The sequence below is a fragment of the Methylobacterium marchantiae genome (assembly GCF_042679825.1).
GTDB lineage: Bacteria > Pseudomonadota > Alphaproteobacteria > Rhizobiales > Beijerinckiaceae > Methylobacterium > Methylobacterium marchantiae.
Genome location: NZ_JBHTND010000009.1, coordinates 57672 through 113140, shown reverse-complemented (window position 1 = coordinate 113140; position 55469 = coordinate 57672). Strand labels below are relative to the sequence as shown.

General features: G+C 68.1%; 52 protein-coding genes and 1 other RNA gene (2 of these 53 cut by a window edge). 25 read left to right on the top strand and 28 right to left on the bottom strand.

The features are described from left to right. The 5 genes from ACFQ4G_RS08860 to rnpB all read right to left on the bottom strand — a co-directional run. Window positions 1–1003: the 5' portion of a UDP-N-acetylmuramoyl-L-alanyl-D-glutamate--2,6-diaminopimelate ligase gene (locus tag ACFQ4G_RS08860; protein WP_238207580.1), read on the bottom strand. 473 nt of this gene lie to the left of the window's left edge; the window shows 1003 of its 1476 coding nt (coding positions 1–1003); its start codon is at window positions 1001–1003; its stop codon lies off the left edge, out of view. Further along, entirely contained in the window at window positions 1000–2850 is a 1851-nt protein-coding gene (locus tag ACFQ4G_RS08855; RefSeq protein ID WP_238207579.1) for a peptidoglycan D,D-transpeptidase FtsI family protein, read from the bottom strand. Before ACFQ4G_RS08855 ends, ACFQ4G_RS08860 begins: the two co-directional genes overlap by 4 nt. Before the next feature lie 4 nt (window positions 2851–2854). Beyond that, window positions 2855–3349 carry a cell division protein FtsL gene (gene ftsL / locus ACFQ4G_RS08850; protein WP_238207578.1) on the bottom strand — a complete coding sequence of 165 codons (495 nt, stop codon included), beginning with the start codon at window positions 3347–3349 and terminating at the stop codon, window positions 2855–2857. After that, window positions 3346–4413, bottom strand: a complete 1068-nt coding sequence (gene rsmH / locus ACFQ4G_RS08845; RefSeq protein ID WP_238207577.1) for a 16S rRNA (cytosine(1402)-N(4))-methyltransferase RsmH — start codon at window positions 4411–4413, stop codon at window positions 3346–3348. The genes ftsL and rsmH overlap by 4 nt, the downstream gene beginning before the upstream one ends. 414 nt (window positions 4414–4827) lie before the next feature. Then, window positions 4828–5223: RNase P RNA component class A (gene rnpB, locus ACFQ4G_RS08840), an RNA gene on the bottom strand. A gap of 168 nt (window positions 5224–5391) precedes the next feature. On the opposite strand from rnpB, the gene ACFQ4G_RS08835 reads away from it, so the two are divergent. Next, window positions 5392–5568, top strand: coding sequence for a hypothetical protein (locus ACFQ4G_RS08835; protein ID WP_238207576.1), 177 nt, complete (start codon window positions 5392–5394; stop codon window positions 5566–5568). 58 nt (window positions 5569–5626) lie between these two features. Here ACFQ4G_RS08835 and ACFQ4G_RS08830 read toward each other — a convergent pair whose 3' ends face one another. The 5 genes from ACFQ4G_RS08830 to cysS all read right to left on the bottom strand — a co-directional run bounded on the left by ACFQ4G_RS08830 (window position 5627) and on the right by cysS (window position 10324). Continuing rightward, the gene (locus tag ACFQ4G_RS08830; protein ID WP_238207575.1) at window positions 5627–6067 is read right to left on the bottom strand and encodes a VOC family protein; all 441 of its coding nucleotides are present in this window, start codon (window positions 6065–6067) and stop codon (window positions 5627–5629) included. 562 nt (window positions 6068–6629) lie between these two features. Then, the gene (locus ACFQ4G_RS08825) at window positions 6630–7844 is read right to left on the bottom strand and encodes a type II toxin-antitoxin system HipA family toxin (RefSeq protein ID WP_238207574.1); all 1215 of its coding nucleotides are present in this window, start codon (window positions 7842–7844) and stop codon (window positions 6630–6632) included. Next, a complete protein-coding gene (locus ACFQ4G_RS08820) occupies window positions 7834–8172 on the bottom strand; it encodes a helix-turn-helix domain-containing protein (protein WP_238207572.1) in 339 nt (112 codons plus the stop codon). Before ACFQ4G_RS08820 ends, ACFQ4G_RS08825 begins: the two co-directional genes overlap by 11 nt. Before the next feature lie 152 nt (window positions 8173–8324). Then, complete coding sequence (locus ACFQ4G_RS08815; protein ID WP_238207570.1) at window positions 8325–8945, bottom strand: hypothetical protein; 621 nt, start codon at window positions 8943–8945, stop codon at window positions 8325–8327. After that, entirely contained in the window at window positions 8942–10324 is a 1383-nt protein-coding gene (gene cysS, locus ACFQ4G_RS08810; RefSeq protein WP_238207569.1) for a cysteine--tRNA ligase, read from the bottom strand. Before cysS ends, ACFQ4G_RS08815 begins: the two co-directional genes overlap by 4 nt. A gap of 349 nt (window positions 10325–10673) precedes the next feature. On the opposite strand from cysS, the gene ACFQ4G_RS08805 reads away from it, so the two are divergent. Beyond that, the gene (locus ACFQ4G_RS08805; protein ID WP_238207566.1) at window positions 10674–11015 is read left to right on the top strand and encodes a hypothetical protein; all 342 of its coding nucleotides are present in this window, start codon (window positions 10674–10676) and stop codon (window positions 11013–11015) included. Between the two features lie 97 nt (window positions 11016–11112). Here the strand turns inward: ACFQ4G_RS08805 and ACFQ4G_RS08800 are convergent, their stop codons facing one another. Then, window positions 11113–11652, bottom strand: a complete 540-nt coding sequence (locus ACFQ4G_RS08800; RefSeq protein WP_379040104.1) for a CreA family protein — start codon at window positions 11650–11652, stop codon at window positions 11113–11115. Window positions 11653–11800: 148 nt separating this feature from the next. Here ACFQ4G_RS08800 and ACFQ4G_RS08795 point away from each other — a divergent pair, with 148 nt between their 5' ends. The 4 genes from ACFQ4G_RS08795 (at window position 11801) to ACFQ4G_RS08780 (ending at window position 17837) form a co-directional block, all read left to right on the top strand. Further along, window positions 11801–12829, top strand: coding sequence for a DUF2865 domain-containing protein (locus ACFQ4G_RS08795; protein WP_238207564.1), 1029 nt, complete (start codon window positions 11801–11803; stop codon window positions 12827–12829). Between the two features lie 228 nt (window positions 12830–13057). Continuing rightward, entirely contained in the window at window positions 13058–15055 is a 1998-nt protein-coding gene (locus ACFQ4G_RS08790) for an OmpA family protein (RefSeq protein WP_379040102.1), read from the top strand. Between the two features lie 154 nt (window positions 15056–15209). After that, window positions 15210–16439, top strand: coding sequence for an MFS transporter (locus ACFQ4G_RS08785; protein ID WP_238207560.1), 1230 nt, complete (start codon window positions 15210–15212; stop codon window positions 16437–16439). A gap of 126 nt (window positions 16440–16565) precedes the next feature. Continuing rightward, window positions 16566–17837, top strand: a complete 1272-nt coding sequence (locus ACFQ4G_RS08780) for a hemolysin family protein (RefSeq protein ID WP_238207558.1) — start codon at window positions 16566–16568, stop codon at window positions 17835–17837. Between the two features lie 42 nt (window positions 17838–17879). On the opposite strand, the gene ACFQ4G_RS08775 is transcribed toward ACFQ4G_RS08780, so the two are convergent. Next, window positions 17880–18740, bottom strand: a complete 861-nt coding sequence (locus ACFQ4G_RS08775) for a DMT family transporter (RefSeq protein ID WP_238207556.1) — start codon at window positions 18738–18740, stop codon at window positions 17880–17882. A gap of 118 nt (window positions 18741–18858) precedes the next feature. Between ACFQ4G_RS08775 and ACFQ4G_RS08770 the strand changes: the two genes are divergently transcribed. Continuing rightward, window positions 18859–19770 (top strand): LysR family transcriptional regulator, encoded by a 912-nt coding sequence (locus tag ACFQ4G_RS08770; protein WP_238207553.1) that lies wholly within the window; start codon window positions 18859–18861, stop codon window positions 19768–19770. A gap of 1 nt (window position 19771) precedes the next feature. Here ACFQ4G_RS08770 and gltX read toward each other — a convergent pair whose 3' ends face one another. The 3 genes from gltX to sfnG form a co-directional block, all read right to left on the bottom strand. After that, window positions 19772–21115 carry a glutamate--tRNA ligase gene (gltX, locus tag ACFQ4G_RS08765; RefSeq protein WP_238207552.1) on the bottom strand — a complete coding sequence of 448 codons (1344 nt, stop codon included), beginning with the start codon at window positions 21113–21115 and terminating at the stop codon, window positions 19772–19774. Window positions 21116–21153: 38 nt separating this feature from the next. Next, the gene (locus ACFQ4G_RS08760; protein WP_238207550.1) at window positions 21154–22404 is read right to left on the bottom strand and encodes an SfnB family sulfur acquisition oxidoreductase; all 1251 of its coding nucleotides are present in this window, start codon (window positions 22402–22404) and stop codon (window positions 21154–21156) included. 207 nt (window positions 22405–22611) lie between these two features. After that, on the bottom strand, window positions 22612–23721 hold the full coding sequence (gene sfnG, locus ACFQ4G_RS08755; RefSeq protein ID WP_238207548.1) for a dimethylsulfone monooxygenase SfnG: 1110 nt from the start codon (window positions 23719–23721) through the stop codon (window positions 22612–22614). 457 nt (window positions 23722–24178) lie between these two features. Here sfnG and ACFQ4G_RS08750 point away from each other — a divergent pair, with 457 nt between their 5' ends. The 3 genes from ACFQ4G_RS08750 (at window position 24179) to ACFQ4G_RS08740 (ending at window position 26260) form a co-directional block, all read left to right on the top strand. Continuing rightward, the gene (locus ACFQ4G_RS08750) at window positions 24179–25336 is read left to right on the top strand and encodes a complex I NDUFA9 subunit family protein (protein WP_238207623.1); all 1158 of its coding nucleotides are present in this window, start codon (window positions 24179–24181) and stop codon (window positions 25334–25336) included. A 94-nt stretch (window positions 25337–25430) separates the two neighbouring features. Then, window positions 25431–25703 (top strand): hypothetical protein, encoded by a 273-nt coding sequence (locus ACFQ4G_RS08745; protein WP_238207546.1) that lies wholly within the window; start codon window positions 25431–25433, stop codon window positions 25701–25703. After that, on the top strand, window positions 25703–26260 hold the full coding sequence (locus ACFQ4G_RS08740; RefSeq protein WP_238207545.1) for a hypothetical protein: 558 nt from the start codon (window positions 25703–25705) through the stop codon (window positions 26258–26260). Before ACFQ4G_RS08745 ends, ACFQ4G_RS08740 begins: the two co-directional genes overlap by 1 nt. An 8-nt stretch (window positions 26261–26268) precedes the next feature. Here the strand turns inward: ACFQ4G_RS08740 and ACFQ4G_RS08735 are convergent, their stop codons facing one another. Next, entirely contained in the window at window positions 26269–26985 is a 717-nt protein-coding gene (locus ACFQ4G_RS08735) for a sulfate transporter family protein (RefSeq protein WP_238207544.1), read from the bottom strand. 191 nt (window positions 26986–27176) lie between these two features. On the opposite strand from ACFQ4G_RS08735, the gene ACFQ4G_RS08730 reads away from it, so the two are divergent. The 3 genes from ACFQ4G_RS08730 to ACFQ4G_RS08720 all read left to right on the top strand — a co-directional run bounded on the left by ACFQ4G_RS08730 (window position 27177) and on the right by ACFQ4G_RS08720 (window position 30730). Further along, window positions 27177–28112, top strand: a complete 936-nt coding sequence (locus tag ACFQ4G_RS08730; RefSeq protein ID WP_238207543.1) for a Kelch repeat-containing protein — start codon at window positions 27177–27179, stop codon at window positions 28110–28112. A gap of 100 nt (window positions 28113–28212) precedes the next feature. After that, window positions 28213–29520 carry a flavin monoamine oxidase family protein gene (locus ACFQ4G_RS08725; RefSeq protein ID WP_238207542.1) on the top strand — a complete coding sequence of 436 codons (1308 nt, stop codon included), beginning with the start codon at window positions 28213–28215 and terminating at the stop codon, window positions 29518–29520. Between the two features lie 217 nt (window positions 29521–29737). Beyond that, on the top strand, window positions 29738–30730 hold the full coding sequence (locus ACFQ4G_RS08720) for an HD-GYP domain-containing protein (protein ID WP_238207541.1): 993 nt from the start codon (window positions 29738–29740) through the stop codon (window positions 30728–30730). Between the two features lie 43 nt (window positions 30731–30773). On the opposite strand, the gene ACFQ4G_RS08715 is transcribed toward ACFQ4G_RS08720, so the two are convergent. Beyond that, window positions 30774–31256, bottom strand: coding sequence for a YaiI/YqxD family protein (locus ACFQ4G_RS08715; protein WP_238207540.1), 483 nt, complete (start codon window positions 31254–31256; stop codon window positions 30774–30776). Further along, the gene (locus ACFQ4G_RS08710; RefSeq protein ID WP_238207538.1) at window positions 31253–32332 is read right to left on the bottom strand and encodes an adenylate/guanylate cyclase domain-containing protein; all 1080 of its coding nucleotides are present in this window, start codon (window positions 32330–32332) and stop codon (window positions 31253–31255) included. Before ACFQ4G_RS08710 ends, ACFQ4G_RS08715 begins: the two co-directional genes overlap by 4 nt. A 310-nt stretch (window positions 32333–32642) precedes the next feature. Between ACFQ4G_RS08710 and ACFQ4G_RS08705 the strand changes: the two genes are divergently transcribed. Both ACFQ4G_RS08705 and ACFQ4G_RS08700 read left to right on the top strand, forming a co-directional pair. Then, window positions 32643–33443, top strand: a complete 801-nt coding sequence (locus ACFQ4G_RS08705) for a class I SAM-dependent methyltransferase (protein ID WP_238207536.1) — start codon at window positions 32643–32645, stop codon at window positions 33441–33443. A gap of 23 nt (window positions 33444–33466) precedes the next feature. Further along, window positions 33467–34714, top strand: a complete 1248-nt coding sequence (locus ACFQ4G_RS08700) for a glycosyltransferase family 4 protein (RefSeq protein ID WP_238207534.1) — start codon at window positions 33467–33469, stop codon at window positions 34712–34714. On the opposite strand, the gene ACFQ4G_RS08695 is transcribed toward ACFQ4G_RS08700, so the two are convergent. Continuing rightward, window positions 34672–35301, bottom strand: coding sequence for an alpha/beta hydrolase (locus ACFQ4G_RS08695; RefSeq protein ID WP_238207532.1), 630 nt, complete (start codon window positions 35299–35301; stop codon window positions 34672–34674). The two genes, ACFQ4G_RS08700 and ACFQ4G_RS08695, sit on opposite strands and share 43 nt — an antisense overlap. 149 nt (window positions 35302–35450) lie before the next feature. Further along, window positions 35451–36383 carry a ring-cleaving dioxygenase gene (locus ACFQ4G_RS08690; protein ID WP_238207530.1) on the bottom strand — a complete coding sequence of 311 codons (933 nt, stop codon included), beginning with the start codon at window positions 36381–36383 and terminating at the stop codon, window positions 35451–35453. Between the two features lie 128 nt (window positions 36384–36511). On the opposite strand from ACFQ4G_RS08690, the gene ACFQ4G_RS08685 reads away from it, so the two are divergent. Beyond that, on the top strand, window positions 36512–37438 hold the full coding sequence (locus tag ACFQ4G_RS08685; protein ID WP_238207527.1) for a LysR family transcriptional regulator: 927 nt from the start codon (window positions 36512–36514) through the stop codon (window positions 37436–37438). Between the two features lie 33 nt (window positions 37439–37471). On the opposite strand, the gene ACFQ4G_RS08680 is transcribed toward ACFQ4G_RS08685, so the two are convergent. Both ACFQ4G_RS08680 and ACFQ4G_RS08675 read right to left on the bottom strand, forming a co-directional pair. Beyond that, window positions 37472–38044: a PilZ domain-containing protein gene (locus ACFQ4G_RS08680; protein ID WP_238207525.1), complete on the bottom strand. Its 573-nt coding sequence runs from the start codon at window positions 38042–38044 to the stop codon at window positions 37472–37474. A 135-nt stretch (window positions 38045–38179) separates the two neighbouring features. Then, window positions 38180–40102: a sigma 54-interacting transcriptional regulator gene (locus ACFQ4G_RS08675; RefSeq protein WP_238207523.1), complete on the bottom strand. Its 1923-nt coding sequence runs from the start codon at window positions 40100–40102 to the stop codon at window positions 38180–38182. Window positions 40103–40265: 163 nt separating this feature from the next. On the opposite strand from ACFQ4G_RS08675, the gene ACFQ4G_RS08670 reads away from it, so the two are divergent. From ACFQ4G_RS08670 to ACFQ4G_RS08645, 6 genes are all read left to right on the top strand, one after another. Then, a complete protein-coding gene (locus ACFQ4G_RS08670) occupies window positions 40266–41627 on the top strand; it encodes a CmpA/NrtA family ABC transporter substrate-binding protein (RefSeq protein WP_238207521.1) in 1362 nt (453 codons plus the stop codon). 3 nt (window positions 41628–41630) lie between these two features. Continuing rightward, entirely contained in the window at window positions 41631–42470 is an 840-nt protein-coding gene (gene ntrB, locus ACFQ4G_RS08665) for a nitrate ABC transporter permease (RefSeq protein ID WP_238207518.1), read from the top strand. Between the two features lie 11 nt (window positions 42471–42481). Continuing rightward, a complete protein-coding gene (locus ACFQ4G_RS08660; protein WP_238207516.1) occupies window positions 42482–43435 on the top strand; it encodes an ABC transporter ATP-binding protein in 954 nt (317 codons plus the stop codon). A gap of 77 nt (window positions 43436–43512) precedes the next feature. Beyond that, window positions 43513–44001: a cyanase gene (cynS, locus tag ACFQ4G_RS08655; protein ID WP_238207514.1), complete on the top strand. Its 489-nt coding sequence runs from the start codon at window positions 43513–43515 to the stop codon at window positions 43999–44001. Window positions 44002–44153: 152 nt separating this feature from the next. Further along, window positions 44154–44561: a DoxX family protein gene (locus tag ACFQ4G_RS08650; RefSeq protein WP_379040093.1), complete on the top strand. Its 408-nt coding sequence runs from the start codon at window positions 44154–44156 to the stop codon at window positions 44559–44561. Between the two features lie 174 nt (window positions 44562–44735). Then, a complete protein-coding gene (locus tag ACFQ4G_RS08645; RefSeq protein ID WP_379040091.1) occupies window positions 44736–45353 on the top strand; it encodes a nucleotide-binding protein in 618 nt (205 codons plus the stop codon). A gap of 165 nt (window positions 45354–45518) precedes the next feature. Here the strand turns inward: ACFQ4G_RS08645 and ACFQ4G_RS08640 are convergent, their stop codons facing one another. The 3 genes from ACFQ4G_RS08640 to ACFQ4G_RS08630 form a co-directional block, all read right to left on the bottom strand. Next, window positions 45519–46274, bottom strand: a complete 756-nt coding sequence (locus tag ACFQ4G_RS08640; RefSeq protein ID WP_238208857.1) for a glucose 1-dehydrogenase — start codon at window positions 46272–46274, stop codon at window positions 45519–45521. Between the two features lie 187 nt (window positions 46275–46461). After that, window positions 46462–47370 (bottom strand): LysR family transcriptional regulator, encoded by a 909-nt coding sequence (locus ACFQ4G_RS08635; protein ID WP_238208856.1) that lies wholly within the window; start codon window positions 47368–47370, stop codon window positions 46462–46464. A 127-nt stretch (window positions 47371–47497) separates the two neighbouring features. Next, window positions 47498–48889 carry a M20/M25/M40 family metallo-hydrolase gene (locus ACFQ4G_RS08630; RefSeq protein WP_238208855.1) on the bottom strand — a complete coding sequence of 464 codons (1392 nt, stop codon included), beginning with the start codon at window positions 48887–48889 and terminating at the stop codon, window positions 47498–47500. Between the two features lie 487 nt (window positions 48890–49376). Between ACFQ4G_RS08630 and ACFQ4G_RS08625 the strand changes: the two genes are divergently transcribed. The 3 genes from ACFQ4G_RS08625 to ACFQ4G_RS08615 are packed head-to-tail and all read left to right on the top strand — an operon-like array spanning window position 49377 to window position 53163. Continuing rightward, the gene (locus ACFQ4G_RS08625; protein WP_238208854.1) at window positions 49377–49883 is read left to right on the top strand and encodes a (2Fe-2S)-binding protein; all 507 of its coding nucleotides are present in this window, start codon (window positions 49377–49379) and stop codon (window positions 49881–49883) included. Beyond that, window positions 49880–50893 carry an FAD binding domain-containing protein gene (locus ACFQ4G_RS08620; RefSeq protein ID WP_238208853.1) on the top strand — a complete coding sequence of 338 codons (1014 nt, stop codon included), beginning with the start codon at window positions 49880–49882 and terminating at the stop codon, window positions 50891–50893. The genes ACFQ4G_RS08625 and ACFQ4G_RS08620 overlap by 4 nt, the downstream gene beginning before the upstream one ends. A gap of 14 nt (window positions 50894–50907) precedes the next feature. Next, on the top strand, window positions 50908–53163 hold the full coding sequence (locus tag ACFQ4G_RS08615) for a xanthine dehydrogenase family protein molybdopterin-binding subunit (protein ID WP_238208852.1): 2256 nt from the start codon (window positions 50908–50910) through the stop codon (window positions 53161–53163). A 98-nt stretch (window positions 53164–53261) separates the two neighbouring features. On the opposite strand, the gene ACFQ4G_RS08610 is transcribed toward ACFQ4G_RS08615, so the two are convergent. The 3 genes in view from ACFQ4G_RS08610 to ACFQ4G_RS08600 are tightly spaced (at most 56 nt apart) and all read right to left on the bottom strand, a layout consistent with a single transcriptional unit that may run on beyond the window. After that, window positions 53262–54545, bottom strand: a complete 1284-nt coding sequence (locus ACFQ4G_RS08610) for an MSMEG_0569 family flavin-dependent oxidoreductase (protein WP_238208851.1) — start codon at window positions 54543–54545, stop codon at window positions 53262–53264. Between the two features lie 56 nt (window positions 54546–54601). Next, window positions 54602–54889 (bottom strand): MSMEG_0570 family nitrogen starvation response protein, encoded by a 288-nt coding sequence (locus ACFQ4G_RS08605; protein ID WP_238208850.1) that lies wholly within the window; start codon window positions 54887–54889, stop codon window positions 54602–54604. Further along, on the bottom strand, window positions 54882–55469 hold the end of the coding sequence (locus tag ACFQ4G_RS08600; protein WP_238208849.1) for an MSMEG_0565 family glycosyltransferase. It continues 591 nt past the right edge of the window; the window shows 588 of its 1179 coding nt (coding positions 592–1179); the start codon falls outside the window, past its right edge; the stop codon is at window positions 54882–54884. The genes ACFQ4G_RS08605 and ACFQ4G_RS08600 overlap by 8 nt, the downstream gene beginning before the upstream one ends.

The following is a 55469-nucleotide window of genomic DNA, read 5'->3' as shown; positions in this document are numbered from 1 at the left end:
TGAGATGTTCGAGGGCGGCGAGAATCTCCGCCATACGATGAAGACCGATGGCGGCACCGACGAGGCCGGCGGCGAGCAACGCGTTCTCGACCTGGAAGGCGCCCACGAGAGGGACGTTCACGCGGTGGGTGGCACCACCTTCTCCGGCATGGATCGTCAGGGACTGCGAAAAGCCTTCGGTGCGGGCATCGACGAGCCGGACCATGTCGCCCTTGGCTCCGGTCGTCATGACGATATGGCCGGCCTCGCGCGCGGCCTCGATCACCCGCCCGGCATACGGTCCGTCGGCATTTACGATGGCAGGACGCCCTTCCGGAAGAAGCGTCGTGAACAGGCGCAGCTTGGCCTCGAGATACTCCTCAATGGTCGCGTGATAATCGAGGTGATCGCGGCCGAGATTGGTGAAGCCGGCCACAGTGAGCCTCACGCCGTCGAGACGGCGCTGCTCGATGCCGTGAGACGAGGCTTCCATGGCGAGATGGGTGATACCGTCATCGGCGAGCCGGGCCAGGGTCTCGTGCAGCGAGACCGGATCGGGTGTCGTCAGGGAGCCGTATTCGGCGCCGCGGTCGGTGACGATGCCGACGGTGCCGAGGCTCGCCGAGGCGAGGCCGAGCCGCGACAGGATCTGGCGGACGAAATCGGCCACCGAACTCTTGCCGCTGGTACCGGTCACCGCGATCACCGTCGCAGGCTGGCGGCCGGAGAAACGCGCGGCGGCCAGCGCCAAGGCACGGCGCACGTCGTCGGTCGCGATCCAGAGTGCTTCGGCCGGGAGGTCTTCGGGACGATGTCCCGCGCCGACGATGGCGACGGCACCATCCGAGATAGCCTTCGCGGCGAAGACCTTGCCGTCCACCCGGGTGCCGGGCACCGCGACGAAGACGCCGCCGGGAACGACCCGGCGGCTGTCGGCGGTGATGCCCGCGATTGTTCTACCGGACGCCGTTCCGAGATCGGCTTCCGGAAAAAGCTCTCCGAGCGTCGAGCCGGACACGCTCATCGTCCGTCGAGCATCGTCGCGTGATACGCGCCGAGCTTCACCATCAGCGGGAACGGCTTCACCGGCGGGTCGAATTGGGGCGGCAGGCCGATGATCGGGGCGACGCGCTCGATCACCCGGCCGGTGACGACGCCGGAATTCCAGGCGGCGGTGGCGTAGCCGCCGGATTCCGGCAGGCCCTGCGGCTCGTCCATGATGGTGACGAACAGGTATTTCGGGTTGTTCATGGGCGCGGCGGCCATGAAGGTCGTGAACAGGCGGTTCTTCACGTAGCGGCCGTGGATCACCTTCTCGGCCGTGCCGGTCTTTCCGCCGACATAGTAGAGCGGGATCGAGGCCTTCTTGGCCGAGCCTTCCACCGCGTTGAGGCGCATGATGAAGCGCATCGCCTCGCTCGTCTCAGGCTTGAGGACGCGGGTCGCCTTCTTCAGCGCCTCCTCCTCCGTCGTCTTGAGGAAGGTCGGCACGATGAGGTTGCCGCCATTGGTGATGGCGCCCACCGCCGCCGCGGCCTGGAGCGGCGCGACCGCGAGGCCGTGACCGAAGGCGATGGTAATGGTGTTGATCTCGGTCCAGCGCGAGGGGACGATGGGCTCGGCGCTCTCGGGAAGCTCCGTCCGCATCCGGTCGGTGAGGCCCATCTTCTTCAGGAAGGCCTTGTGGCCGGGCACGCCGATGCCGAGGGCCATCTTGGCCGAACCGATGTTGGAGGAGTGGGTGAACACCTCCGGCATGGTGATGGTGCGGTTGGTGCCGTGATATTCGTGGATCTTCTGCCGGCCCCAGGTCAGCACGCCGCCGCGGGTGTCGAAGGTGGAATTGACGTTGTACTTGCCGGAATCTAGCGCCATGGCGAGGGTCATTGCCTTGAAGGTCGAGCCCATCTCGTAGACGCCGACATTCATGCGGTTGATGCGGTCGGGGTTGTTCGCCTCGGCCGGATTGTTGGGGTCGAAATCCGGCAGGGAGGCGAGCGCGATCACCTCGCCGGTGGTCACGTCGAGGATCATGCCGGCCGCGGCCTTGGCCTTGAAGTGATCGACGCCCCAGGCGAGCTCGTCGCGCAGCGCGAACTGCGCCCGCAGGTCGATGGAGAGCTGGACCGGCCTCAGATCGGTGGCCTTGGCGACGAAGCCGAGGCTGTTGAGGTCCTTCAGGCCAGTATTGTCGATGTACTTCTCGATACCGGCGATGCCGATATTGTCGAGGTTGGTCACCCCGAGGATATGGGCCGCCGCGGTTCCGTTGGGATAGACGCGCTTGTGGTCCGGCAGGAATCCGATGCCGGGAATGCCGAGCCGATGCACCTCGACCTGCTGCTTCGGGGTGATCTCGCGCTTGACCCAGACGAAGCCCTTCTTCGTCGAGAGCTTGGCGCGAAGGTCCGTGGCGTTGAGCTCGGGCAGGACGGCGGTGAGGAGCTCCACCGCCTCGTCCTTGTCGTAGATGTTCTTCGGCTCGGCGAAGACCGAGACCGTGCGGATGTCGGTGGCGAGGATCTCGCCGTTGCGGTCGACGATGTCGGGCCGGATCGCGGTGGTCGCGGCAGCGGCGACGCGGTTGTCGCCGTTGTCGACCTGGGGGAAGGCCGCCATCGCCACGAGGCGTCCGGCGATGGTCAGAAAGACCAGCGCGAAGCCGAGGCCGACGAGACCGACGCGGGCATAGGAGCGCTCGATGGCGAGGTGGAACATCGCCCGCACCAGGCCCATCGCCGTGCGCCGCTCACGCGGAGGCGCGGCGACAGCCTCGGGAGCCGCTTCCTCCGGGGCTGCGTCCTGCACTTCGGACGCACCCGAATCCTGCGTATCGAGGGGGGTGTGATCGTGAACGGTCTCGTCTGACACGGGACTACCTCGAAACCGTATTCGGCGTTCTGGTGGTTTGAACGGTGGTCGTCTTGATGGTCGGCGCGGTCGTGGTGGTCTTGGTCGTCACCGTCGGCTTGGTCGTCGTCGTGCGTGTGGTGATCGAACCGGTCGTCTTGGGCTCGTCGGCGGTCTTCGCCGACGACTTTTCCTTGGGCGTCGCGGTGGCGGCCAGGAGGCGGCCGATCTCGTCGCCGCGGTCGGGCCTGGCCGGCAGGTCGGCGAGGCGGCCGAGATGATTCACGCCGATGGGTTCGAGGGCGAGATGCCGCTCCACCGCCGCCTGCAGGCGGTCGGGCCGGGTCAGGAGCTGCCACTCGGCCCGCAGGACTGCGATGGCCTGCCGCTCCTTGTGGAGCTGGCTCTTGGCCTTCGAGACCTGGCCGGCCTGATACAGCGTGTCGTACTTGATCGAGTAGGCGTAGATCGCCGATCCGATCAGGCCGAGGATGGCGACGACGTTCAGCAAACGGATCACCGCCGCACTCCACCGCTCTTCGAGACGAGATGACCGCGCTGGGCCGGAAGTGCGGCGAGCGCTTCGATGGCGGCGAGGGGCGGCGCGACGGGCGCCGTGGTGCGCTCGGCGGCCCTGAGCTTGGCCGAGCGCGAGCGCGGATTGGCGTGGACTTCGGAATCGGAGGCGGTCACCGGCCCCTTGGTCACCATGGCGAAGCTGCGCGGCGTCGGTGCCTCGGCGCTCGGCAGGTGACGGGAGGCCTGGGCCGCCCGGCCGCTTCGCGCGGAGAAGAACTGCTTGACGATGCGGTCTTCCAGCGAATGGAAGGTGACCACCGCGAGGCGCCCGCCCGGCCGCAGGATGCGCTCTGCGGCGTGCAGCGCCTGGACGAGTTCGCCGAGCTCGTCGTTCACGGCGATGCGCAGGCCCTGGAAGGTCCGCGTCGCCGGATGGATGCCGCTGGCGGGGTCGGCCCAGACCACGCTCGACACGATCTCGGCGAGCGCCGCCGTGGTCTCGATCCGACCCTTGCGCCGGGCCTCGATGATGGCGCGCGCCACCGCCCGCGAGCGGCGCTCCTCGCCGTAATGGAAGATGATGTCGGCCAGCGTCGCCTCTTCGGCGCCGTTGACGAGATCGGCCGCACTCTGGCCGGCGCGCTCCATGCGCATGTCGAGGGGGCCGTCGTTGCGGAACGAGAAGCCGCGGTCGGCCTGGTCGATCTGCATCGAGGAGACGCCGATATCGAGGACGACGGCATCGGCCGATTCGGCGCCCTGGTCGCGGACGAGCGTATCGAGGTTGCCGAAGCGACCCGGCACCAGGGTCAGGCGCCCATCGGACGCAGCAACGAGGCCCGCGCCGCTCGCGATGGCGTTCGGATCGCGGTCGATCGCCAGGACGTTCACGCCCGGATCGGCCTGCAGCATGGCACGTGTGTAGCCGCCCGCACCGAAAGTGCCGTCGACGGCGAGCGACGCACCGTTCAGCGACAGCGCCTCCATCGTTTCCGCGAGCAGCACGGGGATGTGGAGCGCTGCCTCGACAGGGGCGCAGGCGACGTCGTCACCGGGGTTCGTCATGCCGCGATCCGATCGACGATCACGAACGCCGGGAGGCGAAGCGGAACGAATCGGGGACGCCGATCGGCGACGGGAAAATGGATGTGGCGCATGCGTCCCTGCGGCGGGCGTCGACCGCGCGAAGGCGGCCGTGAGAGACGAAGCGGCGGGGGAAAAAGAGACGTCGCGGACGCGGCCCGCTCTCGGCCTCCGGCGATCGCACTGCGCGTCCGCCATTCCCAAAATCGCCGCTGACGAAGTGATTCCGGGTAACATGAGCCTCTGAGCACCGTCAACGCGCAGACCCGCTTGGGAGCCGCCGGGACCGATCAGACCTCAGCAAGGTTAACCGACGGTAAGTTTCATCGGTTTTTTTAAGCGTCTTCGGTGCTCGAAGGTCGCCTGCCGCAGGCTTTCCCGGCAGCGGACAGGATGCGGATCAGCCGGCCTTTAAGCCGGGTTCTGTAGGGCCCGGAAGCGAGCTTCCGGACGTGGCGGCCATTCCTCTGGGACGATCGTTACCGAACGCCTCGAGCAACCAACCCGGGCGACGAGCCTGGAGAGAGGGCCTGCCCCTCCCCTTCCGGGAAGGCGCGTGTCGCCCCTATTCGGTTTTGCTCCCGGTGGGGTTTGCCGTGCCGTCCGCGTTGCCGCGTCCGCGGTGCGCTCTTACCGCACCCTTTCACCCTTACCCTGCGTGAAGCAGGGCGGTCTGCTCTCTGTGGCACTGTCCCTGGGGTCGCCCCCGCCGGACGTTATCCGGCACCGTCTCTCCATGGAGCCCGGACTTTCCTCCCCGGTTCGCACCGGAGCGGCCGCCCGGCCGACTGATCCGGCGCGGATGTGCGCCGCCATTCCGTCCGAGGTCAAGCAGCGCGATGCCCATCTTCGCACCATGCCGGGATTTTGTTCGCCGGCTTGCTCGCCCGCCGGAGCGGCCCTAGCTCCCCTGTACGGCGCAAGCCCGCCGGCAGGCCCCGTCGACGTGAGGAGATGACCATGGCGACGACCGATGCGGCCTGGACGCTCGAATCCGTTCAGGAACTCCGGACGCTGGCACGCGATCGCATGCCGGTCTCCATCATCAGCCTGAAGCTCAAACGGCCGATCGAGGCCGTCTCCGCCAAGCTCGCCGAACTCGGAATCACGCCGGCGAGCGAGACGGGTGGCGCCTGAGCAGGGCACGTCCGACAAAGGCGGGGCGCGCGCTGCCGCGCCCCGCTTCGACCGAGGCTCACCAGGAGCCGGTATTTTCCATCGAAGCCCAGGGCTCCTGCGGAGGCTTGGCTTCGCCCTTCTGCAGGATCTCGATGGAGATGCCGTCGGGCGACTTCACGAAGGCCATGTAGCCGTCGCGCGGCGGACGGTTGATGGTCACGCCCTTGTCCTTCAGGCGTGCGCAGAAGGCATAGATGTCGTCCACCTGATAGGCGAGATGGCCGAAGTTGCGCCCGCCGGAATAGCTTTCCGGGTCCCAGTTGTAGGTCAGCTCGACCTGGGGCGCCTTCGTCTCCTTGGCGGTGTCGTAATCACCGGGGGCGGCGAGGAAGACCAGGGTGAAGCGGCCCTTTTCGTTCTCGACCCGGCGGGTCTCGCGCAGGCCGAACGTGTCCACGTAGAAGGCGAGCGCCTTGTCGAGATCCGCCACGCGGACCATCGTGTGCAGGTATTCCATGGATCTGACTGTCTCCGCTTGTGCCGCCTTAATCTGGGCCGCGTTGAACGGGCGTCAACGCATGCCGGTGGCGATCGATCGCGCGACCCGGATTCGACACATCGAAACGGCGGGCCGGCACGGGTCCGAAATCGTGAATCGGGCTTCGTCGCGCGACCATGGACGATGTCTCGGTTCCGGCGGAATGTGCGGCCGATCATATCCGCACCGCGCGCGATACTTTCCACGGTGTCGTTTCGCGCTGTTCCCGGCGACGGGCATCCAGAGCGATGTTCTCTGACCATCTGATCGTGCGGCTCGCGACATGGGCGAGCGTGTTCACAGGCGCCGTCATCGGGAGAGAACCCGCACTGCCATCCGGACCGGTCCTGCCGCCGGGGCGGCTTGTCCCAGGAACAGGAGGATGAGCGCGTTCGCCGGACGCCCACCACCGCGCGGTCGCGCGGACATACAATGATGGAGTTGTCCTCATCGTCGTCTGGTGTTCCGGGTCGGGTCCATCGAGCCTTGCGTTCGAGGCGACAGCGATTCTTCGCGTGCAGGAAATCTTCCCTGCCGTAAGTCAGTCGAGTTCTTTCGAGAATGCGCGTGAGAGCCGCTCGACCGTCGCATCATCGACGCCGTCGGCGACGAAGTCGGCACGCCAGGAGCGCATGCGGATGACGAGGGTGGCGACGATGTCTCGGGCCTCATCCTGCGAGAGATCGAAATCTTCGACCCGCGTCAGGCAGTTGGCGGTCGTCGGGTAACTCCCGGACCGACCGACGCCGATGGCTTGCTGGGGATCCATATCCGGTTGAGGGACCACGTCGAAGGCCGGGGAAAGCCGCCATGCGTCGCCGCATCGAAGGAAGGCGTGGTTCTTGAGGTGATCGTCCCGGTTGCCGCACAGGACGTTGAACACCATTCGTCGGAACAGCTCATGCCGGTCCGACACGTGCCGCGCCGCGTGTCGGAGGAGGAACATGGCGAGTTCGGGGTAGGAGCCGGAATCGGAGGTTTCATCCAATCCGAGCGCGGTCAATCCGCTCATGTAGTGGCATGTCGGGTGGTAGGGGGCCGCATCGCGGTCGAAGCGCTTCACCAGGACGACCTTACGAGGCCCGACGACGAGCACCCGGGTTTCGGCGGCGTCGATCCCGCAACGGGATGCCAGACGCATCGTCGCGTGTTCCGCGCCGCATTGGTCGTAGGTGTCGTCCCGCCTCTGGAACTTGGCGATCCATAAGGCACCCTCGTGCTTGATGACGGCCTTCGGTCGGGCGCCGCCCATGCTCATACCCGCTGTCCAGAGGCGGGCCGCCAGCCCTTCGACCGCCTCGCCTCGTTCCAGACGCTCGAATCCATCCGCGATGCTGTCGAGGTCAGCCGTGTCCGCGTAGCCCGGACGCGGCGACGGGGAAGCCGGGGTTTCGGAAAAGGCGAGGCAGCCGACGCGCTCGTCTCCGGGGGCGAGCAACCAGTCAGACGGCATCATTGGGGGAGAGTCGTGAGGCCGACGATGTTCGACGAGCCGTCGCCCCCAACGGTCCGGAGTGGCATCCGCCAGAACGCCCGGAAGTCGGCCACGGCCGGTGCTTCTGAACGGCCCCGGCTGAAGCGGCAGGTGTTCCGGGTCCAGGGCGAAAGCCCGGCCATGACTGTTCCTCACCCAGGACCCGACATAGGTGAATTCGCCATAGGACCGACCGGCCGCCGGCATGACGAGCCGGTAGCGGCCGACGAGGTCCGTGGCCCCGTCCTCGTGGCGGACATGGACATAGACGTCAGAGGTCATCGAGGTTCACGTCGCGCGGGCGACGCGCACGGCTGGGAAGGCGGCTGGTTTCGATGGCCGCGGCCAGGTGATCGTTCTCGGGACTGACCGCGCGCCGGACGGCCGGGAACAGGCCGAGGGTCCAGACGGCCCTGGCGAAGACGCCGAGCGACACCGAAGGATCGCCTTTCTCGAGCTTGCGCAATGTCGGGAGGGATACCCCAACGCGGGACGCGAGGTCGGATGCGAGCTGACGTCGTCGCAGTCGCGCGGCCCTGATGGACTGCCCGATCTCGCGAAGACCCTCCGAAACCTCGAAGGGAGCATGGGCCGAGCGTTCGTTCGTCATGCCACCATCCTTGCATCTCGGGCGGCTTAGATGAAACTATGTTTTCTATTTCGGGTCGGTTTTCCTGCCGAAGGGGGGATCTGGCGTCTCTCTTGACGGGGAACGAATCGGTATAGGTTCATACCGCCCGTCAAGGGCGGGGAGACGGCCGGTCAAGTTCGGATCGGTAGAATCGGCTGCGGCAACGTCCGCAGGTCGCCGGGCTGGCTCGGGTCGATCTCACCGACGAGGGCCGGCTTCATGTCATAGAGACCGGAAATGGCTTCAAGGGCGGCGATCGCGTCCTGATTGATGCCCCAGCGCGTCACCGTCGCCACGAAGGCGCGTGTCGTCATCAGCGTCACGGGGAACTCCACGTCGAGGAAGAGGGTCGCGACCTTCCGATCTTCGTAAAGCACGACCGCCGAACTCGCCTCGGTCGGGTGCCAATGCGCCACGAACTCGCGTAGCGCCTGCTCGCCGGAATCGCGCAGGGCGGACTTCAGCAAGGCATCCCCTGCTGGAGTCCGCGGCCGGGCGCGCAGGGCCGCGACACCGATGCCGACCACGGTCTCGACCCGGAGCGCGGCTTCGCCGAGGCCATCGATCCAGGCGGCGATCTCGGCAGCAAAGGGCTTGGAGAGGTCGCCGACCACTTCTTCCTCGACCCGGTCCACCAATACGATCCGCCGGTTGAGACCGCGCAGCGTATCGAGGATGCCCGCTGCGGCGAGCCGGATCAGAGGCCCCGCATCGGCCACGACGATGGGCTGCCGGTCCGAGGGGGCGATCATGGCACCACACTCCAGGTGGTGGTGCCGTCCTTGTTGTCCTTGACGGCGACGCCCATGGCGGCGAGCGCGTCGCGGGCGCGGTCGGAGGCCGGCCAGTCCTTGGCGGCGCGGGCGGCACGACGTGCCTCGATCGCGGCTTCCACCGCCGCCACGTCGACGCCCGCCGCGGCGATGGCACTGTCGTCGCGCGCGGATTTCGTCCGTCCGAGCAGGCCGAGCAGGCCCGCGCCGGCCTTCAGCGACGCCGGGTCTTCGAGGCGATGCAGTTCGGCGAGCGTCGCGGCGGTATTGAGGTCGTCGAGGAGCGGTTCGACCACGGCGGCGGGAGCCTCGGATCCCGCGGCGACGTCGCCGACGATGTCGTACCAGCGATCGATCATCCGTGCCGCCTCTTCCAGACCGCGAACGGTCCAGTCGATCGGCTGGCGGTAATGCGTCTTCAGCATGGCGAGGCGCACGACCTCGCCCGGCCAGTCCTTCAGCACCTCGCGCAGGGTGATGAAGTTGCCCAGCGATTTGGACATCTTCTGCCCCTCCACCTGGAGGAATCCGTTATGGAGCCAGACATTGGCCATGACATCGGTGCCAAAGCAGCAGCGCGACTGGGCGACCTCGTTCTCGTGATGGGGAAAGATCAGGTCGATGCCGCCGGCATGGATGTCGAAGGTCCTGCCCAGGTGCTTCCACGACATCGCCGAGCACTCGATGTGCCAGCCCGGACGCCCCGGTTCGGCGATGCCGGCCGGCGAAGGCCATGACGGCTCGCCGGGTTTCGAGGGCTTCCACAGGACGAAGTCGAGGGGCGAGCGCTTGTAGGGCGCCACCTCGACCCGCGCGCCGGCCTCCATCTCGTCGAGGGGCCGCTTCGAGAGTGCGCCGTAATCGGGCGTCGACGGCACGTCGAACAGGACATGCCCCTCCGCCACATAGGCGTGGCCCGCCGTCACCAGCCCGTCGATGATCGCGTGCATCTCGTAAATATGGTCGGTGGCGCGGGGCTCGACGAAGCGCGGGCGCTCGCCCGCCACGTTCACATCCTCGGCCATCAGCACGCCGAGGTCGCGGATGTCGCCGTGAAAGGCGGCGAGCGTCCCGTCGGTGAGGTCGCGGATGGTGATGCCGCGCTCGGCGGCGCGGGCGTTGATCTTGTCGTCCACGTCGGTGACGTTGCGGGCATAGGTGACGTGCGCCTCGCCGTAGAGGTGGCGCAGCAGCCGGAACAGCAGGTCGAAGACGATGATCGGCCGGGCATTGCCGATATGGGCGGCGTCATAGACCGTCGGCCCGCAGGCATACATCCGCACATGCGTCGGATCGATCGGCGCGAACGGCGCCTTCTCGCGGGTCAGCGTGTTGTAGAGCCGCAACATCGGCGCCATGAAACCGTCTTTCGTCACCTCGGCCCGGGACCGCGCCGCCTCCGCGGATGCCGCCGGCCCCCAAGCCCTAAACTCCGAGAACCGATCAGCTTTTGCGATTCGCGAGGGGTTCGCCCGGGAATCGCGGTGACCGGATGGACCGGATGCCAAGCGCCGACCGTGTTGCACGGAGGCGACGGACCCTTCCGACCAACTGCGCTAACCCAAAACGGTGATGAATTCGAGAACGACGCCGGAGGAGTTTCGGTCAACGTCGCGACGACCTGGAAAGGGTTTGTTTACCGACGCCGCCGAGATTTTCCCAAACGCGAATCCTCCATCCGCGAATCCTGCCATCAAGGTCATGCCCATGCGACGCTCGGCTGCCGGTCTCGGCGCTCTCTGCGCCTTCGCCCTGATTTCCTCCGCCGCACTGGCCGTCGGTGACGGCGAGAGCCCCGCGCGGGCACCGGGTCAGGTCGAGAAGACCTTCCTGATTCCCGCGGCCGAGGGCTACGGCGTCGGCGAGTGCCTAGCGGCGGGCAGCGGTTCGTGCGGTCAGGTCGTGGCCGATGCCTGGTGCGAGGCGCAAGGGTTTGCCGTGGCCGGCTCCTTCGGGATCGCCGCCGCCGACGAATATACCGGTGCCATCGAGCAGGTCCCGGCGGCCAAGACCGTCGAGCCGCCGATCCGCATCACCTGCAAAGACTGAGTCGCTGCAAAGACTGAAGTCCTCGCAAGGATCGGGTCTCTGCGAGGACCGGGTCCCGCAGGGCCGTGACGCGGATCGGACGGCGCGGCCGGCAGGATCAGCCCTTGAAGAAATCGCTGCAGCGAGGCGGCGCCTCGGTGGTTCCCCAGGGCATCAGCGGGACCGCGGAGGTGGAGTTCTTGGGCGATCCCTGGATCACCTTGTCGGAATAGACCATGTAGATCAGCGTGTTGCGCTTGGCGTCGCAGCCGCGGACGATCTGCATGGACTTGAAGATCAGCGAGCGACGCTCGCTGAACACGACCGCACCCTGTTGCAGCTTGTCCTTCGGATTCTTGAACGTCACCGGGCCGACCTGCCGGCACGCCAGGGAGATGTCGGACACGTCCTCGGCGAGGCCGAGCGTCCCCTTGATCCCGCCCTTCTCGGGCTGCGTGTACCAGCAGGCGATACCGGCGACCTCGGGATCGTCGATGCCGTAGACCACCAGTTTGTCGTTCGGGGTGAGCGGACGCCAGACGGTGGACTTGTCGAAAATCCGATCCGCATCGTCGGCGCGAACCGCCGTCCCGCTCACCACGAGAGCCGCCAGACCCGCCGCCGCCACCCGACCTGTGAGACTACGAAGCCACATCATCACACCATTCCCCTCAAGTTGGTCGATGCGCATGTGGGAACACTGTCGCCTCTCGGCGAGGGCGGTTAGACACCGTTTGCAAATGTAATGTTCCGTACCCTATCCGAGGGCCGGAACCGCAAAGCTTCACACCCGTTTCAGATAGGCCATGCCGCTGATCCTCCCACAGATCCGCAAGCTCGTCGCAACGCTCGGCGCAGCCATGGCTGCGATCGCGTTCGGCACGGCCGTGCAGGCGCAGGCGCCCAGCGCCCAATGCCAGCGATACCGCTACGAACTTGCCAATCTGAGCGACGGCGCGAACACCGCCCGGGCGCTCCAGAACGAGATCGGCCGGCTCGAAGCCTATTACCGCACCCTCAGCTGCGAGGGCGGCAAGTTCCTCTTCTTCGATTCGCGCCCGCCGCAATGCGGCGCGGTCGAGCAGCGCATCCGGGCCCTCCAGGCTGGCTACGGCGCGGAGAACGGCGAGGTCACCGCCGCCCGCCGGCGACAGCTCACCGCGGCCATCGCCTCCTCCTGCGCCGATACCGGCCCGCGGATCGTCGACGGAATCGTGGCCGAGCAGCGGGGCCGGGGCGGACCGCAGGTGGTCTGCGTCAGGACCTGCGACGGCGCGTATTTCCCGATGAACAACCTGCCCGAGGGCCGTGAGGGCGCGAACGACCTGTGCCAGGCGCTCTGCCCCGGCACCGAGGCCGTGGCCTATTCGATGCCCCACGGCGATGACGGCCTGAAACAGGCCGCGTCGATCAAGGGCAGCCGGGCCTATGTCTCCCTCGCCAACGCGTTCAAGTTCCAGAAGAGCTTCACGCCGGATTGCTCGTGCAAGAAGGCCAACCAGACCTGGGCGCAATCCCTCGTGAAGGCCGAGAGCATGCTCGTCCGGCACAAGGGCGACATCTTCGTCACGCCGATGCAGGCCGAGGCGATGTCGCGTCCGAAAGTGCGCGTGACCCTCGCCGGACGCGCCGACAAGACCGCGGCCGTCATCGCCGCCGATGCGGCGAGCCGCAATGGAGCCGTCGTCTCCGATGCCGGCGTGACACGCGACGGTGCCGCTACCGATGCCGCCATCGCCGCGACATCGGCATCAGCCGGCGGCGACGAACGTCCGAGCGTTCGCATCATCGCCCCGAACATGATCGCCGTACCGGCGAGGGTCACCGCGCCCTGATCGGGTGTTGCGGGTGGTGGAGTGAAAACAACGGATCTGTCCGCGATTTCGCCGACAGGTCTCGCGACGCTCACCTAACCTACTGGCAATACGGGATTAAGTGTTCATCGCACAGCCGCTCACCGACCTGACAGGGCGGTCGCGGACGGATGTGCCGCGAATGAATCCGGAACCATCTCGGCTCCATCCGGTTCCGATGGCCTCGACAACGTTTGTGAGTGACCATCGATGCGGACCACCCGCCTGCTCTTCCTGACCGGCACGATGCTGCCGGCTCTGGTCCTTTCAGGGCCCTTGTCGGCGAGGCCGGACACGGCTGAACCGGGCCCGATGTTGATGGCCCAGGCCGGTCCAGGCGGCGAAAAGGCGGATCCCCGCGGCGGTGGCGACGGACCGCGCGGTGGCGCTGGCCGACCGGAGAGAGCGGAACGTCCGGAACGTGCCGAACGGCCCGAGAGAGCGGAGCGCCCCGAACGGCCCGAGCCGCGCCAGGAGCGGGCCCCGGCCCGTGAGCAGCCGGCGCCGGCGGAACGTCCTGCGCGCCCCGAGCGCCAGGAGCGGCCCGATCGACCCGAGCGCCCCGACAGACCCGATCGTGCTCCGGCCGAGCGGCCGACACCTCCGGCTGCCCGCGATCGCACTCCCGACGCGCCCGCCCCCAAGCCCACAGAGAAGGAGGCACCTGCCCCCCGCGAGCGCAGCCCGGCAGCGCCGGAGCGCGATGCGACGCCCGATCGTCCCGCCCGTCCGGACCGCGGCGAGAGGCCCGACCGCGGCGAGAAGCCCGGCAAGCCCGCCGGCAGCGACAAGCCCGACGCGAATACCAAGCCCGAGCGTGGCGAGAGGCCCGACCGCGACACCCGGCCCGACCGCAGCGACAAGCCCGACCGTGGCGACAGGACTGACCCGGCCCGGCGTCCTCCGGCGGATGCTCCGCCGAATGCGAGGTCGCCCGAGCCGAAAGCTCCCGACGCCAAGCCGGCGCCCAATGCCCGTCCGGGCGTCCCGGGAAAGCCGTTCGTCCCGCCGGGTCAGGCGCAGGACAGGCAGGACCGGAACGATCGCGGCCCCGACAAGCGTGGCGCGGACGAGAACAAGCCCGGCGTCATCACCGGTCCGACCACCACCGACCGGGCACCCCCGCCCGCCGCGGTCCCGCCGGCAGGTGTCGATCCGGAGCGTCGTGGAGAGATCGACCGTCGCGACCGCGAGCGCCGCGATGCGTTCGAGCGCAGGGATGAGCGTGACCGCCGCGACGGCTTCAACCGTCCGGGTCGTCCCGGCTATGTCGAGGGCGGCTTCCGTGGCGACGACGTCCGCAGCTACGACGAGGTCCGTCGCGACCGACGCGAATTCAGCGAAGGCGGCCGCACCTACATCCGCGAGCCGGGCCGCATCATCGTGCGCGACCGCGACAATTACTTCATCCGGCACGACGAGAACGAGCGCTTCCGCTACCTCGATCGCGGCGCCTATCGCAGCGAGCGCCGTGGCGGCGACACGATCACCTATCTCGACCGTCCGGGTGGTATCCAGATCGTCACGGTGGTGGACGATGACGGCCGTCTCGTCCGTCGTTCGCGTCGCTTCCGCGACGGCCGCGAGGTCGTGATCATCGATAATGGTTTCGGCGGACCGCAGCGCCCGATCTATGAGGACGTGGTCGATCTGCCGCCGCCGGATATCCGCATCCCCCGCGACCGCTACGTGGTGAATTATGAAGGCGCCGACGAGCGGCAGGTCTACGAGGCCCTGTCCGCACCGCCGGTGACTGCGGTTGACCGGCGCTACACTCTCGATCAGGTGCGGTACAGCCCGCAGCTGCGTGCCCGGATGCGCAGCGTCGACATCGATACGATCACCTTCGATTCGGGATCGTTCGACGTGACGCCGGATCAGGCATCGCGGCTCGGCAACATCGCGGCGGCGATCAACCAGGCGGTGAAGGCCAACCCGCAGGAAGTGTTCCTCATCGAGGGCTACACCGATGCGGTGGGCAGCGAGGTCGACAACCTGTCGCTCTCTGATCGCCGCGCCCAGTCGGTGGCGACGGTGCTCAGCCAGAACTTCCAGGTTCCGCCGGAGAACCTCACCACCCAGGGCTATGGCGAGCAGGCCCTGAAGGTGAACACCCAGGAAGCCGCCAGGGAGAACCGCCGGGTCACGGTGCGTCGCATCACGCCGCTGATCCAGCAGCAGAGCGAGGCCGCGCCGCCCCCGCGCTGAGGGAGCCGATCCGACCGCATTGTCGTGACGTCACGGGCCGCATGTCTCGAAAGAGGGGTGCGGCCCGCGCCGTTCCGTGCTTCCCCGACGATCCCCGAACCGAGATGCCGCCTCGCCCGCACGGCGAGCGCGACGACCAAGGAGAATGGCGAGCATGGAAGAGGAGAGCGACCGCCTGATCACGGCGGGGACGCCGATCTTCCGTCGGACCACGCTAGCCCTGTTCGCGGCGGGCTTCTCCACCTTCGCCGTGCTCTACGGCGTGCAGCCGCTGATGCCGGTCTTCGCCGATCAATTCCACGTCTCTCCGGCCGAGAGCAGCCTGTCCCTCTCGCTCCCCTGCGCGATGCTGGCCCTGGCCCTCCTCGTGGTCAGCCCGCTCTCCGAGGTGTGGGGCCGCAAGCCGATCATGGTCGCCTCCCTGTTCGCCTCGGCGATCCTCACGCTCATCGCCGTCATCGTCCCGAGCTGGCACGGCTTCTTGGCTTTGCGCGCCCTGACGGGCCTTGCCGCGAGCGGCCTGCCCGCCGTCGCCATGGCCTATCTCAGCGAGGAGATGGACGGCCGCGCCATCGGCCTGTCCATGGGGCTCCTCATCGGCGGCAACGCCATGGGCGGCATGGTCGGCCGGCTGCTCGCCGGCATCATCACCGACCATGCGTCGTGGCGCATCGGGCTCGGGACCATCGGTGTCCTGGCGCTTTTCGCCGCCATCCTGTTCTGGCGGGGACTTCCGCCCTCGCGGCGCTTCCTCGCCAATCGGATGCGCTGGCGCCAGGTGCCCGGCACGTTCGGCCAGCATTTCCGCGATCCCGGCCTGCCCTGGCTGTTCGCCGAGGCGTTCCTGCTCATGGGCGGCTTCGTCAGCGTCTACAACTACGTCGGCTTCCGCCTGCTCGATCCGCCCTACAACCTCAGCCAGACGGCCATCGGCGCGATCTTCGTGGTCTATCTCGCCGGCACGTTCAGTTCGGCCGCGACCGGCGAGATCGCCAGCCGGTTCGGGCGGAGGAAGGTGCTGTGGCTGGCGATCCTCCTCGGCCTCGCCGGCATCCTCATGACCCTGTCCGAGCGGCTCCCCCTCATCATCGCCGGCATCGTCGTGGTCACGGTGAGCTTCTTCGGCGCCCATTCCGTGGCGAGTTCCTGGATCGGGCGGAGGGCCCTGCGCGACCGGGCCCAGGCCTCGTCGATCTACCTGTGCATGTACTATCTCGGCTCCTCGGTCTTGGGGACCGCCGGCGGGTGGTTCTTCGCCCATTCCGGCTGGGCCGGCGTGGTCGCCTTCTTCGGCGGCCTCTACGGGGTGGCGCTCGGCATCGCCCTCCATCTCTCGCGCCTGCCACCGCTGGTCCCGGCGACATCACCCGACCTCGACCGTTGACCCGCCCGCCGCGACGGCCCATCTAGGCCGTCGTCGTCTCTGATCAGAGCACCGGCGAGCGACCGCCACCAACAGAGGAAGTCCGGCTCGCTTGGTCCAAGCGGCTCCGGCTCTACGGAACCGAACGTGTTCGAGCTCGCCGTCGCCGTCGCCCTGATCGCCCTCAACGGCGCCTTCGCGCTATCCGAACTCGCGGTCGTCTCCTCGCGCAAGTCGCGCCTGCGCACCATGGCGGAGGCGCACCGCCCCGGCGCCAGGGCAGCGCTGGCGCTGGCGGAGGAACCCGGCCGGTTCCTCTCCGCCGTTCAGATCGGCATCACCCTCGTCGGCATCCTCTCCGGCGCGGTCTCCGGCGCGGCACTGGGCGAGCGTCTCACCGAGATCCTGTTCCAGGCGGGCCTGTCGAAGGCGGTGTCCGATCCCCTCGGCTACGGCATCGTCATCGCCGCCATCACCTACCTGTCCGTGATCATCGGCGAACTCGTGCCCAAACACGTCGCTCTGCGCGATCCGGAGGGCATCGCCTGCCTCGTCGCCCGGCCGATGCGGCTGGTCTCGCGAATCGCGCTGCCCGCCGTCTGGCTGCTCGACGCCTCCACCCGCGCGGTGTTCCGCATCCTCGGCCAGGAGGCCTCCAGCGCCAGCGCGGTGACGGAGGAAGAGATCCGCACCATTGTCGCCGAGGCCGAGACCGCGGGGGTGATCGAGACCGACGAGCGCAAGATGATTGCCGGCGTCCTGCGCCTCGGCGACCGCGCCGTGCGCGGCGTGATGACCCCGCGGACCGACGTCCACTGGATCGACCTCGACAAGGAACCGGAGGAGATCCGCGCCATGCTGGTCTCGAGCCCGCATTCGCGCATTCCCGTCGGCGAGGGCAATCCGGACAACATGCTCGGGGTCGTGCAGGTGCGCGAGCTGGTCAAGGCGCTCATCGAGAACGAGCGGTTCGATCTCCGCGCCTATATCCGCAGCGCCCCGGTGCTCCCCGACACGCTCGATGCCCTCGACGCGCTCACCGCGCTCCAGGCGGCGGAGGTGCCGATGGCCCTCGTCCACGACGAATACGGCCATTTCGACGGGCTCGTGACCCCGGCCGACATCCTCGACGCCATCGCGGGCGCCTTCCATTCGGAGGATCCCGAGCCGGAGGCGGTGCAGCGCCAGGACGGGTCCTGGCTCATCGCTGGCTGGATGCCGGTGGACGAGATGGCCGACCAGCTCGGCATCAAGATCGAATCGAGCCGGGACTACGAGACCGCTGCCGGCCTCGTCATCGCCAGGCTGCAGCGTCTGCCGGAGACCGGCGAGACCTGCGACATCGCCGGCTGGCGCTTCGAGGTGGTGGATCTCGACGGACGCCGCATCGACAAGATCCTGGTGTCGCGGATCGCCTGAGCGTCACAGGCCGATCCTGCTCGCCTTTCGAAACCCGGCAAGTCAGGCATAGCGCTTGGCCCCCGCCACGCAGAGGACCACGAGGCTGGTCACGGCCAGCATGCTTGGGGCGACGGGCTCGTGAAGGAGCAGACCCGCCAGGGCCAGGCCGAAGAACGGCTGCAGCAATTGCAGTTGCCCGACGCCGGCGATTCCGCCCAGGGCCAGCCCGCGATACCAGAACACGAAGCCGACCAGCATGCTGAAGACCGAGACATAGGCGAGGCCGATCCAGGCCGGGAGGCCGATGCCGCTCCACGCCGCCGGCAGGCTCGCCAGCGCGACGACTCCCATCACCGGCAGGGACAGGACCAGGGCCCAGGAGATCACCTGCCAGCCGCCGAGCCGGCGCGACAGGGTGGCGCCCTCGGCGTAGCCGAGCCCGCAGAGCAGGATCGCCGCCACCATCAGGAGGTCGCCGCCGACCGAGCCGCCCTCGCTCCGAAGCAATGCGAAGCCCGCCACCGTGAGGCTGCCGATCCCCGAGAACAGCCAGAAGGCGGGGCTCGGCCGCTCGCCGCCCCGGACCACGCCGAAGATCGCCGTGGCGAGGGGCAGGAGGCCGATGAAGACGATGGAATGCGCCGAGGTGATGTGTTGGAGCGCGAGCGCCGTCAGCAGCGGAAAGCCGACCACGACGCCGAGGGCGACGATCGCCAGCGACGCGAGGTCGGATGTCTCAGGCCGCCTCTGCCGCAGGGCGAGGAGCATCGTCGCTCCGAGCGAGGCCGCGATCACCGCCCGCGCCGAGGTGAGGAACATCGGCGAGAAACCGCCCACCGCCACCCGGGTCGCCGGCAGGGAGGCGCTGAAGATGATGACGCCCAGGAGGCCGTTGCCCCATCCCGCCGCGTTCCGTTGCATCGCCGTGTGCCATCCCGGGTTTCCGCCACGCCCGACGGGCCCGGCCAAGGCGCCTTGACAACCATTCCGCGCTCATGCCGTCAAATGCCTGTCCTCTTCGTTTCCATGCAGAACAGGCATGATGAACCCGGCCCATATCGATCTGTTTCGCGCGGTGCTGCGCCATGGCGGGATGACGAGGGCCGCCGCCGCCCTCGGCATCGGCCAGCCTCATGTCAGCCGCGCCGTCGCGCAGCTGGAAGCCGATCTCGGCTTCGCGCTGTTCGTGCGCGGCCATGGCAGCGCGCTGCCGACGCAGGAAGGCGAGGCCTTCGCTCGCGAGGTGGAGCGGACCTATGCCGGGCTCGACCATCTGTCCCAGGCGGCCCGCCTGATCCGCGACCTCGGCACCGGGCCGTTGCGCGTCGCCTGCCAGCCGTCGCTGGCCTCCCGCCTGCTGCCGAGGGCGATCCGGCGTCTGAGCGAGGACTCACCCGGCATCCAGGTGGCGGTCCACGTGCCGGCACCGGAGACGATCTGGGCCTGGGCCGCCTCGGGACAATGCGATATCGGGCTGGTCCGGCCCCGCTCGGGCTTCTCGGGCGTGGTCAGCGAGGCTTTCCTCGCGGTCGATGCGGTCTGTGCCCTGCCCCGGCGCCACGCGCTGGCGGCCAAGCGGACGATCGGGGTGCACGATCTCGTCGGCGAAACCCTCATCGCCGGGGCACCGGGGGTGTTTCAGCAGGCGATCGAGGAGGCCTTCGCGCAGGCCGGATTGAGCCCGCGCTTCTCCCTCATGGCGCAATACACGGCGGCGCGGTGCGGGCTCGTGGCGGAGGGGCTGGGCCTCGCCATCGTCGATCCCCTTCCGGCCCGCGAGCTCGCGGGCCTGCCCATCGTGCTGCGTCCGTTCCGGCCGCGCCTGCCCATCGAGACGGTGCTGATCCGCCCGGCGGGGCGCCCGCCGGGCCGGCTCGCCCAGCGGCTCATCGGACATCTCGAAACCGAGCGCGATGCGCTCGTGACGAATCGGGCGGGCGCAGGCGCCTGATTCAGGCGGCGGCGAGCCGCGCCACCACCGTCTCGCGCCCGATGAGCGGCAGAAGGCCCGACAGGTCCGGCCCGTGTTCCAGCCCGGTCAAGGCAAGGCGGAGCGGCATGAACAGCGCCTTGCCCTTGGCGCCGGTCTTCTCCTTCACCGCGTTGGTCCAGGCCTTCCAGGTCTGGCCGTCCCAGGGCTCGGGCGGCAGCACCTCCGACGCGGCATGGATGAAGCCGGCATCGGCGATGACGGGCGTCACGTCGCCGGCCACGATCCGCCACCATTCGGCGGCATCCCCGACCTTGGTGAGATTGGGCTGGATCACCGTCCAGAACGCCTGCGCGCGCTCCTCCGGGATGCCCATGGCCAGCAGGCGCCCACGCGCCGCCTCGTAGGGCATGGCGTGGATCAGGCGGGCGTTGAGCCCGTCGAGCTCATGCGGATCGAACTTGGCCGGCGCCCGCGAGATATGGGCGAGGTCCACGAGGCCGGCGAGTTCGTCCAGGGAATCGACCGCCCGCACCGCCTCGGCCGAGCCGGTGAGCACGGCGAGGGAGCGCACGGCGCCGGGTTCGTAGCCGGCCTCGCGCAGGCCACGGAGGGAGAGGTGGCCGAGCCGCTTCGACAGGCCCTCGCCATCGGCCGTGGTGAGGAGGTTGTGGTGGCCGAAGACCGGCACCGTCTGCCCCAGGGCCTCGAAGATCTGGATCTGCACGCCGGTATTGGTGACGTGGTCCTCGCCGCGGATGACGTGGGTGATGCCCATCTCGGCATCGTCAACCACGGAGGGCAGCGTGTAGAGGTAGCTGCCGTCGGCGCGGATCAGCACCGGGTCGGAAAGCGAGGCGCAATCGACATGCGCCTCGCCGCGCACGAGGTCGTCCCAGGCGACGCTGCGATGATCGAGCTTGAACCGCCAATGCGGGGTTCGCCCTTCGGCCTCCAGCGCCGCGCGCTCGTCGACGGTGAGGCCGAGCGCCGCCCGGTCGTAGATCGGCGGCTGGCCGCGGCCGAGCTGGCGCCGGCGACGGCGCTCCAACTCGTCCTGGGTCTCGTAGCAGGGGTAGAGCCGGCCCGCCGCCTTCAGCCGCTCGGCCGCTGCGTCGTGGATGGCGCAGCGGTCCGACTGCCGGGCGAAGAGATCCGGCACGATCCCGAGCCAGGCAAGGTCCTCCTCGATGGCCTTCGCGAATTCCTCGGTCGAGCGCTCCCGGTCGGTATCGTCGAGCCGCAGCAGGAAGCGCCCGCCCCGCGCCCGCGCGAACAAGGCGTTCAGCAGCGCCGGACGGGCATTGCCGATATGGAGGTAGCCGGTGGGCGACGGCGCGAAGCGAACGAGGGGGGCAGATGTCATGCCCGCCCTCTAGCCGATTTTCGCGCTGCTGGGGACCGTCAGCTCCAGGCGTGGAACGGCGGGTTGACCCCGTTCAGCGCATGGTTGCCGATGATCGCGTATTTCCAGCGCACCGGGTCGTGGAGCGTGTGGGTGCGGGCGTTGCGCCAGTGCCGGTCGAGATTGCTCTCGGCCAGGGTCGAGCGGGTGCCGGCGAGCTCGAACAGCTTGCTGCTCGCCAGCACCGCGATCTCGGTGGTGAGCACCTTCGATTCGGCGACGGCGAGCTGGGCGGCGGCGACCGTTTCCGCGCTCGGATTGGCCACCGCCTCGTCGAGGGCGAGGCCGGCCCGGTCGAGGATGGCTTCGGCGGCATGGAGGCGGATCGTCAATTCGCCGATCGCCTGGATCGTGTAGGGGTCGTCGGAGGCGCGGTCCTGGCCGCTATCGACCCAGGGGCGGGTCTTGGTGCGGACGAAGGCCACTGTGTCGTCGATGGCCTCCCTGGCGATGCCGGCATCCACCGCCGCCTGGATGATCTGGAAGACGGCGCCGTCCGAGCGCGGATGCTCGTAGCCCTTCCAGGCTGGGACCAGATGGGTCTTGGGCACCCGCACCTCGTCGATGATGACGGTGCCGCTCGCCGTGGTCCGCTGGCCGAAGGCCGACCAGTCGTCGATGACGATGAGCCCCGGGGCGCGCCGGTCGGCGATGGCGTACCAGGCGCGGCCCTCGCCATCGAGGGCCACGATGGGGACGAGATGGGCGAGGAGCGCGCCGGTGGAATAGAACTTCTTGCCGCGCACGATGACGTGGTCGCCGTCATCGACGAAATGGGTCTTGAAGTCGGTGGCGCGCGGCGTGCCGATCTCGGAGAAGGCGTTGCCGAAGCGGATGCCCTTCAGGACCTCGCCGAACAGCAGCGCCTGCTGCTCGGGGTCCGAGACCGTGCGGATCGCCGCGACGATGCCGAGATGGTTCTGCGAGATCTGCCCGATCGACGGATCGGCCGCCGAGACGATGGCGACCACCTGGGCCAGGGTTTTGTAGGAGACTTCCGGGCCGCCGAAGGCCTTCGGCACGTTGATCGACCACAATCCGCTCTGCGAGAACGCATCAAGCTCGGCATAGGGCCGCCGGTTGGTGGAATCGCGCTCGGACGCGCCCTCGCGAAACGTCTTGGCGAGGGCATGCGCGACCCGGATCGCCTCCTCGTCGTCGCGGATGACGTGGGCGGGCGAGGTCGGCCGGGGAACCGGCGGAGCGCCCCTGGCGGATTCGAGCGACTGGGCGCTGACGGCGATGTTCATGAGGGACTCTCCTATGGCTGGTTCTCGCCGACAGGCCGCTTCACATCGCGCGTCTCCGTCTTTCCGGGGCGCCACAGGCGAACCCGGAATCCAGAACCGCATCGGGTGAAGACTGGAGAACGACCTATGGGTCTGGATTCCGGGCTCCGCTTCGCGGCCCCGGAATGACGTGAATGCAACCGTGCGTGTCGGCGCCCGCAAGGCGCCTCATGCCGCCTCGGCCCGGCGCTCGCGCGCGGCCTCCAGAGCCCTCACCTTCGGGATGATGTGGGCGCCAAAATAGGCGACCTCCTCCTGGAAATGCAGGAAGGCGAGGAGCGCGAGATCGACACCGGCATCCTTCAGGGCGACGATGCGCTCGGCGATCTGGTCGGGCGTGCCGATGAGGTTGGTCTTGAAGCCGTCATTGTACTGGACGAGGTCCTCGAAGCTCGATTTCGCCCAGTTCCCCTCCCCTTCCGGTGAGGCCTTGCCGGCATTCTTCACCTCGTGGCCGAAGGCCTTCACCGCATCCGGATCGGCGTTGTCGATGATCTCCTGGAGGACGGCGCGCGCCTCCTCCTCGGTGTCGCGGGCGATGACGAAGGCGTTGACGCCGACCTTGACCGAATGCCCGTTGGCCGCGGCCTTGGCCTGGATGTCGTCCACCTGGGCCCGGATGCCCTCCGGGGTGTTGCCGTTGGTGAAGTACCAGTCGGACACACGCGCCGCCATGTCCCGCGCCGCGCGCGACGAGCCGCCCTGGAAGATCTCCGGCTGCGGGTCGGCCGGCTTCGGCTTCAGGGTGTAGTTGGTGTAGCGGTAAAAATCGCCGCGGAAGCTGAAATCGTCCTGGGTCCAGATCCCGCGAAGCGCACGGATGAACTCCTCCGAGCGGCGGTAGCGCTCGTCATGGTCGAGCCAGGGCTCGCCGATGGCGCGGAACTCGCCCGAGAACCAGCCCGACACGACGTTGATGGCGATGCGCCCGTTGGTGAGCTGGCTGATCGTGGCGATCTGCTTGGCGGCGATGGTCGGGTTCCACGGTCCGGGCAGGAGCGCGGCGATGACCTTGATCGTCGATGTGGCGGCCAGCAGCGCGTGGCTGAACGCCACCGATTCGTGCTGGTACTCGGCGCCGTAGCCGGCGGTGAAGCGGATCTGGGTCAGGGCGTAGTCGAACCCGGCCTCCTCCGCGATCTGGGCGAGCTTGCGGTTATAGTCGGCATCCCAGCTCGTGCGCTGCTCGATCTTGCTGATGACGAGGCCACCTGACACGTTCGGCACCCAATAGGCGAAACGGATCGGCTCAAGGCCGTTGTGGTTCGGGCGAGTCATGCATCCATCCGCGAATTCGAGAGATCATGCGGCCCGATCGATGTTGCGACCGCAAGTGTATACATTATGAACCCAAGCAGACCATGAAGACTTGCTTGCGTTGTGAACTTGGTGCGAAGAATGTCTTACGAAGACAGGCCATAGTCAAAGGAAGAGAAATACTTTTTCTTTGATCATGCCGGGACAATCTTCCGGCGAACGGGGCTCGGACGAGAAGATCGTGTTCCGACAGGACCGGCACCGGCGATAGCGGGGCATCTCGGGAGGGCCGGTCCGCGAGGTTTTCCAGGACGAGGGCGTTTCATGTTCGCCGGAGCCTCCCGCAGAGCGGCAGACGGCCCTAGCTATCGATGCGCGAGCGATGGTAATCCCCGCATTCAGTGGTGACTGACGGAGGGTCGCGCGGGCCCGGACGGGGCACGGCGCGGCGTTTCGGATGACAGGTGAGAACCAGGCGATGACCGGCTTCGACGCTTCGACCTCTCCGGCCGCCGGCCCTGCCCTGCCGAGGCCGTCGTCGCAGCTCGTCACCGTCTTCGGCGGCTCCGGCTTTCTCGGGCGTCACGTAGTGCGCGCGCTGGCCAAGCGCGGCTATCGCATCCGCGTCGCCGTCCGCCGCCCGGACCTCGCGCTCTTCCTGCAGCCGCTCGGCAAGGTCGGGCAGATCATCGCCGTCCAAGCGAACCTGCGCTATCCCGATTCCATCGCCCGGGCGGTGGAGGGCGCCGATGTGGTGGTGAACCTCGTCGGCATCCTGCAGGAGAGCGGCAAGCAGAGCTTCCTGCGCCTCCAGGCCGAGGGCGCGGGCGAGATCGCGCGGGCGGCCGCCAGCGTCGGCGCTCCGGTCGTCCATGTCTCTGCGATCGGGGCGGACGAGACTTCCGAATCTCAGTACGCCCGTTCGAAGGCGCTGGGCGAGGCGAACGTCCTCGCGGCCCAGCCTCGATCGGTGATCCTTCGCCCCTCCCTGGTCTTCGGCCCCGGCGACAGCTTCTTCAACCGCTTCGCGTCGCTCGCCCGCCTTCTGCCGGTCCTGCCGCTGGCCGGAGCCGGGACGCGCTTCCAGCCGGTCTTCGTCGGAGACGTGGCCGAGGCGGTCGCCCGTGCGGTGGACGGGCAGGCCGAGGCCGGTCGGGTCTACGAACTCGGCGGGCCCGAGGTCGAGACCCTCGACGCCCTCGTCCGCTACATGCTCAAGACCACCATGCGCCGGCGCCTCGTGGTCGACCTGCCGAAGCCCCTCGCCATGCTGCAGGCCCGCGTGATCGAGACGATCGACACGCTGAGCCTCGGCCTGCTGCCGGACAGCCTCAAGCTCACGCGCGACCAGGTGACCCTGCTCCAGACGGACAACGTGGTCTCGGAAGCCGCCAAGGCGGAAGGCCGCACGCTGGACGGCCTCGGCATCCTTCCGTCCGCCATGGCCGCCATCGTGCCGGGCTATCTCTGGACCTTCCGCAAGGCCGGCCAGTTCACCAAGGAAACGGTCCTCGAGGTCGAGCGGGAGACCGCCGCCACCCCACCTCCGGCCGCTCCGACCCGCAGCGGTCCTCCTGTCGGCCCCGATGCGGCGGCCCCGAGCCGGATGGGCGTGCGGTGGGGGACGCGCGGTTAGATCGAGTTTCGTATCCGCGATAACGTCTTGCATGCGTTGACGTTGAAATGCGTGCTCCGGAGATCAAACCTATGGGCTTTAATCTCTGATATGGATGAAAGCCGACCTGAAACATGCGAACCCAAGTGATGTCGCGACACTCGTAAGGAAGATTGTCGGCTCGTCACCATTCGCAAAGGCACTCAACGGAGTCGACGTCGAAGCCAGCAATTACGACGACGAAGGCGAATTTCTGAGAATTCTCATTCATTTTAAAAACTTGGACGAGCTCTCGGAAGATGATGTCGATACGATCACATCCTCCATCGAGGGAGAGATTTCCAAGAAGGATGACCGTTTTCCCAGCGTTCGTTTCTCCGAGCCTTGATGTCCAACTTTTCCGACGATCTGTTGCGGGCTGCCGCGCGGTTGCACGCACGGCGCACGGGTCAGAAAGGCCCACTCAAATCCGCCTGCGTACGCAGAAGTATTTCGACGTCCTATTATGCGATTTTCCATTTCAGTCTCGACGAAGCCGCCCTGAGACTGATCGGTACGAGCAACGAACTTCGTCAAAGACGGAGGCTGTTTGTTCGTACGCTCTCCCATACGGGATTGACCATCACTTACGGAAAGCTGAAGGGCGCAACTATTGAGAAATCCGTCGAAGATCTGTTTCGATTGCCGGCTACGGCTGCGGGTCCGATTTCCACACCAGCCTTCGTTCAACAGTTGGCGACCGCGTATCTCGATGCGAAAGCGAAACGGGAAGACGCTGACTATAATCTGAGCGAACCTCTGAGCGCGACGGATGCCCGACAGCTTCACCGCCGGGTACGGCGAGCCATACGGGACTGGAAAAGTGCCGCTTCCGCCGCCGATCGCGACACGAAGCACGCCGTGGCCCTGTTGCTTTCGCTGAAGGGGAAGTTGCGGGACCAGTGATCCCTTCCTCACCCCAACCGCTTGCGCACTTCCGCCCCCACCGGCACCAGCTTCCGGCTCAGCCCCTTGTGGACATGGACCATCAGGGCGATGCCGAAGAGCGGCGTCAGCAGGTTGAGGACGGGCACCACCATCAGGCCCGCCAGCATGGCGCCGGCCGTCATGGTGGTCAGGCTGAAATGCCGGCGCATGGCCCCGGCTTCCGGCATCGGCCGGAAGCGCCCGGCGGCGAGCTCGAAATATTCCCGCCCGAGCAGGTAGGTGTTGGCGAGGAAGAACGCCACGAGGTTCACGCCGGGCACGAAGAACAGGATCAGCGCGACGAGGTTGACCAGCAGGGCGAGGCCCGCGAAGCGCAGGGCGTAGAGCATCGCCGAGCCGATCGGCAGCGCGGTGCCCGGCGCATCGCCCGGAAAGTCGGTGCGCTCCACGATCGCGGCGGCATCGTCGAGGAAGTAGCCCGCCACCAGGATCGAGACCGCCGGCATGACGTAGGCGAGGCCGATGAACAGGCCCGCACCGGCGAAGAACACCGCCATCGTGTCGAGGAACGGGTAGCTCGCCGAGAGGTGGTGGTTCGCCAGGAACCAGTCGATCGCCTTGGTCAGGCCGGCCCAGATCAGGACGAGAAGCCCGAGGGTGAGGGCCAGGGACTTCCAGAGAATCGCCCGCAGCGGCGGCGAGAGCACCTGCCTGGCGGCAGCGTAGGCGGCCTGAATGAGCATGGCGCCAGGGTCCTTGTTCCGCGTTTGTAAGCGGGCGCCTGTGCGGGACCCGCCGTCAGCACCGGGTTCTGGTGTCGCGCGCGCCACGGCGCAACCCCGGCGGGCGGTTACGGCCCGAACCTTTTCGCCGCCGTCGCGCGTTTCCAGCCGGCACCCCTCCATGGGAACACCGGCGACATGAGCTTCCGACCATGAGATTCGGTCTCGCCATCGCAGTCGCCCTTGTCGTCGGCGGCGCCCATGCGCATGAGGTCGGCGGCTGGAGAGCGGGACGGCCGGCACCGGCCGAGCGCTCGGAGGTGGCCGTCGCCGCCATCGACGGTAGGGCCTACGTGATCGGCGATTTTGCCGGAGCCACCGAGCTTCTGATCTACGATCCCTCGCGCGAGACCTGGACCAAGGGAGCTCCGTTTCCTTATCCGGTCCATCACACCATGGCGGCCGGCTATGGGGGCAGGATCTACGTGTTCGGCGGTTACGTGAACGGCTGGGAGGCGAGCGGAAAGGTCTGGGTCTACGATCCCGGGGCCGATGCCTGGGAGCGTCGCCGCGACCTCCCTACGCCGCGCGCGGCCGGCGGGGCGACCGTCATCGGCACGGCGATCCATGTCGTCGGCGGAAGTGTCAGCGGGCGCGCGAATTCTCCGGCCCACGAGGTCTACGATCCGGCGACGGATTCCTGGACGAGCGCGGCGCCCCTGCCGACGCCGAGGGACCACCTGTCGGTCCAGGCCGTCGACGGCAAGCTGGTCGCCACGGGCGGACGCGTCGATGGCGAGCCGTCCCGCAACCTCGCGGTCAACGAGGTCTACGATGCCGCCGCCGACCGTTGGAACGCGGCAGCACCGCTTCCCACCCCCCGCAGCGGCGCGGCCTCGACGGTGCTCGGCCGCGAGGTGATCGTCATCGGCGGGGAATCCGCATCGAAGACCTTCGATGCGGTGGAGGCGTACGATCCGCGTGCGGATCTCTGGCGTGCGCTGGCGCGCCTGCGCCACCCCCGGCACGGCTTCGGCGCCGTGACCCATGAGGGGCGAATCCATTCCCTTCTCGGCAGCCCCCGGCCCGGGGGAGACCGGTCCTCTCTCGTGGAGGTGCTCGATCCGACGCCGTTGCCGTCACCATGACGGCGTGAGGTGAGCGGCCGACGGCGCCGGGCCGTGAGGTGCGCGCGCCGGTGGCGGCTGGTAGAGGATCGCGTCCCCGTCTCCCGGAAGCCCGCCCCGCATGATCCCGACACCCCGTCCTGCGCATGATCGTTTCCGGCCGAGCATCGCCCCCCGTCTCGCGCCGCTTCCCGCCCATGCCGACGTGATCGTGGTCGGTGCGGGAGCCGCCGGTATCGCGGCGGCGCGGACCCTCACGGAGCGGGGCGTCTCCGTCGCCGTGCTGGAGGCGCGCGACAGGATCGGCGGGCGGCTCGTCACCACGAATCTGCGCGGCCATCCGGTGGATCTCGGCGGGCACTGGCTCCATGCCGGACCGATCAACCCGCTGGTCCGACTGGGCGAGGCGCGCGGCGAGCCCCTGAGGGTGGCAGCGCAGGAAGGGCACCTGTTCGTGTCCGGCCGCAAGGGGCGCCCGGCGGAGGCCGCCGCCCATGCCCGTGCCTTCTCGGTGGCCGATCGCGCCCTGACCGTGCAGGCCGGCCTCGACGGTCCCGACCGCCCGGCATCGAGCGCATTGCCGCCGGGCCTCGGCCCCTGGGCCGAACGCATCTCCCTCGTCCACGGCCTCGTCTCCGGACGTCCGCTGACCGAGGTCTCGCTCCACGATTTTCCCAGCATGGAATACGGCGACAACCGTTTCATCGCCGGCGGCTATGGCGGATACCTGGCGCGCCTCGCGCAAGGATTGCCGATCGCGCTGAACACTCCCGTCGTGCGCATCGACTGGTCGGGCCCCGGTGTCGCCGTGGAAGTCGCGGACGGATCGGTGCGGCACGCCGAGGCGGTGATCGTCACGATCCCGATGATGGTGCTGCGCGCCTCACCCCTGTTCAACCCGGCGCTGCCGCCCGAGACGCGCGCGGCCATCGACGGGTTCTCGAGCGGGATATACGAGCATGCCGTGCTGCATTGGCCGTCCGCACCGTTCCAGGGACGGGACCGGCTCGCCGCCATGGTCGGCGGGCGCCACCGCCCACCCGGCCTGCTGACGCGCGTCGACGATACGCCGTTTCACTTCTTCGAACTCGATACGCACATGGCGCAGGCCCTCGATGCGCGGGGCCGCGACCCGGATGCCGCGCGCCGCCTAGTCCGCTCCGTCCTGGCGGACCATTTCGGCCACCGCGCCCTGCACGATCTTTCCATTCCTGCCATCAGCGAGTGGCGCCACGACCCCTGGTCTCTCGGCTCATGGGCCGTCGTACCGCCGGGGCACGCGCCGGCACGGCAGCGTCTTCAGACACCGATCGGCAACAAGATATGGTTTGCTGGTGAAGCGCTCTCACGTCTTCAGTGGGGCACCGCCGGCGGTGCTTATGAAGAAGGCACGATGGCTGCGGCGAACTGCTCATTACATATTGTTTAATTGCTATCTCTTCAAACATGCGGATTCGGAAAAACGTAGATTTGTCGATTCGCGGGCCTGGAACGTCGATCGACGGTCGAGTTAATAGTCTCTCCATGTTTTTCGCCGAGTATCACTTGCTAATGGACATGGAAGCTCGGACCGGCCCCGAATGTTCGATGGGACAGTATTCTTAATCACGGATCGGCCCGACAACAGCGATATACTGCGCAGAGAATTGAGTCTCGTCGCGGAGTGCAAGGTCTTCAGGTTCGATGCGACCTTCGAACTCGAGCAGCAGCCGATCGGTGTGGTTTCCGACGTGACCCTCGACCGGCGCGATGCTGCTTCGGCCATGCGTAGCGCCTTCGCGGAACTGAAATCCGCAGATATTCCCGTGATCTCCCTGCTGCGGAACATGAGCGAAACCAGCTTGCGCGACGCCAAGAACCTCGGCGCGACCTGCTGCCTCTCCGCGCTGACCCCTCCCGCCATGGTCGCACGCACGGTGATGTCGCAGGTGATCCAGGATCGCGCGGAACGGCCGAACCGCACCATCGAGCGTGGCGTCGCCCGTGCCACCGAGGTCCTGACGCGCCTGTTCGATAGCGCGCGGACGAACGATCACGTCTCCATGACCCATGTCGATGCCAGCCTCGACCCCATCATTTCGGCGGTGCGCGAGGGCGGGCTGACCCGCTGGCTCGACAGGGTGTGGACCCATGACGACGCCACCTATCAGCATTGCCTGCTGGTGGCCGGAGTGGCCGCGAAGTTCTCGCTCCATCTCGGCTTCGCGGAAGACGACCGCAGTCACTTCGTCCGCGCCGCATTGCTGCACGATCTGGGGAAGGCCAAGATTCCCCTCGCGATCCTCAACAAGCCGGGTCGGCTCGACGATGCGGAGACCGCGATCATGCGGACCCACCCGGTCATCGGCTACGAGAAGCTGAAGCCGAGCGGCTGCGACGCCGCCACCCTCGACGCCGTGCGGCATCATCACGAGATGCTCGACGGATCGGGCTATCCCGACGGTCTCAGCGGAAACGCCGTCAGCGATACCGTGAGGCTGTTGACGATCTGCGACATCTATTCGGCGCTCACCGAGAAACGTGTCTACAAGCCGGCGATGCCGACTGCCGTCGCCATGGCGATCCTCTCGGACATGACGGGGCGCCTCGAGGGCGGACTGGTCCAGTCCTTCGGGGAAGCCATGGCGCACAACGTCTGAGGATCCTCGGCCGCGGATCGCAGCCGTTCGGCTGCGGCGGGCCTCAGCCGAAACCGCCCCGCTTCAGGCGCATGACGGTCCGGTCGAGGGCACCGAGGAAGGCGGAGCGGTCCCTGGCCGAGAACGGGCGGGGGCCGCCCGTGACCGCGCCGGCCTCGCGCAGGTCCTGCATCAGGTTGCGGGTCGCCAGAGCGAGCCCGATCCCGCTCTCGCTGAAGGGTTTCCCGGTGGGTGCGAGGACCTCTGCCCCGGCCTTCACGCAGCGGCTCGCGAGGGGCACGTCGGAGGTGACGACCACGGCGCCGGGCCGGGCACGCTCCGCGATCCAGTCGTCGGCGGCATCGAAACGGTCGCTCACCACCACCCGCTCGATCCAGGGCTCGCGCGGCAGGGAGATGAAGCTGTTGGCCACGACGTAGACGTGCAGGCCGTATCGGCCGGCGACGCGATAGGTCTCGTCCTTCACCGGGCAGGCATCGGCATCGATATGGACGACGATCGAACGGTCGGAGCCCGGATCGCTCATAGCGATGCGGCCAGGCGCGGAGCGACCTCCCTCACCGGCTCCGAACCGGCGATCGCCAGGCTCGCGCGCTCGAGGGTCGAGACGGCGAGCGGCTGGCCACGGCCACGCAGGGCATGCGCGCCGAGCGAGCGGGCGCTGATCCCCTGGGGCAGATGCGGCAGGCGGGCGAGGAGATCGTCCGAGATCAGGAGCTCCGTCCCGAGGGGGCGGCACAGGGCCTCGATCCGCGAAGTCACGTTCACCGTGTCGCCGAAATAGGCGATCTTGTGCCGGTCGACCCCGACTTCCGCGGTGACGATCGAACCGCCATGCAAGGCCGCCCGCAGGCGCGGGACTACGCCGAAGCGCGACTGCCAGGCCGCCGCCTCGGCCTCGATCCGGTCGAGGACGTCGAAGACGCAGGCGACGCAGCGGGCGTCCTTGAGGCCCCGTGCCATCGGCCAGGTGATCATCGCCATGTCGCCGATGTAATCGTCGGTGGAGCCGTGGTTGCGGCGCACCGGCTCGGCCAGGGCGGCGAAGACGGCGCCGAGATAGGCCTGGGCCTTGAGGTCGCCGTGGGTCTCGGCGAAGGCGGTGGAACCGACCACGTCGAGGAAGAGGAAGATGCGCTCCTCGCGCACCGGCCGGTGATAACGGCCGACGAGGAAGTTCACGAACACCTCGCCGCCGATGAGGTCGCGCATGCGGATGACGAAGACGAGCATCGCGGAGACCGCCAGCGAATAGGCGAGAACCCGAGGCGTGATCTTGATGGCGTCCCTGAGCGCGTCGCCGGTGAGGCCCAGCGCCCAGACGATCAGCCCGCCGAGCGCGATCCCGCTGGCGATCATCAGGACATAGGCGAGCTCGGCGGTGACGACGTAGATCTTGGCCGGAAGCTGGCGCAGGCGCACCTGAAGTCCGCCGAGGATCAGGCCGCGATCGAAGGCGAGGGTCGTCGCTCCCACGGCGAGGCCGTAGATCAGCCCGGCCAGGGGGGCGGCCCCATTGGCGAACAGCAGGTCGTAGAGGAGTCCGGCGCCGCCACAGGCGACGAGGATGAGGATCCAGAACCAGCGGTGAGGCGGCAGCATCAGACGTCACCCCGGTCTGGCTCGTCACGGAGACGATGGCGTCGCGCGCTGAGGGGCAAGGTCTGGCATCCTTCGGAAGGCCGTCAAGTCGGGCGAGGGCGATGCACCGCGCCGACGACCGGCCTCCCCTGCACAGCGGTCCATGATGGCGCGATTAAGGCCATGGAGCGTTAAGGCTGCTTTCGAAAATTCGTCGCTGTCACGACGCGCGTGAGATCTCCGTAAGGCGGCACGACCTAATGTCCTCGCCAGATAGGCGACGCTTCTCCGCTGCCGTGCGGATCAGCGGCCTCAGAAGGCGAGCCTCGCGATGAACATGACGAGTCCGAACCGGAGCTTCCAACCGTCCGACGCCCTCGTCGCCCAGCGCGACATCGGGACGATCGCGCGCGACCTCGGCTATTCCCCGGACTGGAACTGGAGCTGGGACAACTACAAGAACATGATCGTCGCGCTCACCAACGAGTACGACCTCCGCGATCACCTCGAGATCGGCGGCGGTCGCGACCCGGTGTTCCAGCCGCCCGAACTGCTCCGGCACGGCATCGGGGTGACGATCAACGACATCTCGCAGAAGGAGCTCGATCTCGCGCCGCCCGAATTCTCCAAGCTCTGCTGCGACATCGCCTCGCAATCCACGCTCGACACGGTCGGCCGCGACCGGTTCGATTTCGCCTATTGCTCGATGGTGATGGAGCACGTTCCGGACGTGGCGCAGATGTGGCGCAACATCCACGGCCTGCTCTCTCCCGGTGGGGCCGCGCTGAGCTTCTTCCCGACCCTGTTCGCGCCCCCCTTCGTCGTCAATCAACTGATGCCCGAGGCGCTGTCGCGCGCCGTTCTCCACGCCGTCTTTCCGGACCGCAAGGACGACGGCGACAACCCGAAATTCCCGGCGCACTACAATTATTGTCGCGGCAGCGAAGCGGCGATCGTCCCGCTCCTGAAGGAGATCGGTTTCCGCGAGATCGTCGTGCTGCCGTTCTACGGCTACAGCTATTTCCACAAGCTGCCGGGTCTCCGCCAAATCGACGGCGCATTCACCCGGCTCGCCCGCGCCCGCGACTGGCGGACCTTCACGAGCTTCGCCTTCGTCATCGCTCGTAAATAGTTTCCGCGCACTCTCTGCCGGCCATGAACGTCATCATCGTCGCCGATCATTCCTTCATCAACGGCGGCCAGGCGAAGGTCGCCATCGAGAGCGCCCTCGGCCTCGCCGCGCGCGGCAACCGGATCGTGTTCTTCTCCGCCGTCGGCCCGGCGGATCCCCGGATGGAAGCGGCCGGGATCGAGGTGATCGTGCTCGGCCAGACGGACGTGGCGCTCACGACGTCGCTCGCCAGTTTCGGCGTGCAATGGCTCTGGAACCGTCCGGCGGCGATCCGCCTCGAAGCCCTGCTCGCCGGCTACGATCCGGGCGACAGCGTGGTCCATGTCCATGGCTGGGCCAAGGCGCTTTCGCCCTCGGTCGGGCCGGTGCTGAGGGCGACGAAGGTGCCGGTGGTGTTCACCATGCACGAATACTACCTCGCCTGCCCCAATGGCGGGTTCTACGATTATCCGGTCTCGGCCGCCTGCCACCGGACCCCGCTCTCGCCCGCCTGCATCGCCCATAATTGCGATTCGCGCAGCTACACCCGCAAGCTCATGCGGGTCGGTCGCCATGCCCTGATGCGATATACCGGCATGATCGGCAGCGTGGCCACCGTCATCACCATCAGCCGGCTGCAGAAGACCGTGATCGCGCCCTACCTGCCGAAGCGGACGCGCTATTACGAGGTCTCGAACCCTGTCGATGCCGAACCTCTGGGCCGCAAGACGGAGGGCCGGCTCGGCGACATCGTCTTCGTCGGTCGGATTTCGCCGGAAAAAGGCGCCAACGTCTTCGCCGAGGCCGCCCGCATCGCCGGCGCGAACGTCGTCTTCGTCGGTGACGGGCCGCAGCGGGCGCGGCTGGAGGCCGATTACCCGGAAGCCCGCTTCCTCGGCTGGAAGAACCCGGACGAGGTCAAGGCACTGATGCGCTCGGCCCGCGCCCTGGTGTTTCCCTCGGTCTGGTACGAGGGCCAGCCCCTCACGGTGCTCGAATCCCTGGCGGCGGGCACGCCCGTGATCGTCAGCGACATCTGCGCCGGGCGCGAGGCGGTGGAGGACGGCGTCAACGGGCTCTGGTTCGCCTCCGGCAAACCGGATTCCCTCGCCGCCGCCCTCACTCGGCTCGCCGATGACGGAGAAGCGCGCCGCATGTCGGATGCCGCCTACGACCTATTCTGGACCGACCCACTGACCCTCGACCGCCATCTCGACGGCATCGAGGACGTCTATCGCCGCAGCCTCGCCTACGCGCCCCGACCCGCGAGCGTCCGGGCCATCCACGCCTGAACCGCCGCGACGTCGGCCTGGCTCAATCCGTGCCCGGCCGGCAGGATGTCGTGGGCGACATCCGCCCCCGCCCGACCGAGGGTGGTCGCGAGGCGCGCGGCATTCTCCGCCGGCACGATCGGGTCGGCCACGCCCGACAGCATCAGGACGGGCGTCCCCGCGAGGTCCGCCACGGGAGGCTCGGCGAGGGGCATCATCGGCCGCAGCAGAGCCGCGCCGGCGAGCACGCCCGGATGGAGCAGGAGCAGCGCCGCGGCGATGTTGGCGCCGTTCGAGAAGCCGAGCGCGACCGGTGCGGCGATCCCATAGGTCTCGCGCGCCTCCGCGACGAAGGCGGCCAGATCCTGCGCCCGGCGCCGGAGATCGGCCTCGTCGAAGACGCCCTCGGCGAGGCGCCGGAAAAACCGCGGCATGCCGTTCTCGAGGACCGGCCCGCGCGGGGAGAGCAGCGCCGCTCCCGGCGCCACCGCCCTGCCCAGCGGCAGCAGGTCGTTCTCGTCGCCGCCGGTGCCGTGGAGCAGCAGGAGCGGACGGGAGCCTGGCACGGTCGCGGGCTCGAAACGGTGGGTGAAGGAGAGCTTGATCATGACGGCCTCGCGAGGATCGGGTGGGAGCCGCCTCTCCCTGGAGAGGGCAGCCCCCCGCAGGGATCGGGTGGGAACCGCCCCTCCCTGGAGAGGGCAGCCCCGCAGGGATCGGGTTGGGAACCGCCCCTCCTTGAGAAGGGGCGGCTTCGTCAGGTGATGGCGGGAAGGACCTCCTCGATCCGCGCACGATGCGGTTCGAGGAAGGCCGGCAGCTTGAGCGCCTCGCCCAGGGCATCGGCCGGCTCGTCGACGGCGAAGCCCGGGATGTCCGTGGCGATCTCGAACAGCACGCCGCCGGGCTCACGGAAGTAGACCGAGCGGAAATAGGCGCGGTCGCGCTGCTCGGTCACCTGGACCCCGTGGCTGCCGGTGAGCGCCGACACCATGGAGGCCTGCTCGGCATCGTCCTTCGCCCGGAAGGCGATGTGGTGGACCGAGCCGGCACCGGGCCGGCCGCGCAGGAACTCGCCCACCGCCCTGAGGGTGACGAACCCACCCAACTCACCTCCGTTGCCGTAGCGGATCATGGTCCCTTCGCGCCCGGCCTCGGAGAAGCCGAACACATCGGTGAGGATCCGCGCGGTCGGCTCCGCCTCGCCGAGGAGGAGAGTGACCCCGTGGAAACCGCGGATGGCGTACTCGGCCGGAACGTCGCCCCTGATCCAGCTCGCCGCCGCATCGGATGCGTCATCGATTCCGACGAGGGCGAGCGGCATCCCGTCGGGATCGCGCAGACGCAGGGTCGGCTCGCCGAAGACCTGGACCAGCGCATCGTGATCGACGCCCTTCTCGATCAACCGATGCGTCCACCATCCGATCGAGGCGCGGGGGACGCGGAACGCGGTCTCCTGGGTCTCGCCGATGCCGATCCGTCCCCGCGCCGCATGCGGGATGGGGAAGAAGGTCAGGATCGTGCCGGGGCGACCGGCCTCGTCGCCGTAATACAGGTGATGGGTGGAGGGATCGTCGAAATTGACGGTCTTCTTCACCAGGCGCAGGCCGAGGACGCGCCGGTAGAAATCGAGGTTGCGCTGGATGTCGCCGGCATAGGCGGTGACGTGGTGAAGGCCGTTGTCGGACATGATCCTGTCTCCCGGGCGCGCCCGCCGGTGGATGGTAGCGCGTCGCTTCGTGATGGAGACAATCTGGGGCTTGGCATGGCCCATGAAAACAGAAACGATGGAAACCTATCGTTTCTGGAAACACATCAATGAAACTGCCGGATTTCGAAGCCTGGGCGATCTTCGCCAAGGTCGCCGAGACGGGATCGTTCGGACGCACGGCGACCGAACTCGGCCTGTCGAAGGCCACGGTCTCGAAGGCGATCACCCGCCTCGAATCCCGCATCGGCGGACGCCTGTTCCATCGGACGTCGCGCAAGATCGCCCTGACGGAGATGGGCCATTCGGCGCGGGAGGGGGCCATGCGCATCCTCGCCGAGGGGGAAGCGGCGGAGGCGCTGGCCAAGGCCTCGTCATCGGTTCCGCGCGGCGTGGTGAGGCTGGCGGCGCCGATGTCCTTCGGCATCCTCCACGTCGCCCCGATCCTTCCGGACTTCCTCGGCCTCTATCCGGAGGTCTCGGTGGATCTTCACCTGAGTGACGCCCTGGTCGATCTCGTCGGAGGCGGCTTCGACATCGGCCTGCGCATCGCCGCGCTCGCGGATTCGTCGCTGCGGGCACGGCGCCTGTGCCTAGTGAACCGCGCCCTCGTCGCCTCGCCGGATTATCTCGACCGGCATGGCCGCCCGGACCATCCGCGCGACCTCGGCCATCATGCCTGTCTCGGCTACGCCTACCTGCCGAGCCCGGACCGCTGGACCTTCACCAGCCGCGACGGAGAAGAGGCCGTGGTCGTGCCGAAGGGGCCCCTGCGGGCCAACAATGCCGATGCCCTGGCGCCCTCCCTCCGCGCCGGGCTCGGCCTCGCCGTGCAACCGGATTTCGTGGTCTGGGAGGACCTTCGGGCCGGACGGCTCGAACGGGTGCTGCAGGACTGGGACCTGCCGCCAATCGCCCTGCATCTGGTCACGCCGCCCGGCGATCCCCGTCCCGCCCGCGTGCTGGCGCTCATCGCGTATCTGGCCAGCCGGTTCGCCGCGGCGCCGTGGTCGAACGGCGCATCGCCCGCGGCGTGAGGCCGGGACAGTCCGGCGAGGTCCCGGACGCCGTCAGAGGACGACGTCCGGACCGATCGCGTCGTGATGGAACGGCGCGAGGAAAGCGGCGCCGATCCCGTTGTCGAACCGGCGCGCGACCTTGGCCCTGGTCCGGCCGATGGTGATCAGCGTGCCGACGTCGAGCGGCTCCTCCATGGAGATCGCCGCACCGGAGGCCGAAATGTCGATGAGGCGCCCGGGCAGCATCGATCCGGCTTCGGTGGTCACCAGCACGTGCTGCTTGTCCGGCACGATCCGCCGATGGATGCGCGTCGCCATCGGCGGCGGATTCTGGGCCTTGGCGAGGCTGACGAGGCTCTGCACCACGAGGCCGAGGGGATGATCGGCCCTGAGAACGCGGACGGCGAAGGAATCGACCGCATTCCTCACGACGACGGCCTCCAGGGACCCGGCATGCCGGATGCTACAGGTGAGCGACTCGTCGACCGACGGGATCGTCGACGACTTGAAACGAATACCATCCGTGGAGAGGTCGTCGGTCACCGCGTAGAAATCAGGACGATGTCTGCTCCAGCACAGAGCCGGCAGGATGATCTTGTACCGTTCCGACCGCCTCTGATTCATCGCGTTCCTTCGCCTGTTGAGCATCCCTAGGACGGCGCTCCTTCAATTCGAGCTTTCATGATCGAGACAATTCGATTGAATATCTTCCTGCCATCTACCGAATGCACGGATGGAGGGGAGTCTTCCGGGGCCGGATCAGGCCTGTCCGCGCGCCCGTCCGGTGCCGCCCAGACCGTGCGCCTTGATGCGGGATGCGAGCGTCGTCGGCTTCACGCCGAGGAGTTCGGCGGCCCCCCCGGCTCCGAACACGCGACCGTTGCTGAGGGCGAGGGCGGCGGCGATATCGGCCCGATCGCGCGCCCTGCGTTCGGCCTCCGTCGCGGGCGCGGCCTCGGAGGACGGTGCGTTCTGGGCCCGGCGCGGATCGACGGGGCCGGTGCCCTCGGCCTCGGGCAGGTCGAACCGCATCCGCCCGCGCACGGCCAGGATGGCGGCTCGCTCGATGATGTTCTCGAGCTCGCGGACGTTGCCGGGCCAGTCGTAGCGTACGAGCCGGCGGACATCGCCCTCGGTGAGGCGCAGGTCCGGCACGTTGAGGCGCCGCGCGACATTGCGGACGAAATGCTGGGCGATGAGGGGGATGTCCTCAGGCCGCTCGCGCAGGGGCACGGCGGCGATGGGGAAGACGTTGAGGCGGAAGTAGAGGTCTTCGCGGAAGCGGCCGCGTTTCACCTCGGCCTTGAGGTCCCGGTTGGTGGCGGCGACGAGCCGGACGTCGACGATGCGGGTGCGCTCCTCGCCGATCCGCTCGAATTGCCGTTCCTGAAGGACGCGCAGGAGCTTGCCCTGCAGATCGAGGGGAATCTCGCCGACCTCGTCGAGGAACAGGGTGCCGCCATCGGCGAGCTCGAAACGCCCGACCCGGTCGCGAAGGGCGCCGGTGAAGGAGCCCCTCGCATGGCCGAAGAACTCGCTCTCGAACAATTCGCGCGGGATGGCCGCGCAGTTCACCCGGATCAGCGGCCGGTCGCGGCGGCGGCTGGCCTCGTGGATGGCGCGGGCGATCAATTCCTTGCCGGTCCCGGATTCTCCGGTGACCAGCACGGTGGCGTTGGTGCCGGCGACGAGGTCGACCTGCCGGAGGGTCGCCTCGATGGCCGGCGAGCGGCCGATGATGCCCTGGTGGTGGCCGCCCTCGCGGATTTCCTCGCGGAGATACGCGTTCTCGAGTTCCAGGCGCTCGCGCAGGGAATCGACCTCCGCGAGGGCTTGCCGCAGGCGCTCGTCGGCCTCCCGCCGCTGGCTGATGTCGCGGAACACGATTACCGCGCCGAGGAGACGGCCCCGGTCGCGGATCGGGGTCGAGGTGTATTCCACGAAGATCGGCGTGCCGTCCCGCCGCCAGAACACCTCGGTATCGACCTGATGCACCGCGCCGTCGCGGAAGGCGGCGTAGATCGGGCAATCCTGATGCGGGTAATGGCATCCGTCCGGATGGCTGTGATGGACGGTGGAATGCATGTCCCGCCCGACGAGATCGGACGCCTGCCAGCCCAGCATGCGCTCCGCCGCCGGGTTGATGAAGGTGGTGATACCGTCGGCATTGACGCCGTAGATCCCCTCCCCGGCCGCGCGCAGGATGAGCTGGTTCTCGCGCTCGATATCGCGAAAGATCCGCTCCATCCGCTGCCACTCGCTCAACCCGGCGCGCATATGCGCATCGGCCTCTGTGTCCACGAGGCGGCGGCGGCGCTCGTCGAGATCGAACAGGCTGACGAGGAGGAGCGGCGGCTCGCCCGAAAGCAGGGTGCCGCTGCACTCCACGTCGAGGCCGTGCCCCTCCGCATGCCGTGGCGACAGAGCATGCGTCCAGTCCCGGCCGCGTGCCTGCACGGCCTGGGTGAACACGATCAGGGTCGGGAGCTGGTCGGGATGCAGGGCGCTCGCCCGCATGCTCCGCAGCGCGTCGAGATCGTAACCGAGAAGCCGCGCCGCCGCCGGGTTGGCATCGCGGATCGCATCGGCCACCGGATCGAGCACCAGCATCGCCTCCGCCGCACGGTCGAAGGCGGGGCCGTAGGGTGAGCCCAGGGCAGCGGGCGAAGCAGGCTCGGTCATGTCACGACATCTCGTAGCATGAATGACGATATTCCGTGATCTACGAAATGTCGTAATTAGCCATATCTCGCCAAGCCATTGAATCATCGAGATGATTGCGGATTTCTACGGCTGGCATGCCGCTTGCCAATCAGGAAGCATCTCAGAATCAGGGGCTCGCGACATGGCGCTCTTCGACGATCCGTTCAATGCCAGGCTGACATTGAAGCGCGGCGGCTGCTCATGCGGCGCCCATCACAGCCAGGCCGAGCACGATGCGGCCGCACCGACGGGAGACGCCCGGATCGCGCGTGCCGTCGAGAGCGCGGTCATGCGGGCCCTGTTCCCGGAAGATGCGCAGCGCCGCGCCTTCCTGAAGAGCGTCGGCGCCGCCACGGCGCTCGCCGCCGTGAGCCAGTTCTTCCCGACGAAATTCGCGGCCGAGGCCTTCGCGCAGGGCGCCAAGCCCGAGAAGACCGACCTGAAGGTCGGCTTCATCCCGATCACCTGCGCCACGCCGATCATCATGGCCAAGCCCATGGGCTTCTACGAGAAGCAGGGCCTCAACGTGGAGGTGGTGAAGACCGCGGGCTGGGCGGTGATCCGCGACAAGACCCTGAACAAGGAATACGACGCCGCCCACATGCTGGCGCCGATGCCCATCGCGATCTCGCTCGGCGTCGGATCAAACCCCGTCCCCTACACGATGCCGGCGGTGGAGAACGTCAACGGCCAGGCGATCACCCTGGCGATGAAGCACAAGGACCGGCGCGACCCGAAGGACTGGAAGGGCTTCAAGCTCGCGGTCCCGTTCGACTATTCGATGCACAATTACCTGCTGCGCTACTACCTCGCCGAGGCCGGGATCGATCCCGATACCGACGTGCAGATCCGCGCCGTGCCGCCGCCCGAGATGGTCGCCAACCTGCGGGCCGACAATATCGACGGCTTCCTGGCGCCCGATCCGGTGAACCAGCGCGCGGTCTATGACGGCGTCGGCTTCATCCACATCCTGTCGAAGGAGATCTGGGACCGGCATCCGTGCTGCGCCTTCGCGGCCTCGCAGGATTTCGTCACCCAGACGCCGAACACCTACGCCGCCCTGCTGCGCGCCGTGATCGAGGCGACGGCCTATGCCTCGAAGATCGAGAACCGCAAGGAGATCGCCGCGCAGATCGCTCCGGCGAACTATCTCAACCAGCCGGTCACGGTGGTGGAGCAGGTCCTCACCGGGACCTTCGCCGACGGCCTCGGCAACGTCCGCAAGGTGCCCGACCGCGTCGATTTCGACGCCTTCCCGTGGTCGTCCTTCGCGGTCTGGATCATGACGCAGATGAAGCGCTGGGGTCAGATCAAGGGCGATGTCGACTACAAGACGGTGGCCGAGAAGGTCTATCTCGCCACCGACGCCGCGCGGCTGATGAAGGAGGCCGGCCTCACCCCGCCGACCGCGACCTCGAAGTCCTTCTCGGTGATGGGCAAGGTCTTCGATCCGACGAAACCCGAGGAATACCTGAACTCCTTCGCCATCAAGCGGGCGGGCTGAGCCATGCGCGCCTCGCTCTCGCTCAGGGCCGGTATCGTCTCCCTCGCCCTCCTCGCCGCCCTCCTGCTCACCTGGCAGATCGCGGTGAGCGGGATCGCCAAGACCGAGGCGATGGACCCCGAATACGCCGCCCTGATGGGCGCCAGCGCCACCACCGGCAAGTCGGCGATGCCCGGCCCCCTCGACGTCGCCGCCACCGCCTGGAAGCACCTGAAGGACCCGTTCTACGATCGCGGCTCCAACGACAAGGGCCTCGGCATCCAGCTCGCCTATTCCATCGGCCGCGTGGCGCTCGGCTACGGACTGGCGGTCCTGGTGGCCATCCCGATCGGCTTCCTCATCGGCATGTCGCCCCTGATGAGCAGGGCGCTCGATCCGTTCATCCAGCTCCTGAAGCCGGTCTCGCCCTTGGCCTGGATGCCGCTCGCCCTCTACACGATCAAGGATTCGAGCCTGTCGGCGATCTTCGTGATCTTCATCTGCTCGCTCTGGCCGATGCTGATCAACACCGCCTTCGGCGTCGCCGGCACCCGGAAGGAATGGCTCAACGTCGCCCGGACCCTGGAGGTCGGCCCGATCCGCCGCGCCTTCACGGTGATCCTGCCGGCCGCCGCCCCGACGATCCTCACGGGAATGCGCATCTCCGTCGGCATCGCCTGGCTCGTCATCGTGGCGGCCGAGATGCTCGTGGGGGGTACCGGCATCGGCTACTTCGTCTGGAACGAGTGGAACAACCTCTCGATCACCAACGTGATCGTCTCGATCCTGGTGATCGGCCTCGTCGGCATGATCCTCGACCAGCTGCTCGCCCGGGCGCAGCGCCTCGTCACCTTCCCCGAGTGAGGCGCCGGCCGATGAGCAAGCTCCTCCCCTTCGTGCGGCGCTCCGCCAGTGCCGCTCCCGACCCCGCCGCCGGGACAAGCCGTATGTCGTCCTCCGAAAAGTTCATCTCCATCGAGGGGATCGCCCGGCGCTATCCGGCGCCCGGCGGCAAGCAGGCCACCGTGTTCGAGAATCTGTGGCTGCCGATGCGCCGCGGCGAATTCGTCTGCATGATCGGCCATTCCGGTTGCGGCAAGACCACCGTCCTCAACATCCTGGCCGGCCTCGAGGCGCCGAGCGAGGGCGTCGTCATCGTCGACGGGCAGGCGATCGAGGGCACCAGCCTCGACCGGGCGGTGATCTTCCAGGGCCATGCCCTGCTGCCGTGGCGGACCGTGCTCGGCAACGTCGCCTACGCGGTCTCCTCGCGCTGGCGCAAGGCGTCCCGCGCCGAGGTGGAGGAGCGTGCCCGCAAGGCCATCGCCACGGTGGGGCTCGCCGGATCGGAGCACAAGCGGCCGTCCGAACTCTCGGGCGGCATGAAGCAGCGCGTCGGCATCGCGCGGGCGCTGGCCATCGAGCCGAAGATCCTGCTCATGGACGAGCCGTTCTCGGCCCTCGACGCGCTGACCCGCGGCACCCTGCAGGACGAGGTCCGCCGCATCTGCATCGAGACCGGCCAGACCGTCTTCATGATCACCCACGACGTGGACGAGTCGATCTACCTCGCCGACCGCATCGTGCTGATGACGAACGGGCCCCAGGCCAAGGTCGCCGAGATCGTCGAGAACCCGCTGCCGAAGGCCCGCGACCGGGCACAGCTCCACCACGCGCCGGGCTATTACGCCCTGCGCAACCACCTCATGGACTTCCTCGTCACCCGCTCGAAGACCCTGCGGGACGCCATGCCCGCCGGCTACGACCAGCGCCACCCGCCCGTGGTGCGGCCGGCCCCGAACGAGCCGGATGCGGCGGCCATCGCCTGACCGCCCGGCCAAACTCCTCCCGGCACGGCGACGCGGAGCGCCGCAGCCCATTCCCACCCTCGACAGGAGACCGATCCATGAAGCGCGAAGACCTCACCGAGAAGCTCCTCGACATCAAGCGCGAGAAGGGCTGGACCTGGAAGCACATCCAGGACGAGATCGGCGGCATCTCGCCGATCCTCATCACCGCCGCCTGCATGGGCCAGATGAAGCTGCCGAAGGCCCAGGCGAAGAAGGCCGCGGACCTGTTCGGCCTGACCGAGGCCGAGGAGCGGATGCTCAACGAGGCGCCCTATCGCGGCTCGATCGCGCAGATGCCGCCCACCGACCCGCTGATCTACCGCTTCTACGAGCTGGTGATGGTCTACGGAACGACTTGGAAAGAGCTGATCCAGGAGGAATTCGGCGACGGTATCATGTCGGCTATCGACTTCAACATGACCATGGAGCGCGAGCCCAACAACAAGGGCGACCGGGTGAAGATGAACCTCTCCGGCAAGTTTTTGCCGTATAAGTATTACGGCAACGAGGATGGCGTTCCCGAGTATGGCTTCAAGGAACCGTAGATCTAAAGCGTTCTAGACTGCAGCGACACCGCGGCCGAAACGATGCCGCGGTGACTTTTCTCACGCGCGGCGAGTCGACGGCGGACGGGGTTTCGTGCTGATTGCGGAGGCTTGGCCGCACGCACGGCCCTCCCCTCGGAGTCTGTCACCGCATGAACCTCAACGCGATCTCGTCCAGCTGGGCCCCCCGCCTCCTCAGCGTCCTGCGCATCGTCGCGGGCGTGCTGTTCCTCGAACACGGCACGCAGAAGCTGTTCGGCTTCCCCGTCCGCATGGGCGGCGGCGGAGCCCCGGCCCTGTTCACCCTGATCTGGTTCGCCGCGATCCTCGAATTCGTCGGCGGCATCCTGATCATCCTCGGCCTGTTCACGAGGCCGGTGGCGTTCATCCTCTCCGGCCAGATGGCCTTCGCCTATTTCATCGCCCATGCGCCGAAGAGCCCGTTCCCGGCCCTCAACGGCGGCGACGCGGCCATCCTGTTCTGCTTCGTCTTCCTCTACCTCGCCGCTGCGGGCGCAGGCCCGTGGAGCCTCGACACGCAGCGCCGCGGACGGTTCTGAGGCCCGGCGCGCCGACATCGGGCCGCGATCCTCCGCCGGACATGGCGGAGGATCGCGGCCCGTGAGAGCGATGGAGACGCCCCGCATGAAGCCTGCTCGCCACTCGAGATCGCCCGGCGGTCCGGCGTGACCGCCAGCAGATCCGCCCCTGGCCGGCGGATACGCGTCGTCGCCGTGGCTGTGCAGAAGGGCGGCACCGGCAAGACGACGCTGGCGGCCTCGCTCGCGGTCGCGGCGGCGGAAACCGGCGAAAGCGTCGTCGCCTTCGACCTCGATCCACAGGGCTCCCTCGCGGGCTGGGGTGCCCTGCGCCGGAAGAACGGGATCGTCGTCGACCGCATCCAGGCCTGGGAAATCGGGCAATTGCCCGAAATCCTCGACGGCGCCTCCGAGAGCGGGGCGACGATCGCCCTCGTCGATACCGCCGGCACCGCCACCGGCGCGACCCCGGCCCTGAGCGCCGCCGACCTCGTCCTGGTGCCGGTGAGACCGTCCCGGCTCGATCTCGTGGCCGCCCGGCCGACCCTGCAGACCCTCGTCGGCCTCGGCATGCGAAGCCGGCTGGCCCTCGTCCTCAATCAGTGCCCGCCCCCGCCCTCCGCGCGGACGGAGGCCTACGCAGCCCAGCTCCGCGCCCTCGGCGTGCTGGCCGAACCGGGCATCGTCCAGCGCGTCGACCATCAGGACGCGGTCGCGGCGGGCCTCGGCGTCACCGAATACGCGCCCCTGGGACAGGCCGCCGGCGAAATCCGCGCGCTGTGGGACTGGATCGCCACGAAGATGAGCGCGTGATCCGAGGGGCCGGCGTCCGAGCGGGATTGCCCGTCCGTCATCGCTTCCGGTGGAAGATCGGCGCCTAAACAGGCACGCGCTGGCGTGCCAACGCGTGCCTGTTTAGCTCCTTGATGTGTCGCAGGTCACCGACGCAAAACCGGTGACCACTTTTGCGAAACCTGCTCAGAGCGACCAGCCGCCATCGACCGAGATCGCCGCGCCGGTCACGAACGCACCGAGATCGGAACTCATCCACAGAACGGCTTCCGCGATCTCCTCCGGCCTGCCCAGCCGACCGACCGGCTCCAGGTCGATGGCCTTCTGGATGTCGCCTCCCGTGAAGCGGTCCATCATCGGCGTCTCGATATTGCCGGGCAGGACGGCGTTCACCCGGATGTTCGAGGTCGCGTAATCGAGGGCGGCGGATTTGGTGAGGCCGATGATGGCGTGCTTCGAGGCGGCATAGCTCGCGCCGCCGGCCACTCCCCGGATGCCAGCGCCCGAGGAGGTGTTCACCACGACGCCCCCGCCCTGGCGCAGCATCTGCGCGATCTCGTGCTTCATGCACAGGAAGGTCCCGCGCAGGTTGATGTCGAGGATACGGTCCCATTCGTCGAGCCCGATCTCGGCGAGGGGCGCCGCCTTGTTCTCGACGCCGGCATTGTTGAACGCCATGTCGAGCCGGCCGAACGCCGCGACGGTGGACGCGACCGCCGCTTCGACCTGCTCCGGCACCGAGACGTCGCAGGCGAGGACCAGCACCTCGCCGCCCAAAGCCCGGATCGCATCGGTGGTCGGCCGCAGCGCGTCCACGCTCAGGTCGAGGATGGCGACGCGGGCGCCTTCGCGGGCGAAGGCGACGGCGGTGGCGCGCCCGATGCCGCTGGCGGCTCCGGTGACGAAGGCGGCCTTGCCGGTGAAGCGGTCGGGTCGGGACATGGAATGACCTCTCTGGAATCGGATGGGAGCCGGCCTCGCACCGACGGAGATCGAAGGATCCTTCGATGTCGGGGAAGCGGCCGTGATCGTCGGTCCGGACGTAGGAGGCTTCGGGAGGTTGCGCGACCCGCGGCCGCCTCACCGGAACGATGAGCGCAGCTCATCGTTCCGACCCTCACGGCGCCGGCTAAAGGCCGAGCGGGCGCATCTCGCGGATGAGCGCGATCAACAGCCGAAGGCCGGTCGGGAGTTGGCGGCGACCCGGATAATACAGGGAGAAGCCCGCGCCGGAGGGCGACCAATCCTCGAGGACGAGGCGCAGATCGCCCCTGCGGACCGGCCCCGCCACGCAGGGTTCCGGGAGGTAGGCGAGCCCCACCCCCTCCGTGGCGAGGGTGACCGCGAGCTCGGTACTGTCGAGCGTCAACGCCCCGGGCACGTCGAGCGCCAGGGGCTCTCCGTCCTTCTCGAATTCCCAATGGTAGATGTGGTCGTTGCCGAGCCGGATGCGCAGGCAGCGATGGGCGAGGAGGTCGCGGGGATGCGTCGGCATGCCGAAGCGCTTCAGATAGCCGGGCGCGCCCACCACCACCCAGCGGATGTCGGCGGACAGGCGCTGGGCGATCATGTCCTCCGGCACCGTGTCGCCGTAGCGGATGCCCGCATCGGCGCCCGCCTCGACCACGTCCAGCAAGTGGTTCGACACGCGGATGTCGATCGCGACGTCCGGATAGCGCTCGAGGAAGGTCGGGAGGATCGGGGCGAGCAGGAGCACGCTCGCATGCTCCGACACGTTGAGGCGGACCCGGCCCGCCGGCTCGCCGCGATGGCGGTTCAGGGCCTCGACCGCGAGGCCGATCGCCGCGAACGGCGCGTCGATGGACGCGAAGAGCTCCTCGCCGGCGGCGGTGAGCGTGACGCTCCTGTTCGTGCGATTGACGAGGCGGACGCCGAGCCGCGTCTCCAGCCCCTTCAGGGCATGGCTCAGCGCCGAGGCGCTGATGCCGAGGTCGAGGCCGGCACGCCGGAAGCTGCGATGCTTCGCGATCGCGAGAAAATATCCGAGATCGGCGAGGTCGGCACGGCTGAGCTGCACGATACCGTTGTGACGGTGCTGCGGCGTCCGCGCAACCAGCGTGAACGCCGCTCATCACCGATCGATGCCGCGTCCCGATCGACGCCGAAGCCGGGGTCGGGAATCTGAGGCGCGCGACGGCGCCTCCCTACGCGCCCTTCGCCCCGAAGGCCGCCAGGATGCGCGCCCAGGAGCGGGTGCCCTTGTGGAAGCTCCTGAGATCGTACTTCTCGTTGGGGGAATGGATGCGGTCGTCGTCGAGGCCGAAGCCGATGAGCAGCGTGTTGCGATCGAGGAGCCGCTTGAAATCGCCGACGATGGGGATCGAGCCGCCGGCGCCGATGGTGACGGCGGGAACGCCCCATTCCTCGGCGAGCGCCGTGCGGGCGGTCTCGAGTTCGGGCATGTCGAAGGGCAGGCTGATGGCGCGGCTGCCCTTGTAGCAGATCACCTCCACGGAGCAGTCGGAGGGGATGCGCTCGCGCACGAAGGCCTCGAACGTCCTGGCCAGCACGGCCGGGTCCTGGTCGTCCACCAGACGGAACGAGACCTTGGCGCTGGCCTGTCCCGCGATGACGGTCTTGGTGCCCTCGCCGGTATAGCCGCCGATGATGCCGTTGACGTCGCAGGCCGGACGCGACTGCACCAGTTCGATCAGCATCCGCCCGCGCTCGCCGGCCGGCTCCTTCAGGCCGATGGGGCCGAGGAACGTCTCCGCCGTGAAATCGAGCCCGCGCCACTGGTCGAGGATGTCGGCCGGCCGCTCGCGCACGCCCTCGTAGAAGCCCGGCAGGGCGACCTTGCCGTCGGCATCGTGCAGGTCGGCGATGATCTTGGACAGGACGTGGATCGGGTTGCGCGCCGCCCCGCCGAAGAAGCCCGAATGCAGGTCGCGGTCGGCGCAGGTGACCTTCACCTCGAAATAGGCGAGCCCGCGCAGGGAGGTGGTGATGGCCGGCGTGCTGCCGTTCCACATGCTGGTGTCGCAGACGAGGACGATGTCGGCGGCGAGTTTTTCGCGGTTGGCCGCGACCCATTCGGGCAACCCTTGCGAGCCGTTCTCCTCGGCGCCCTCGATCAGCAGGGTGACGCCGCAGGGCAATTCCCCTTCCATCGCGATGAAGGCGCGGCAGGCCTCGACGAAGGTCATCACCTGACCCTTGTCGTCGGAGGCGCCGCGGGCGACGATCTGCTTCTCGCCCTTCGCATTGAGGGAGATGCGCGGCTCGAAGGGCGGCGTCTCCCACAGGTTCAGCGGGTCCACCGGCTGCACGTCGTAATGGCCGTAGAACAGCACGTGCGGCGTGCCGGGCTTGGGCGCATGCGCCAGCACCACCGGATGCAGCGAGGTCTCGTGGATGGCGGTCTCGAAGCCGAGCGCCGCGAGATTGCCTTCGAGCCACTGCGCCGCCTCGCGGCAATGGCCGGCATAGGCCGGATCGGTGGAGATCGATGGGATTCGCAGGAAGTCGAACAGCCGCTCCAGGGAATTGTCGAGGTCGCGGTCGATATCGTTGAGAACCGGGTCGAGGGCGGCCATCGCAGGTCCTTCGTGGCGAGCGGGGATGGCCGAAGGGTTAGCCGAGGGGATGAGCGGGCGCAAACTGCGGACTGGGGAAGGTGTCTGGGGCTTGGGATGCGGTTCGATGCTGCTCGGAACGAAACCGCGAACATCACGCCGTCATTCCGGGGCGCCGAAGGCGAGCCCGGAATCCAGAAACGCCTCCCGTGCCGTATCGAACCTGCGTCGCGGCTCTGGATTCCGGGCTCCGCTACGCGGACCCGGAACGACGGCGTGGGTCGGCAAGACAGGTGTTCTCCTTTGGTGATGATGGGCCGCCCATTCGAGCGTGCCGCCCGATCCCGGCTCGTGCCGGGAGGTGGGAAATCACCGTCCCGGGAACACGCGCAATTTGGAATGGTTATCGAGTGACCGGCGCGGGGCGTGGACGTTCTTTCCCCTCGGGCCGCAGCCATTCTCGAAACCCGGTCGGCTCGCCCGGCCCCTGACCGTTCAGGACACGCCCATGCTCATCGACAGCGGATCGCCCGGCGCGCCAGCCACCATCGGCATCAGCCTGACCATCAACGGCGAAGTCCGCGAACTTCCGGTCGCGCCCTGGACCACCCTCCTCGACCTGCTGCGCGAGGATCTAGACCTCACCGGCACCAAGAAGGGCTGCGACCACGGCCAGTGCGGCGCCTGCACGGTGCTGGTGGACGGCAAGCGCATCAATTCCTGCCTCGCGCTGGCCGTGATGAAGGACGGCGCCGACATCGTCACCGTCGAGGGATTGGCGAAGGACGGTGCCATGCACCCGCTCCAGGCCGCCTTCGTCGAGCGCGATGCCTTCCAGTGCGGATACTGCACCCCCGGCCAGCTCTGCTCGGCGGCGGGCATGATCTCGGAAGGTCATGCCACCTCGCGCGAGGAGATCCGCGAGGCCATGAGCGGCAACATCTGCCGCTGCGGCGCCTACACCAACATCGTCGATGCCATCGAAGACGTCATGCACGCGGGAGCCGCCCGATGAACCGCTTCGATTACGTCCGCCCGACCACGGTGGAGGAGGCGGTGAGAGCCATCGGCTCGGCCGCCAATGCCCGCTTCATCGCCGGCGGCACCAACCTCGTCGACCTCATGAAGTACAATGTCGAGCGGCCCGAGCGCCTCGTCGACATCACCCGCCTGCCCCTCGAAGCGATCGAGGAGCGCGACGGCGGCCTCAGCATCGGCGCCCTCGTGACCAATGCGACGGTAGCCTATGACGAGCGGATCAAGAGCCGCTACCCGCTCCTGTCGAGCGCGATCCTGGCCGGCGCCTCGGGCCAGCTGCGCAACGCCGCCACCACCGGCGGCAACCTGCTTCAGCGCACCCGCTGCTACTATTTCTACGACGAGGCGATGCCGTGCAACAAGCGTGAGCCCGGCACGGGCTGCCAAGCGATCGGCGGCGTCAACCGCATCCACGCCATCTTCGGCACCAGCGACAAGTGCATCGCCACGCACCCCTCCGACATGTGCGTGGCGCTGGCGGCCCTCGACGCCAAGATCCGGGTCACCGGGCCGGGCGGCGAGCGGACCATTCCCTTCGCCGAGTTCCATCGTCTGCCCGGCGACGAGCCGCAGCGGGACACCAACCTCGCCGCCGACGAGATCGTCCTGTCGGTCGATCTGCCCGGCGAGGATTTCACCGGCCACCACACCTACCTGAAGCTGCGCGATCGGCTCTCCTACGCCTTCGCCCTGGTCTCGGTGGCCGCCGTGATGACGCTGGACGGCGAGACGATCACCGACGCCCGCTTCGCTCTCGGCGGCGTCGCCCACAAGCCCTGGCGCAACCCGCAGGCGGAGTCGTTCCTGAATGGCAAGCCGGCCACGCGCGAAACTTTCGAGGCTGCCGCCGACATCGTCGTCCGTGAAGCCCAGCCGCAATCCGAGAACGGCTTCAAGGTCGAACTCGCCCGGCGCGCCATCATCCGCGGCCTGACCCAGGCCGCCGCCGGCACGCCCCAGTCGCAATCCGACAAGCGCATCGCCTGAGGACCCGTCCAGACATGGCCAACAGCATCTCCTCCACCGGCACGGACAGCTTCGTCGGCACCGCACAGAGCCGCGTCGACGGCCCCGCCAAGGTGACCGGCCAGGCGAAATACGCCGGCGAGTTCACCGCCATCGACCTCGCCCACGGCTATGTCGTCTCCGGCGGCATCGCCAAGGGCCGCATCACCGCCATCGACACGGCAGCGGCGGAAGCCGTGCCCGGCGTCCTCAAGGTCTTCACCCACGAGAACCGTCCGCGCACGGCCTGGCTCGACTACAATTACCAGGACGCGGTGGCGCCTCCCGGCTCGCCGTTCCGCGCCCTCTACGACGACAGGATCCTCTACAGCGGCCAGCCGGTCGCCCTGGTCGTCGCCGAGGATTTCGGTACCGCCCGCTATGCGGCGTCCCTGGTGAAGGTCGCCTACGACGCCGAGGAGCCGCTCACCGACGTGGAGCGCCAGCGCGCGTTCGGCTACGAGCCGCCGAAGAAGCGAGCCGGCATCAAGCCGCCGCCCGCGCCCTGGGGCGATGCCGACGGCGCCTTCGCCGCGGCTCCGATCCAGCTGCGCAGCGACTACACCCTCGCCGTGGAGCACCATAACCCGATGGAGCCGCATGCCTCCACGGTGGTGTGGGACGGCGACGGCGCGATCACCGTCTACGACAAGATCCAGGGCGTCTCGAACAGCCAGGGCTACATCGCCGGCGTGTTCGGCATGGACAAGGACAAGGTGCGGGTCCTCAATCCGTATCTCGGCGGCGGCTTCGGCCTCGGTCTCCGGCCGCAATACCAGCTCTTCCTCGCGGTCATGGCGGCACGTGAACTCGAGCGCTCGGTCCGCGTGGTCCTGACCCGCGACCAGATGTTCACCTTCGGCTATCGTCCCGACGTGCGCCAGACGATCTCCCTTGGTGCGGACGAAGGCGGCAAGCTCCAGTCGATCAAGCACGATGCCCTGTCGGGCACCTCGCGGTTCGAGGATTACCAGGAGGTCGTGGTCAACTGGTCGGCCATCCTCTACGGCGGCTGCGAGAACGTCTCCCTCGACTACAAGCTGACGCAGATCGACACCTACACCCCCGCCGACATGCGGGCACCGGGGGCGGTGACGGGGGTGTTCGCCCTCGAGATCGCCATGGACGAACTGGCCTACGCCACCGGCCAGGACCCGATAGCGGTGCGTCTCAAGAACTACACCGACAGGGACCCGACCGAGGACAAGCCCTTCGGCTCGAAGGCCCTGCGCTCCTGCTACGAGCAGGGCGCGGAGCGCTTCGGCTGGTCGGAGCGCAACCCGGAGCCCCGCTCCATGCGCGACGGCAAGGAGCTCGTCGGCTGGGGCATGGCCACCGGCGTGTGGGAAGCGCTGATGCAGAAATCGGCGGCGCAGGCGACCCTGACCTCGGACGGCAAGCTCGTCGTCGGCAATTCCACCGGCGATATCGGCACCGGCACCTACACGATCCTGACCCAGATCGCGGCCGATGCCCTCGGCCTTCCGATGGAGGACGTGACGACGAAGCTCGGCGATACCCAGCTCGCCGAAGCCCCCGTGGCCGGTGGTTCCTGGACGGCGGCGTCGTCCGGCACGGCGGTGATGAAGGCCTGCCGCAAGATCGCCGCGGATGTCTTCGCCATGGCCCGCGCCATGGACGATTCCCCCCTCGCCAATGTCGATCTAGAGCGCGTCGTCTTCACCGGCGGGCGGATCGAGGTGGCGGGCGACCCGTCCCGCAGCGTCTCGCTCGTGGACGCCATGAAAGCGGGCGGCGTCGACAAGGTCGAGGCGACCGAGTCGGCCGGGCCGGATGCCGGCCACATGAAGGAGTTCGCCTCCTACACCCACTCGGCCGTCTTCGCGGAAGTGAAGATCGACGAGGAACTCGGTCAGGTCCGGCTCACCAGGATCGTTTCGGCCATCGCAGCGGGCAAGATCATCAACCTCAAGACCGCGCGCAGCCAGATCCTCGGCGGCGTGGTCATGGGGATCGGCTCGGCGCTGGAGGAGGAATCGATGCTCGACCACACGGTCGGCCGGTTCATGAACCACAATTTCGGCGAGTATCACGTGCCGGTGAATGCCGACATCCACGACATCGACGTGATCTTCGTGGAGGAGGACGACAAGGCCAACCCGATGGGTGTGAAGGGCCTCGGCGAGATCGGCATCGTCGGCACGGCTGCGGCCATCGCCAACGCGGTGTTCCACGCCACCGGCAAGCGCATCCGCGACCTGCCGATCACCATCGACAAGATCATCGACTGATCACGCGGCGGACGTCCCAGACCCGATAGATCGAAGGCCCGAACCATTCTGTGGCTTCGGGCCTTCGTCGTTGGGAGACGCCGGTGACAGATCCGTCCTCAACTCGCCAGCGCCAACGCCTCCTCGGCAAGGCGCTTCGATCGGACCTCCGCCACGCGCTCGGCCAGATATTCCGTGTCGCGGGCGATGCCCGAGAAGCGTCCCGAGCCCCAGGTGTGCAGCCAGGGCAGGCCGACGAAGTAGAGGCCCTCCACCGCCGTCACCCCGCGTCTGTGGATCGGCAGGACGCGCCCGTCGAAGGCGGGGGCGTGGACGAAGCCGTAATCGGCGCGAAAGCCCGTGGCCCAGATCACGCTGCCGATGCCGGCCGCCCTGGCGTCGAGGCTCGGCTCGTGCGGACCCGGCGCCCAGAGCGGCGTATAGTGCGCCTGTCCGGGGGCTGCGATGCCCTTGGCGGCGATGTGCCTGTCGATGGCGCCCTGGATGCCGGTATAGACCGCGTCCGCATTGTCGAGGTTCTTCGCCAGATCGTCGGCGAAGCGCAAAGCCGGCCCGTCGATGGAATCGAGGCGCCCGTGCAGGCTCATGCCTTCCAGGGCGAAGCGGCGCAGGTCGATGTCGCGCCCGCCGTCGCGTCCGGTGAGGTAGTGGTTGGCCTTGCGCCGGACGTCCTCCTTGAGCGGATGGTCCTCCACGGCGAGGTCGTACTGACCCATCTCGGCGAGCCAGTCGACGGCATCGCGGCCGCGATAGACGCGCGGGCAGCGTGGGGCCGAGCCGACCACGAGATGGACCTTGCGGCCCGACAGGTGGAGATCCTCGGCGATCTGGCAGCCGGACTGGCCAGAGCCCACCACCAGCACCGCGCCCTCAGGCATCCCGCCAGAATTGCGGTAGGCGGAGGAATGGATCTGCCTGATGTCGCCCGGCAGGCGCGCGGCGAAGGCCGGGATCGAGGGCACGTGATAGCCGCTGATCGCCATCACCACCTGATCGGCGGTGTGCTCGCCACGGCTCGTGGCGACGATGAATCCGCCGCCGGGCCGACGCCGGATCGCGGTCACCGCCACGCCCTCGACCACGGGCGCCGCGATCGCCCTCGCATAGGCCTCGATGTAGCCGACGATCTCGTCCTTCGGCATGAAACCGTGCGGCTCCCCTCCCGGATAGGGAAAGCCCGGCAATTGGCACTGCCAGTTCGGCGTCACCAGGCAGAAGCTGTCCCAGCGCTGGGTCTTCCAGGCATGGGCGATGCTGTCCTTCTCGAACAGGATGTGGTCGATGCCGCGTAGGCGGAGCTGGTAGCTCATCGAGAGGCCGGCCTGCCCGCCGCCGACGACGATGACCGAATGGTGCGCGGGATGCGTCGGGTTCTGGTCCATGCGGGATGTCCTCCGGGCTCGGGCCACAGCGTGACCCGGCAAAGAAATCGGGGCCGCTACTCCTCGAAGGCTTCCACCGTGACGCGGGCGTCGGGCGTGGCGGCGAGCGCCGTCGCGCGCGCCTCGATCCGGGCGAGCTGTCCCAGGGCGAGGCTGCAGGGGAAGCCGTATCGGGCCTCCACGCGCTCGCTGGCGATGGTCAGGGCCGTCCGGCTGCGGGCGGCGAACTCGGCGACTTCATAGGTCTCGCCGATGGCGAGATGCTCCTTGACGACGAGGGAGGGCGAGTAGCAGGCCTCGCGCAGACCATCGGGCCAGCGCACGTGGAAGCGCATCTCAGGCATCCGACATCTCCTGCTTGCGGGCCGCGAGGGTCGCGTAGGCCGGCCGGTGCTTCTCGGCGCAGGCCCGCCAGGAATGCGCCTCGGCGACGCCGATCCCCGCCTTGGCCAGCCGGCCTCGGGTGGAGGGCCGGAGGGCCGCGCGCATCCCGTGGAGGATCGATCCCGCCTCCTCCGGATCGACGAACACCGTGTCCGCGGCGGTGAGATATTCGGTGAAGGGCGCCCGGTCGGAGACGATGGTCGGCGTGCCGCTCGCCATCGCCTCCAGCACGCAGAGGCCGAACCCCTCCTTGAGGGAGGGGAAGACCAGGGCGTCGGCGAGGCGGTAGAGGGCGGGCATCGCGGCCTGAGGCACCGGCCCCGTCTGCACCACCGGACGGCCGGGTCCAAGGCCGAGGCCGTTCCGCTCGAGGGCCGCCCGGCAGCGGGCCTGATAGCCGGAATGGTCGAGGAGCGAGGCGCCGCCGACGACGAGGAGCTGCGCCTCCGGCCACTCGTCCCTCAGCCGGGCGAAGGCCTCGATGATGGCGAGGCTGTTCTTGCGCTCTTCGAACCCCCCGATGCTGAGGAAAATCGGGCC

Bases quoted from the DNA above. Each gene is read 5' to 3' on its own strand.
- rsmH (WP_238207577.1), bottom strand. From the start codon at position 4,413: ATGACGAACCCCGGTGACGACGTCGCCTGCGCCCCTGTCGAGGCAGCG.
- ACFQ4G_RS08835 (WP_238207576.1), top strand. From the start codon at position 5,392: ATGGCGACGACCGATGCGGCCTGGACGCTCGAATCCGTTCAGGAACTC.
- ACFQ4G_RS08830 (WP_238207575.1), bottom strand. From the start codon at position 6,067: ATGGAATACCTGCACACGATGGTCCGCGTGGCGGATCTCGACAAGGCG.
- ACFQ4G_RS08825 (WP_238207574.1), bottom strand. From the start codon at position 7,844: ATGACCTCTGACGTCTATGTCCATGTCCGCCACGAGGACGGGGCCACG.
- ACFQ4G_RS08820 (WP_238207572.1), bottom strand. From the start codon at position 8,172: ATGACGAACGAACGCTCGGCCCATGCTCCCTTCGAGGTTTCGGAGGGT.
- ACFQ4G_RS08815 (WP_238207570.1), bottom strand. From the start codon at position 8,945: ATGATCGCCCCCTCGGACCGGCAGCCCATCGTCGTGGCCGATGCGGGG.
- cysS (WP_238207569.1), bottom strand. From the start codon at position 10,324: ATGGCGCCGATGTTGCGGCTCTACAACACGCTGACCCGCGAGAAGGCG.
- ACFQ4G_RS08805 (WP_238207566.1), top strand. From the start codon at position 10,674: ATGCGACGCTCGGCTGCCGGTCTCGGCGCTCTCTGCGCCTTCGCCCTG.
- ACFQ4G_RS08800 (WP_379040104.1), bottom strand. From the start codon at position 11,652: ATGATGTGGCTTCGTAGTCTCACAGGTCGGGTGGCGGCGGCGGGTCTG.
- ACFQ4G_RS08795 (WP_238207564.1), top strand. From the start codon at position 11,801: ATGCCGCTGATCCTCCCACAGATCCGCAAGCTCGTCGCAACGCTCGGC.
- ACFQ4G_RS08790 (WP_379040102.1), top strand. From the start codon at position 13,058: ATGCGGACCACCCGCCTGCTCTTCCTGACCGGCACGATGCTGCCGGCT.
- ACFQ4G_RS08785 (WP_238207560.1), top strand. From the start codon at position 15,210: ATGGAAGAGGAGAGCGACCGCCTGATCACGGCGGGGACGCCGATCTTC.
- ACFQ4G_RS08775 (WP_238207556.1), bottom strand. From the start codon at position 18,740: ATGCAACGGAACGCGGCGGGATGGGGCAACGGCCTCCTGGGCGTCATC.
- ACFQ4G_RS08770 (WP_238207553.1), top strand. From the start codon at position 18,859: ATGATGAACCCGGCCCATATCGATCTGTTTCGCGCGGTGCTGCGCCAT.
- gltX (WP_238207552.1), bottom strand. From the start codon at position 21,115: ATGACATCTGCCCCCCTCGTTCGCTTCGCGCCGTCGCCCACCGGCTAC.
- ACFQ4G_RS08760 (WP_238207550.1), bottom strand. From the start codon at position 22,404: ATGAACATCGCCGTCAGCGCCCAGTCGCTCGAATCCGCCAGGGGCGCT.
- sfnG (WP_238207548.1), bottom strand. From the start codon at position 23,721: ATGACTCGCCCGAACCACAACGGCCTTGAGCCGATCCGTTTCGCCTAT.
- ACFQ4G_RS08750 (WP_238207623.1), top strand. From the start codon at position 24,179: ATGACCGGCTTCGACGCTTCGACCTCTCCGGCCGCCGGCCCTGCCCTG.
- ACFQ4G_RS08745 (WP_238207546.1), top strand. From the start codon at position 25,431: ATGAAAGCCGACCTGAAACATGCGAACCCAAGTGATGTCGCGACACTC.
- ACFQ4G_RS08740 (WP_238207545.1), top strand. From the start codon at position 25,703: ATGTCCAACTTTTCCGACGATCTGTTGCGGGCTGCCGCGCGGTTGCAC.
- ACFQ4G_RS08735 (WP_238207544.1), bottom strand. From the start codon at position 26,985: ATGCTCATTCAGGCCGCCTACGCTGCCGCCAGGCAGGTGCTCTCGCCG.
- ACFQ4G_RS08730 (WP_238207543.1), top strand. From the start codon at position 27,177: ATGAGATTCGGTCTCGCCATCGCAGTCGCCCTTGTCGTCGGCGGCGCC.
- ACFQ4G_RS08725 (WP_238207542.1), top strand. From the start codon at position 28,213: ATGATCCCGACACCCCGTCCTGCGCATGATCGTTTCCGGCCGAGCATC.
- ACFQ4G_RS08715 (WP_238207540.1), bottom strand. From the start codon at position 31,256: ATGAGCGATCCGGGCTCCGACCGTTCGATCGTCGTCCATATCGATGCC.
- ACFQ4G_RS08710 (WP_238207538.1), bottom strand. From the start codon at position 32,332: ATGCTGCCGCCTCACCGCTGGTTCTGGATCCTCATCCTCGTCGCCTGT.
- ACFQ4G_RS08705 (WP_238207536.1), top strand. From the start codon at position 32,643: ATGAACATGACGAGTCCGAACCGGAGCTTCCAACCGTCCGACGCCCTC.
- ACFQ4G_RS08700 (WP_238207534.1), top strand. From the start codon at position 33,467: ATGAACGTCATCATCGTCGCCGATCATTCCTTCATCAACGGCGGCCAG.
- ACFQ4G_RS08695 (WP_238207532.1), bottom strand. From the start codon at position 35,301: ATGATCAAGCTCTCCTTCACCCACCGTTTCGAGCCCGCGACCGTGCCA.
- ACFQ4G_RS08690 (WP_238207530.1), bottom strand. From the start codon at position 36,383: ATGTCCGACAACGGCCTTCACCACGTCACCGCCTATGCCGGCGACATC.
- ACFQ4G_RS08685 (WP_238207527.1), top strand. From the start codon at position 36,512: ATGAAACTGCCGGATTTCGAAGCCTGGGCGATCTTCGCCAAGGTCGCC.
- ACFQ4G_RS08680 (WP_238207525.1), bottom strand. From the start codon at position 38,044: ATGAATCAGAGGCGGTCGGAACGGTACAAGATCATCCTGCCGGCTCTG.
- ACFQ4G_RS08675 (WP_238207523.1), bottom strand. From the start codon at position 40,102: ATGACCGAGCCTGCTTCGCCCGCTGCCCTGGGCTCACCCTACGGCCCC.
- ACFQ4G_RS08670 (WP_238207521.1), top strand. From the start codon at position 40,266: ATGGCGCTCTTCGACGATCCGTTCAATGCCAGGCTGACATTGAAGCGC.
- ntrB (WP_238207518.1), top strand. From the start codon at position 41,631: ATGCGCGCCTCGCTCTCGCTCAGGGCCGGTATCGTCTCCCTCGCCCTC.
- ACFQ4G_RS08660 (WP_238207516.1), top strand. From the start codon at position 42,482: ATGAGCAAGCTCCTCCCCTTCGTGCGGCGCTCCGCCAGTGCCGCTCCC.
- cynS (WP_238207514.1), top strand. From the start codon at position 43,513: ATGAAGCGCGAAGACCTCACCGAGAAGCTCCTCGACATCAAGCGCGAG.
- ACFQ4G_RS08650 (WP_379040093.1), top strand. From the start codon at position 44,154: ATGAACCTCAACGCGATCTCGTCCAGCTGGGCCCCCCGCCTCCTCAGC.
- ACFQ4G_RS08640 (WP_238208857.1), bottom strand. From the start codon at position 46,274: ATGTCCCGACCCGACCGCTTCACCGGCAAGGCCGCCTTCGTCACCGGA.
- ACFQ4G_RS08630 (WP_238208855.1), bottom strand. From the start codon at position 48,889: ATGGCCGCCCTCGACCCGGTTCTCAACGATATCGACCGCGACCTCGAC.
- ACFQ4G_RS08625 (WP_238208854.1), top strand. From the start codon at position 49,377: ATGCTCATCGACAGCGGATCGCCCGGCGCGCCAGCCACCATCGGCATC.
- ACFQ4G_RS08620 (WP_238208853.1), top strand. From the start codon at position 49,880: ATGAACCGCTTCGATTACGTCCGCCCGACCACGGTGGAGGAGGCGGTG.
- ACFQ4G_RS08615 (WP_238208852.1), top strand. From the start codon at position 50,908: ATGGCCAACAGCATCTCCTCCACCGGCACGGACAGCTTCGTCGGCACC.
- ACFQ4G_RS08610 (WP_238208851.1), bottom strand. From the start codon at position 54,545: ATGGACCAGAACCCGACGCATCCCGCGCACCATTCGGTCATCGTCGTC.
- ACFQ4G_RS08605 (WP_238208850.1), bottom strand. From the start codon at position 54,889: ATGCCTGAGATGCGCTTCCACGTGCGCTGGCCCGATGGTCTGCGCGAG.